Raw genomic sequence first — 57,671 nt, 5'->3', positions numbered from 1 at the left:
GGATTAACTACAGCTGAATATTTGGATGAAGGGTATTCCTATTTGATTACAGGAACAGATTTTAAAGATGGTCGTATCAATTGGAATGGTTGTCACTACGTGAATTATGACAGATACGTGCAAGACCCAAACATTCAAGTATCAAATGGAGATCTTCTTCTTACAAAAGATGGCACCATAGGCAAAGTCGCGTACATATCAGATTTAAATAGACCAGCAACATTAAATAGTGGTGTATTTGTTGTGAAGCCAATAACTGATGCGTATACAGCTCATTTTATGTTTTATGTGCTGGAATCTTCAGTATTTAAAGAATTTCTTCAGCAGTTGTCGGCAGGATCAACGATTAATCACTTATATCAGAAGGATCTCGTAAAGTTCGATTTGTATGTTCCGCCTACCACAGAAGAACAAGAAGCTATTGCTGGTATCCTTTTCGATATGGATTTGGATATCTACAAACTCGAAGAAAAACTATCGAAATATCAGAAAATAAAGCTAGGTATGATGGACGAATTGCTGACCGGCAAGGTCAGGTTAGTGTAAGGAGGTGCCTGTCAGATGAGTATTGGCGATGCCGAAATTAAAACACAGGAAAGAGTGATCCGTTTTTTTAAAGATCCGGAGATCTTGGGCTACCAGTATATTGGTAACCTGTCAGATTATCAGAATAAGAACATTAAGGAAGATCGTCTGCGCCAGTACCTTCGACTGAAGGGCTATGCAGACAAGCTGATTGATGCTGCTATTATGCAGCTTCAGCAGGAAGCCGGGAATCTTTCGCGTGGAGTTTATGATGCTAATAAGACTGTGTACTCACGGTTGAAGTACGGCATTCCAGTCAGCGAGAGTCCTGAAAAGCCTCCGGTGACTGTGCAGCTTGTTGATGAGGAAAAACCTCTGAACAATGACTTTGCTATTGCCGAGGAAGTGACGGTCGTTGAACAGTCAGAGAAGCGACCGGATCTTGTAGTTTACTTGAATGGCATTGCAGTAGCGGTTATTGAGCTGAAGCGAAGCAGCATCTCCGTCTCAGAGGGTATCCGTCAGAATTTAACAAATCAGAAGAACTCATTCATACAGAGCTTCTTTACAACGATGCAATTTTGCATGGCCGGAAACGAATCAGAAGGCCTGCGTTATGGCACGCTTCTGACCGGAGAGAAGTTTTATATGGAGTGGAAGGATGACGGATTCAAAGAACATGAGGAAGAGCGTGATCCGGTAGATGTCCGTATCAGTAAAACCTGCGAAGGCATAGAGAACAAACTCCTGAAGCAGATATATGCCATGTTCGATAAGGAACGTTTTATCGACCTTATCATGAATTTTGTTGTCTTTGATAAAGGCATCAAAAAAGTATGCCGGTACAATCAGTATTTTGGCATCAAGCGTACCCAGCAGAGGCTTACTAATCTGAGAACGGAGCTTCACAATCCGAACAGAGATCCAGATAAACCGATGGGTGGTATTCTTTGGCATACACAGGGTTCCGGCAAAACGCTGACAATGGTATGGCTTGCAAAATGGATTCTGACACATTGGGCGGAGCTTAATGCCCGTGTCCTTATCGTGACAGACCGAGATGAGCTTGATGAACAAATAGAAAAAACATTCACTGGTGTGGATGAGAATATTGCTCGTACCAAGAGCGGTAAAGATTTGCTGAATCGCCTGAATGTATATGATGATTCGCTGATTTGCTCGCTGGTACATAAGTTTGGACGTCGTGGTGGTGAAGCGACAGAGAATGACTATGACAAGTACATAGAAGAGCTGAAAGCGTCCCTCCCTGCTAATTTCGAGGCAAAAGGAAATCTTGTGGTGTTTGTTGACGAATGCCACAGAACACAGTCTGGTAAGCTTCATACGGCGATGAAGACCATCATGCCGAATGCTGTATTTATAGGATTTACGGGCACTCCACTGCTGAAAAGGGATAAGAAGATCAGTATTGAGGTTTTCGGTACATATATCCACGCTTACAAGTATAACGAAGGCGTGGCCGACGGTGTCGTTCTGGATCTTCGTTATGAATACCGCGATGTTCCACAGGATTTGTCTTCACAGGATCGTATTGACCAGTGGTTCGACGTAAAGACTAGAGGCCTTTCCTCTCGCGCAAAGGCAAAGCTCAAGGAGAAGTGGGGCACGATGCAGAAGGTGTATAGCTCCCGCTCGCGTCTTGAAAAGGTGGCATGGGATATCATTCAGGACTTTAATATGAAACCGCGTCTGATGGATGGAAACGGCAATGCGATTCTTGTAGCCGATGGTATTCCTACAGCCTGTAAGTATTACGAAATTTTCCAACAGATGGGCTTTAAGAAGTGTGCCATCATATCTTCCTATACACCGAACAAGGGTGAATTGCGTACGGACACCGTCAGCGACGAGGATGATACCGAAACCTTCCTTAAATACGAGACGTATCTCAAGATGCTAGGACTCGATCCATCTGATCTTCCAAATGCGGGATCGGTTCAAGCCAAGGTGGAGGAATTTGAAAAGGAAGCAAAGCGCAAATTCGTAGAGGAGCCTGCGAATATGAAGCTCCTCATCGTCGTGGACAAGCTTCTCACCGGGTTTGACGCACCTCCTTGCACGTATCTATACATTGACAAGAGAATGCAAGACCACGGCCTTTTTCAGGCAATCTGCCGAGTCAATCGTCTTGATGATGATACTAAGGATTTTGGCTATATCGTGGATTACAAGCAGTTGTTTGGACAGCTCCAGACCGCAATGAAGGACTATACTTCCGGCGCTTTTGAAGGATATGATCCGGAGGATGTAAAAGGACTTGTCAAAGATCGCCATGATGCTACGGTATCCTATTTTGAGGAAGTGTATGATGCTGTCGAGGAACTCTGTGAAGGCGTCGAGGAACCTCATGGAGAGATCCAGTACATCCATTATTTCTGTGGCGTTTCTGGACAGTCTGAGGAGAGCGACGAGATTTATGCACGCCTGAGAGAAAAACTTTATCGTCTTGTGAGCAGTCTTGTCAGAGCCTTCGCAGAAGCAAAACCATATCTGATTGATGACATCTCATCTGGCAAATTGAATGAATATGATAAGAAGGTCACTTTCTACATCGAGTTGAAGAAAACCATCGGTACGGCCAGTGGTGATTTCCTAGATTTGAAGGCCTATGAGCCTGATATGAGAAAGATGATCGATAACTATATCACGGCAGCGGATGCTGAGAAGATTGGCGATTTTGATGATCTTACCCTATTGGATTTCGTAGCAAAACAGGGCGAAACGCTTACCGGTGAAGGTGATAGCGGCCACAAGGAAGGTGCAGCAGAGGCCATCGAGAATAACATCCGTAAGAAGGTTATCGAAAAGGTTACCGTCAATCCGCGCTATTACGCAAAGATGTCAGAAATCCTTGATAAGCTCATCGAAGAGCGTAAGCAGGGAGTTCTTGACTACGCTGAGATGCTTGAGAAATATATAAAGTTGGCCAAGGATGTTGATTGCCCGGAGGATAACGATAAATATCCGGAAAGCATCCGTAAGAGCAAAGCGCTCATGGCCATTTATGACAACACTGGCGAGGACGAGAAACTTGCTCTTCGCATTCACAAGGCTGTGAAAAAGCAGGCACTGTCTGGTTTCAGGGATAATCAGGTGGTTGTCAGGAGAATAAAAAAGGCTCTCTTTGAGATTCTGGGTGATGACTCCGAGGTGGAACGCATCTATAAGATCATTGAGAAGCAGGAGGAGTATTAATGCGCATTGTCATTTCCGGGATTCCGATTGATGTGCAAAAAAAGAATATAAAGAATATGCACCTTCAGGTGAAGCCGCCGGATGGACATGTGGTAATTTCTGCGCCTTTATCCGTGGACGATAAAGCTATAGAGGCTTATGCCAGAACTCAGCTGGGCTTTATCAAGAGGGCTATTGCGCAGTTTCAGGAACAGCCAAGGGCATCGAGGCGTCAGTATGTTTCCGGTGAGACGATGTATATCTGGGGAAAGCAGTACTTCCTTGTCTTTAAGTCGGACAATCAGAAGAACAGCTTCGAGATTCAGAACCAGAATATTGTCCTTTCCATGAGTGCAAAAAGCACGGTAAAGCAACGGGATGCCTATGTCAAAGAGGAATATCGAAAGATTCTAAAAGAAGAAATAGAAAAGCGCCTGCCCAAGTGGGAAGCACAGACAGGCCTTAAATGCGATTCTTGGCAAACAAAATATATGGTCACAAAATGGGGCGCCTGCAGCACGGATAAAAAGAAACTATGGTTTAATCTGCAGCTTGCTCAGAAGCCGTATGCTTGCCTCGATTATATTATTTTGCATGAACTGACGCATTTGCTTACAAGAAAACATGACGCCACATTCATCGCGCACATGGACAGGTATATGCCAAACTGGCGGGAGGTTCGTAAAGAACTCAACGACAGCAGACTGGACTACTATGAGGCGCAGGATGAAAGTCCACTGCAGAAACTGATCGACCAATCCCGTTATGATGACATCCGGGATGCGGCCATAGCTTATATTCAAGAGGAGCATTCTGGTGACGCGAAAAGGCTGTCGGTCATTGATATGGAAATTGAGAATGTTATCCATATTGAGCAGCTTGAGGATGGCGTGATTGCTTTCGATGTAATTGCATCATGCGATGTCGAAATGCCGTCCGCATCTCGCAAGGGTTATTTTAACGAGCGCTGGCTGAAGATTCATTGTCAGGTTACTCTTGGCATCGATATGAGTGGGTTCCGAATCATGTCTGTTGGTAATTGTGAGCCGCAAGAGGAATCTGATAATGACCGCCTGTCCGGAGAGCTAGTACCTATTATTTCCCGCGAACAGTTTGAAGACGAGGCGGAGAAGTTCCTAACAAGGTATTGTCCTGAAGCGTTGGAAAAACCTATGAGGGTTCCAATCGAGACAATAGCCAGCGATATGAAACTACAGGTTATCGAAGATGTCCCTCTGTCGGATGATCTTACTTACTTTGGGACTATCATATTTGACAACGGGAATGTTCTCGATAAGCACCGGAAGATTACAATTCGCAATGCCAAACGAGGAACCGTATACCTTGATCCGCGCGTTTCCTATGAGAGATCTGTAGGAACAAAGCGTACTACGCTGGCACATGAGTGTTTTCATTGGCATCGTCATCAGCCATACCACGTGCTGATGAAAATGATAGGTGCCGATGACAATTTGGGAAAAGCAATTCAATGTCAGATAGCCGCTAATTCCATGGATTCAGATAAATGGAAGGCTGTAGACTGGATGGAGTGGCAAGCCAAAGGCGTCGCTCCAAGAATCTTGATGCCTGCGAAACCGACGCGCTTGAAGGCAGATCAGCTCCTTGCAGTTTATGGCGGGGCTGATGATGCGAGCATTGCAGCCTACGAGAATGTCATTGATGAACTTGCGGAGCTGTTCGATGTGTCGAGACAGGCCGCAAAGGTTCGCCTGATGGATCTGGGATATTCCAAAGCCGAGGGCGCATATCCATTTGTGGATGGTCAGTATGCTCGCGGATATTCATTTGAAGCAGGTGCCTTGGATAAGAATCAGACGTTCACTATTCCCTATGCCGATTTGTTTAAGGCTTACTGTTTCGGCCGCGAGTTTAAGAAACTAATTGACAGCGGTCAGTTTGTTTTTACGGATCGTCACCTCGTTCTCAACAATGAGAAATATATAGCGAGGAATCAGGCCGGAAATGCGACACTGTCAGAATATGCACTCACACACATGGATGAGTGCTGCGTTGTTTTCTCGAAGGGGTATAGCTATCAATCGAAATATCAAGGGGCGAAGTATTACACGCAGTTCATGCGGAACGCCGCTCCTGTTGAAAATCAGGTTGAGTATTCCTTTGAACTAAACACGCATAACCGAACGCTACTCGACCAGATTCAGAACGCCAAGCGTCGGTCAGAAGCCCTGCGAAAATATCCCGGTTCCTTTGCCGAAACGCTGGTAGCCTTACAAAAAGAAAGAAAGCTCTCAAATAAACAGTTAGCAGACCGTTCGCTCGTAGGAGAAAAGACCATCCAGCGTTTGAGAAATGATGAAGAGTATCCAACATCTGTACAGACAGTTCTGGCGTTATGCGTAGGATTAAAGCTGCCACTGCCGGAGGCTGAAATGTTTCTTGGTAAAACTGACTTTAAATTAAATTCATTGAAGGGCGAAGGATACATTTATCAATGCGTAATGGGAGCCTGTGCAGAGAATTCAATTTATGAAATAAATGAAATGCTTAAAGAAAACGGAATTACTCCTCTGGGGAGCGATCCCGATCTTCAGTAATACGAGGAGGGGTGATATGGAATGAAAGGTTCAGAATGTAAATTCGTAAAATACTGACGGCCTATAACTCGAAGTACAGCAACAGCTCATTCACCGAAAAGAAAACCATGCAGAATGGCTTTGATGATAGTGGTATCCGCATGAATACCTGGATTGCCAAGAAGAACAAGTGGACGCTGGCAGAAATGGAGGAACGCAGCGAATATCTCATAGGTCGGGCTCTTTCAATCTGGGCAGCACCTGTCACAGAATACAAACCGGAAGAAAAGCAGCTTGATAGAAGTAAAAAGGCTCCTCACCACTGGTTTAATTCCGGTGATGAGGATCTTTTCTTGTTTTATTCTGGCATCGAGCCAAAACAGATAGCTGGTATTTGAAAATTAAAACCTGCATATGACACAGTTTGAAACATAATTTCTGCATCTTCTGGTAAGATTTCTTCATATTCATGATTACGTATTATGTGGAATGCTCCGTGATGCTGCGGATGAGACAGAGGATATGAAGATTGTAGAACAGTTTGATATTTCTGCAATTGATACAGAGTCCTTGAAGGGATTCAGAAATCATCATAAGAGCTATCGTCCAGAGCACGTATTTAATAATTTACCAGATGATGAGTATTTAGAGAGAATAGGTGCAGCAGGATTTGGTGAGGATGGTAAATTACATCCTACTACAGCTGGGTTGCTTATGTTCGGTGAAGAATATCATATCGTAAGAGAATTTCCAGAGTATTTCCTAGATTATAGAGAGATACTGGACCCAACAATACGTTGGACAGATCGCTTGCAGTCTAGCTCCGGTGATTGGAGCGGTAATGTATTTGATTTCTTCTTTAGAGTAAATAGCAAAATTGCAAAGGATATTAAGAAGCCTTTTAAGCTTGAAGGTATTACGAGGGTGGATGATACTCCAGTTCATAAGGCAGTTCGAGAGGCTTTAGTTAATTGTTTGGTTAATACAGATTATTTCTTGCCTTGCGGTGTAGTGATTAAGAAGGAAGATGACAAGTTGGTTATCGAGAATCCTGGTAGCATTCGCACTGGTAAAAAGCAGATGCTTCGTGGTGGTATTTCAGATCCTAGAAATAAAACACTAATGAAGATGTTTAATATGATTGGTATTGGTGAAAGAGCCGGTAGTGGTATCCCAGATATTTATCAGGTTTGGGAGAATGAAGGCTGGCCAATGCCTGTTGTAGAGGAAAGTTATAATCCTGACAGGACTCGTTTATCGCTTGAATTTGCGAAAAAACAAACGATAAAAACAAGCGAAGAGGAAAAGGAGCCAAAAAGGAGCCAAAAAGGAGCCGAAAAGGAGCCAATAAAAGGAGCTGAAAGAAAAAAGGAAATTTTGAAGCTGATAAAGGTAAACTCAACTATTACACAAGTTGAAATTATGAAAGAATTAGATTTGACTAGAAAGCAAGTGCAAAAGGATATGAAAGAGTTACAAGAGATGCACATAATTGCAAGAGAAGGCACAAACAGAAGAGGACGTTGGATTATCGTCAAAGAGAATAAATAGAATTTAAGTTTATTAGGGGGATAGTTTATATGCTTAATCTTTCGGAAGAACAACAAAAAGCACTGATGGAAACAGTAAATAAGCATATTCAGGAAGAAACAAAAAAGAGCCTAGATGCATTTGATAAAACCCTTGATAGAGAAGTCAGTTTGGTGTAAATAGTATAAAAACATTGGATTCCGTACAAAAAAGTTCCGAAATCAGGAATTTTTGTACGGAATTTCTTTTATTTGCGTACTTGGCGAAAATAAAGCATTTTTATAATACAAAATTACCTGCTTTTGTATTTTTTGCGCCGATATTGGCATTTTAAATACAAGAAAATTCGTAGGAATCTGCAAGGCACTTTTACATTAGCTTTTTACAGTCGTTGACAGTCACAGCCTTTTACCATAAAATAAACAGTAAGAATGTATGAAAAAGGAAGAGAAAAATGGGAAAATCTGAGAAACAGATGGATAAAGAGCAAGGGCGCAACCAGCGGATCATCGATACGGCGTTCCGGCTTTTTGGGGAAAAGAAAATCGAAGCGGTCAGCATGGATGAGGTCGCAAAAGAAGCCGGTGTGGGACGTGCCACATTGTTCCGCTGTTACAACAATAAGACGGAGCTGGCTATTGCGGTCTGCGCATCGAAATGGAAGGCTTATCTGGACAAGCTGGATGAGGCAAGACCAATCTCTTCGATACACGATATTCCGGCCATCGGAAGATTTATTTTTACGCTGGACAGTTATATCGGCATGTATCAGAACCATAAGGATCTGCTGCAGTATAATGACAACTTCAACAATTATATAACACACCAGACGGTGCGGCAGGAGGAACTGGCGAATTTCCACGCATCCCTGAATTCCGTCGACACAAGACTTCATATGATGTATGCGAAGGCAAAAGAGGACAAGACCTTCCGCACGGATATTCCGGAGGAACAGTTCATGCGTGTGACGGTGCATACCATGATGGCAGCGTGTACCCATTACGCAGGTGGTTTTATCTGGGGAGCAACGGACAACAAGGATTATACAGGTGATCTGCTGCTTTTAAAGGAAATGATCCTGAATTATGCCCGGAATGACGCCAATCTCTAATTTTCAGGTATACTGATTCCGACAGCCGGTGGAACAGATGACTGATTGACATTGCAATTTCAGAAAATCTGTGATATAGTAGCCACAATTGAATATGGAGTATTCAGGTGCCGGAGCAGCCACGTAAGTAGCTGGCTCCGGTGAAAAGGGAAGCAGGTGTAAGTCCTGCACGAACTCGTCACCGTAATTAGGGAGCTGAAGCCGATAGATCACTGGGAGACCGGGAAGATGGCGGATGCAATGATCTTCAAGCCGGGAGACCTGCCTGAATGCTGTACAGAAACATTTGTTTCAAAGCCACGAGTAACTGGTTGTACGTGTGGAATGCAGAAGCGACAGAAGCTTTTTGCATTCGTTTCTTATGTGTACAAACCCTTTACCTGATACAGGAAAGGGTTTTTGTTTTTGTTGCGAAAAACATGTTTCTGACTTACATATTTAAGAATACCGGGGCAAGCCCCAAAATCAAAAGAGACAGAAGATCTGTCAGAGGAGGAAACATGAAAAAAAGAATCGTAGCAGTAGTACTGGCATCCGTACTGGGTGCTGTATGCATCACCGGATGCGGTAATACCCAGGCAACTGTAGAAAGCACTGCACAGGCAGGCACTGAGGCACAGACCACACAGGCAGCAGAGACAACCACCGCAGCTACCGAGAGCAACGAAGATGCAGATCAGGCAGCAGCTGACGAAGTAGCAGCCCTGATCGACGCTATCTATGTACAGGAGAGAACTGAAAATACTGACCAGCAGTGCGCAGATGCCAAGGCAGCATGGGATGCACTGACCGACGCACAGAAGGAACTGGTAGAGGGAGAAAATGCAGATCCCGATTATTTCGGCAGAGATACCGGAGATGCTTCCAAGGATGATCCCCGTAATCAGGATGAGATCGGTGAGAACGAGATTCTGGTAGTAAGCTTCGGTACTTCCTTTAACGACAGCCGTGTGGCTGATATCAAGGGTATCGAGGATGCGATTGCAGCAGCCAATCCCGACTGGTCTGTAAGAAGAGCATTTACCGCACAGATCATCATCAATCATATACAGGCAAGAGATGACGAGCATATCGACAATATGGATCAGGCACTGGACCGCGCTGTGGCAAACGGTGTTAAGAACCTGGTAGTACAGCCCACACATCTGATGCATGGCGCAGAGTATGACGAGCTGATGGAAACTGTAGAAGCCTACAAGGATCAGTTTGCATCTGTAAAAGTCGCTGAGCCCCTGTTAGGTGAAGTGGGAGACGATGCAACCGTTGTCAATGCAGATAAGAAAGCAGTAGCGGAAGATCTGACCGCAGAAGCAGTAAAGACTGCAGGCTATGACAGTCTGGACGCTGCAAAGGAAGATGGCGTGGCATTCGTATTCATGGGTCATGGAACCTCCCACACTGCAAAGGTATCTTACAGCCAGATGCAGACACAGATGAATGAACTGGGATATGAAAATGTATTCATCGGAACCGTAGAAGGTGAGCCGGAAGAGACCGCCTGTGAAGAAGTCATCAAGGCTGTTGCGGAAGCAGGTTACACCAAAGTGGTTCTTCGTCCCCTGATGGTAGTAGCAGGTGACCATGCCAACAACGATATGGCAGGCGAGGATGAGGATTCCTGGTTAAGCCAGTTCAATGCTTCTGGTAAGTTCGACAGCGTGGATACCCAGATCGCAGGTCTCGGCGGGATCAAGGCTATCCAGGATCTGTATGTAGCACATACCGCAGCAGCAATGGCTGAGAAATAAATAAGAATTAAAATAGGAATTAAAATCAGGAATAAAATAAGGATTAAAATAAGTAATGAAAGTAAAGACATTAATGAATAAAATCATAATCGTGGGCGGACTGAGTGCCTGTCTGCTGCTTGGCGGCTGTGGTGCCGGTCAGGCAGCGGATGCGACATCTGCAGAAAGCACGGTTGCCGCACAGGAAAGCACCGTAACACCGACAGAGAGCACAGAAGCGACGGAAACTGTCAGCACGGAGACGGCGCAGGACGAAGCACAGCTTCCTGACGGTGTCTACACTGCTGAATTTTCCACGGACAGCTCCATGTTTCATGTCAGTGAAGCCTGCGATGGTAAGGGAACCCTGACGGTAAAAGATGGCGTTATGACCATCCACATTTCCTTAGGTTCCAAGAAAATCCTGAATCTTTATCCGGGTCTGGCAGAAGATGCGGCGAAGGAAGGTGCAGTACTGTTGGAGCCCACCACGGATACCGTGACTTACAGCGACGGCATGACGGAAGAAGTCTACGGCTTCGATGTTCCCGTACCTGCGATCGGAGAGGAATTCGATCTGGCACTGATCGGTACCAAGGGAAAATGGTATGACCATAAAGTAAAGGTATCCGATCCGGTAGCGGAAGATAGCCGGGAAGCTGCGAATGGTTCCTATGATATGAGTGCGCTGGCAGACGGCAGCTACACCATCGAACTGGCCATGGAGGGCGGAAGCGGCAGAGCCAGCATCCAGTCCCCCGCACAGCTTGCGATAACTGACGGAGCGGCAACGGTGACTCTGGAATGGAGCAGCCCGAACTATGACTATATGCTGGTGAACGGAGAAAAATATCTGCCGGTAAATACGGAGGGCAATTCCGTATTTGAAGTGCCGGTGGAAGCACTGGATGCACCTCTTACCATGATCGGTGATACCGTGGCAATGAGCACACCTCATGAAGTGGAATACACCGTAACCTTCCACTCTGAGACACTTGAGAGTGCAGAGAGCGGTAAGTAATACACATTGGTGCCTGCGGCTCAAATATTGCAGGCTATGAAAGGCATGAAAACTTTGAGGTCAGGAAGAAATAGAAGAAAATGGATCTATGTTCTGCTTCTTATGGGACTGCTGGGGCTAAGTGGCTGCGGCAGTCCTTCTTCTGCTTCTATGGAGACATCATCGGAAGCAACATCGGAGATTACCCAGGCAGCAGAGACCACGCAGGAAGAACGGACAGAATTAGTAAAAACAGGCAGCATGGAGCTGCAATATGCGGAAAATTTTACAGTGGACTATTACGAAGATGGTTATAAGATGCTGACAACTGTTCCCGACAGTAAACGGTATCTGTTAGTGCCGGAGGGACAGCCGGTACCACAGGGACTGGATGAGGACGTCAGTATCTTGCAGGAACCACTTCAAAATATATATCTGGTGGCATCCGGCGCGATGGACATGTTCGCCTCGCTGGACGCTGTGGATCAGATCCGGTTCTCCGGACAGAAGCAGGAGAACTGGTACATTCAGACAGCAAAGGATGCCATGGCGGCAGGGGATATGATCTATGCCGGAAAATACAGTAAACCGGATTATGAATTACTGGTGTCTGAAGGGTGTGATCTGGCGATCGAGAACCGGATGATCACGCATTCGCCGGAGGTGGTGGAAATGCTGGAAAGCTTTGACATTCCGGTGATGATCGAATATTCTAGCTATGAACAGCATCCTTTGGGAAAAGTGGAATGGGTCAAATTTTTCGGAGCTCTGACCGGAAAGGAAGCGAAGGCGGAAGAAGCCTTTGCGGAGCAGACAGAAATTCTGGAAGAGGTAGAAAGCGGGGAAAAAACAGGGAAGACCATAGCGTTTTTCTATGTGACTTCCAACGGACTGATCCAGGTGAGACAGAGCACGGATTATATTCCGAAGCTGATCGAGCTGGCAGGGGGAAGATATATTTTTGAGAATCTGGAAGACAGCGGAAGCGGACGCTCCACGCTGAACATGCAGGTCGAAGATTTCTATGCGGGGGCTAGGGACGCAGACATCCTGATCTACAACAGTTCCATTGACGGAGGCGTGACCACGGTGGATGAGCTGATCGGCAAATGCAATATTTTGAAAGATTTCAAAGCGGTGCAGGAGGGGCAGGTCTATTGCACCACCAACGATATGTACCAGCAGTCCATGGCAGTAGGGTATTTATTGCAGGACATGCATACGGTGTTGACGGACGATGATACCGCTAAGCTGCGTTATCTGTTTCTCTTACAGTAAGATGGAGGACTTAGAAACACAGCGTAAGTATAAGAGCGTTAGAATGAGATTAGAATACGATTGGGACACGAATAGGAAAAGAAGGAGAAAAACATGCAGCAGCGCAGGAAAATCAGATATCTCATAGCGTTTGTTCTATTGATGGCAGGCATTCTCGTGCTGCTGCTTTGTAATATAGGAATCGGAACGGTGAAAATTCCACTGGCAGAAATTTTAACCACAGGGAGCGCACAGGAAGGCATGAACGCAAAGATCCTGTGGGAGATCCGTTTTCCCCGGACACTGGCGGCAGCAATTCTGGGTGGAGCACTGGCACTGGCAGGGTATCTGCTTCAGACATTTTTCCACAATCCCATAGCCGGCCCTTTTGTACTGGGAATTTCTTCCGGGGCGAAGATGGTAGTGGCACTGGTGATGGTATTTTTGCTGGGGAATACGATCCGGGTCAGCTCCGGACTGCTGATCCTGGCGGCATTTCTGGGTGCTATGCTGTCCATGGGATTTGTGCTTCTTATGGCGCGAAAGGTGGACAGTATGTCCATGTTGGTGGTCAGCGGTGTGATGATCGGCTACATCTGTTCCGCCATCACGGAACTGGTGGTGACGTTTGCGGAGGACGCGGACATCGTGAACCTCCACAACTGGTCCAGAGGAAGTTTTTCCGGAATGACCTGGGATAATGTGAAAGTGATGAGCGTCGTGGTGGCGGCGGCTTTTTTGTTGGTGATTCTTTTGGCCAAGCCGCTGGAAGCCTACCAGCTGGGAGAAACCTATGCGCAGAATCTTGGAGTGAATATCAGGACCCTGCGGATCCTTCTGGTGGTGTTGTCCAGCGTGCTTTCGGCATGTATCGTGGCATTTGCCGGACCGATCTCTTTTGTGGGGATCGCTGTGCCGCAGCTGATCCGTAAACTGTTCGGCACTACAAAGCCGTTACTGATGATACCGGCATGTTTCTTAGGAGGCAGTGTATTCTGCCTGTTCTGCGATCTGTTGGCGAGAACCTGGATGGCACCCACAGAGCTTAGTATCAGTACAGTGACGGCAATCTTCGGAGCACCGGTGGTATTGTGGATCATGATATCACGAAACAGACAGGAGCGTGGATAACTATGGAAACGCAGAAGTCTTATTATATTACAACGGAAAAAATGAGCGTGGGCTACGACGGAAAGCCTCTGATCGAAGAAGTGGAGATTATGCTTCGAAAAGGGGAAATCCTGACGTTACTGGGTCCAAACGGTGCAGGCAAATCCACGATCTTAAAAAGTATTGCAAGGCAGCTGTCCCTGATCGCAGGAACGGTGCGGTTGGACGGAGAGGATATGAAGTCGCTCACCGGGGCAGAATTGTCGAAAAAAATGGCAGTGGTAATGACAAAACGTCTGCGGGGGGAACTGATGACCTGTGAAGATGTGGTGGCCACCGGAAGATACCCTTATACCGGACGCTTTGGCGTGCTGCGGGCAGAAGATCATGCAGCGGTGCAAAACGCCATGGAACTGGTGCAGGTGGCAGAGATTGGGGATTCTTTGTTTGACCGGATCAGTGACGGACAGAGACAGCGGGTGATGTTAGCCAGAGCCATCTGTCAGGAGCCGGAGATACTGATCCTGGACGAGCCGACTTCCTACCTGGATGTGCGGCATAAGCTGGAATTTTTATCCATTTTGCAAAAGCTTTGCAGGGAGAAGGCACTTACAGTGATCCTGTCCTTACATGAACTGGAGCTGGCGGAGAAAATCTCCGACAGGATCCTGTGTGTGAACGGCAGGGCGGTGGACCGGATCGGAACGCCGGAGGAGGTCATGACCGACGGGTATATTACACAGTTATATGGAATCCGGATGGGAAGCTATGATGAGGCCAGCAGTGATATGGAGCTGGCGGCGCCGGAAGGAACACCACAGGTCTTCGTGATCGCCGGAGCCGGAAACGGACGGAAAACTTACCGGCGTCTGCAGAGAGCGGGAATCCCCTTTGCCACCGGGATCCTGTATGAAAATGATCTGGATTATCCCGTGGCGAAGGCACTGGCGGCGGAGGTGATCGCAGAGCATCCTTTTGAGCCGGTGGCACAGGAAAAAATACAGGCAGCAAAGAAAACGATAGATAAGTGCAAACGTGTTATCTGTTGCCGGGAGAATTTCGGTAGTCTGGAGACTTTTCAGAGAGAACTTCTGGAGTATGCAGAACAGCTGGGGAAGCAGATAGAAAAGCTAGAAAGACCGGAACAACAGAGCGGGTGTTAGAAAACAGAGAAACGAAATTCCCGGGATGTCTATGACATCTGTGGGATGGAGAGAACGATGGCAAAAGTAATCATGATACAGGGCACCATGTCCGGTGCCGGGAAAAGTCTGCTGGTGGCAGGCCTCTGTCGGATTTTCCGGCAGGACGGCTACCGGGTGGCCCCTTTTAAATCACAGAATATGGCGCTCAATTCCTATATCACCAAGGAAGGACTGGAAATGGGCAGGGCACAGGTCATGCAGGCAGAGGCCGCAGGGATCGAACCGCTGGTGTGTATGAATCCCATTTTGTTAAAGCCCACCAGTCATACCGGATCCCAGGTCATTGTGAACGGGGAAGTACGGGGCAATCTGTCCGCCAGAGACTATTTTGCCCACAAGACGGAACTGATCCCGGAGATCAAGGCAGCCTTCCGCAAGCTGGAAACTTATGCGGATATTATTGTCATCGAGGGCGCCGGAAGTCCGGCGGAGATCAACCTGAAACAGAATGACATCGTAAATATGGGAATGGCGGCAATGGTGGATGCACCGGTACTTCTGGTAGGAGACATTGACAGAGGTGGCGTGTTCGCACAGCTTTTGGGAACCCTGATGCTGCTGACCGAAGAGGAGCGGGAGCGGGTAAAGGGATTGATCATCAACAAATTCCGTGGAGACAGTACAATTTTAGATTCCGGCATTCAGATGTTAACAGAACGGGGACAGGTGCCGGTGCTGGGGACTGTACCTTATATGGAACTTACGCTGGAAGATGAGGATAGTCTGACGGACCGTTTTGATGCAAAACATGTGGGGAAGATCGATCTGGCGGTGATCCACTATCCCAGAATTTCAAATTTTACGGATTTTGATGTGTTTGAGCAGATGCCGGAGGTCAGTGTCCGGTATGTGACAAATGTGAGAGAGCTGGGAACGCCGGATCTGATATTTCTCCCCGGCAGTAAAAATACCATGGGAGATCTGAAATGGATGCGGCAGAACGGACTGGAGGCAGCGGTAAAACGTGCTGCGGGAAAAGTTCCCATTTTCGGGATCTGTGGAGGCTATCAGATGCTAGGTTATGAGATCGCAGATCCGGACAGCGTGGAGGAAGGCGGACGGATCCGCGGCATGGAACTGCTTCCGGTACGGACAGTGTTGCAGAAGGAGAAACATCGCTGCCAGATTGATGGAAAACTGGAAGCGGTGGAAGGCATTTTCGCCGGACTTACGGGATATGAGTTCACCGGATATGAGATTCATATGGGGGAGACGGTGTATTGTGGGGAAGACGGCAAGCGGAGCACTTCCTGCGCGGACGATGCCATGAGGAATGTAAAAATTACAGAAACTGTAGTCAGCGATTCGACCGGGTGCGTCTACGGTTCCTACATCCACGGTCTGTTCGACATGGGAGAGATCGCCGGGCGTATGATACAGACCCTGGCACGGGAAAAAGGCATCATTTTGGAAGGCGGAGTCTGGGAAGATTACCGCACTATTAAAGAAAGACAGTACGATCAACTGGCGGATACCCTGCGGGAATATCTGTATATGGAGGACATTTATGGAATGCTCAGAGAAGCCCATATTTCATAACTATACCAGACAGGAACTGGCGCAGATCCGGATCACGGCACCGGAGGAAGCGGTGAGAAGTCTTGTGAAAAAACACTGGGATACCCTGGCAAAACCGTTGGACGGCATGGGCAGCTTTGAAACCATTACGGCGCAGATCGGAGCTATACTGGGAACGGAACAGATCGACCTTCGGAAAAAAGGTGTGCTGATCTTCTGTGCAGACAACGGAATCGTGGAGGAAGGCGTGAGCCAGACGGGGCAGGAGGTCACGTTGGCGGTGGCAAAGTCCATGGCACGGAAAGGATCCTCCGTCTGCAAGATGGCGCAGAGCATTGGCGCGGAGACGATCCCTGTGGATATCGGAATAAATAGTGAGGAATCCATTCCCGGCGTCCTGGATCGTAAGGTGCGTCCCGGCACAAGAAATTTTTTGAAAGAACCGACGATGACGGAGGAAGAGACTGTCCGGGCCATTGTCACAGGAATCGAACTGGTACAGGATTGCAAGGAGAAGGGTTACGGACTTCTGGCCACTGGGGAAATGGGAATCGGCAACACGACTACCAGCAGTGCGGTGACGGCAGCTCTTTTGCAGTGCGAAACAGAGGAAGTCACCGGCAGAGGTGCGGGACTTACGGACCAGGGACTGACTCGTAAGCAACAGGTTGTCCGCACCGCATTGGAAACCTATGACTTGTGGCATGCTGATGCCTTCACGGTATTGCAGACAGTCGGAGGACTGGACATTGCAGGACTTACCGGTATGTGCATCGGCGGCGCGTTGTGGCATATACCCATTGTGTTGGATGGTGTGATCAGCATGGCGGCAGCATTGGTGGCGGAGCGTCTGTTCCCCGGTGTGCGGGAGTATCTGCTCCCTTCCCACCTGGGAAAGGAGCCGGCAGCGGTGAAACTGGCGGATGCGCTTCGGCTGTTCCCTGTGATCCATGCGGAAATGGCTCTGGGAGAAGGAACCGGAGCAGTCATGATGTTCACGCTGCTGGATATGGCAATGAGCATCTACGGACAGAGCGCTACATTTTCGGAGATTGCAGTGGAACAATATAAGCGCTAACATTTCCGCCAGGAGCAAGGGTAGTCACGAAGTGACGCAAAAGCGTGATAGCGCGACCTTGCGATTGGCGCGGCTGAAAGACGGAACGGATGGAGAAGCAACATGATGATATTGATCCTGGGGGGCAGCGGCAGCGGGAAATCCGCTTATGCGGAAGATTATCTGCTGCGGACTGCCGGTGATAAGAAAAAATATTATATCGCTACTATGCAGATCTGGGATGAGGAAATGCAGGCCAAAGTGGCCAGACATCACAGAATGCGGCAGGGAAAAGGTTTCACTACCATCGAACAACCTATGGAGTTGGAGCAGGCAGTCTCTCAAATGGAACCGGCAGGAGCTGTACTGTTGGAATGTATGTCAAATCTCACCGCCAACGAAATGTTTTCCGGGGAACAGCCTGTGGATCGTCAGACGGTGATCACAAAGATTCTGCAAGGCATGGAAGGATTAAGAAAACAGGCGGATCCGTTAGTCATCGTGACCAATAATGTATTCGAAGACGGCATTGCCTATGACAGTGCTACTATAGAATATATTGAGGCGCTGGGAAGGGTAAACGAGAGGCTGGCCGCGGAGGCGGACGAGGTTGTGGAAGTCGTAGCGGGGATCCCACAGCGGATCAAGGCGTACCCGATCAGCATAGAAAGGAAACAGGCATGCGTATTATCAAATCTTTTTTCATAGCGTTTTCCATGTATTCCAAGATTCCGATGCCGCAGTTTGAGTGGAAGGATGAGGATATGCGGTACGCACTCTGCTTTTTCCCCTGGGTGGGAGCGGTGATCGGTGTCCTGTGGTATCTGTGGAAATGGATCTGTGCCCGGTTCGGAGTGGGAACCTTGTGCTATACGGTGGTGGGAACGGCGATACCGATTCTGATCACCGGGGGCTTTCATGTGGATGGATTTTTAGATACCTGTGATGCCCTGCATTCCTACCAGCCGAGAGAGCGGAAACTGGAGATTCTGAAGGATTCTCATATCGGGGCCTTTGCGGTGATCATGCTGACTCTGTATGGACTGATTTTTCTGGGAGGCTTTTCGGAGATTACGGAATGCCGGACGCTGGTCGTGGCGGGAGCCGGAAGCTTCCTGTCCAGAGTGCTGAGCGGTGTTGCAGTGGTGAGTTTCCCTTCCGCAAAGCAGGAGGGGACGCTGTATCTGTTCGCGGATAAGGCGCATAAAAGAGTGGTAAAAACTGCTTTGTACGCACAGGGAATCCTGTGCATCGGCTTTATGATGTGGACATCTTTCGTGACGGGAGGAATCGCGGTGGCAGCGGCCCTGCTTACTTTTGCGTATTATTACTATCGCAGCAAAAAGGAGTTCGGCGGCATCACCGGAGATACGGCGGGGTATTTTGTGACGTTTTGCGAAGGATGCGTGGTGGTTGCGGCAGCAATCGCAGAACATATGATGCTGACAGTGTAAAATGTATTGCCGGATAGAGTGGCGCAGAAGCACATTTGAAATGGGAGAGGGAAATGATATTAATTATTGGCGGCTTTGCTCAGGGAAAATTACATTATGTAGAGCAGCATTACGTTCAGCGTGAAGACAGACAGGAAGTGCCGGTTCTGGATGGAACACTGAGGCTGGCATCGGATAGTAAAATAACATGGGCAACTGAGAGCGCGGTTGAAACAATGCCTGGAAAGCAGACAGAGCAGCCTACAGGGCGGCAGACGGCTGGCCCGCAGGTGATCGTCAATCATCTGCACCGATATATCCGGGAGCAGTTGCGACAGGGAACAGATCCGGAGGCAATGATAGCGAATTTCTATAAGGAATATCCGGACTGCATTCTGATCTGTGACGAGATCGGCAACGGCATCGTCCCCATGGAAGCGGAGGAGAGAACTTACAGAGAATGCACCGGCAGAATTCTGGAAGGGTTGGCGGCGCAGGCAGATGAGGTGGTGAGAGTCGTATGCGGAATCGGCCAGAAAATCAAATAGAGATCCGCCTGACCCTGATCCGGCACGGAGCGACTCTTTCCAATAAAGAAGGACGTTATCTTGGAAAAACGGATGAAGCATTGAGCCCGGAAGGAATAGGAATGCTGAAAAAAGCTGTGACGGGAGGAAACTATCCGACTGCTGACCTTCTGTTTTCCGGTCCTATGAAGCGGTGTCTCGAGACAGCACAGATCCTGTATCCAGGGCAGACTCCCATTTTTGTCCCGGAGTGGACGGAGATGGATTTCGGTGCATTCGAAGGACACAATTATCAGGAACTTTCCGGGGATCCGGCATATCAGAGATGGATCGACAGCGGCGGTACACTGCCGTTTCCGGAAGGCGAGAGCAGAGAGGAATTCATTCGCAGAAACGTTGCCGGATATGAAAAAATGTTATACTACATGAAAATGATCTTGGAGAGAAGTGCTGCATCTGAGCAGGGTGATTACAATACAGGATCGGAGAAAACGGAGTTGGAAAGAAGCGATGAAATTGGAGCACAGGACGCCGGGATACAAAGCGTATCCGCAGTCGTCCACGGTGGAACCATCATGGCACTGCTCAGTCATTTTCTGGGAGAGCAATATTTTAATTATCAGGTAAAATGCGGACAGGGTTATAGCGGCAGGCTGGTATTCCCGGCAGGCGGAGGAACCCCGGAGTGGAAAGAATTTCGCCCACTGTCGGAATTTACAAAAGGAGAAACATATTGATGAAATATCATATTCTGGCATTCGGAGCGGGATTTTTACTGGATCAGCTCTTTGGAGATCCCTATTTTCTGCCCCATCCCATCCGGGGAATCGGCTGGCTGATAGCGAAGACAGAAAAGACACTGCGAGCAGGCAATCCACAGGGCAATCCGACCGAGAGAGAGGGGGCGGAGCGCAGACAGGGAAAACTTCTGGTGGTGATCGTTTTACTGTTTACGGGAATGCTGTCGGCACTGATTTTATTCGGTGCTTATGCGATGCATCCGGGACTGGGAGTGGTCATAGAAGCGGTCATGACCTACCAGATTCTGGCGGCGAGGTGTCTTCAGGTGGAGAGCAGCAAGGTGTGGAAACAATTGAATGCCGGGAGCCTGGAGGAAGCCAGAAAAGCGGTATCCATGATCGTAGGCAGGGACACGGAACATCTGACAGAGGAAGGCGTGGCAAAGGCGGCCATCGAGACCGTGGCGGAAAATACGTCCGACGGTGTGATTGCCCCCATGCTGTATACTGCACTGGGAGGCCCGGTGTTGGGATTTTTATATAAGGCAGTCAATACCATGGATTCTATGGTAGGATATAAGAATGAGAAGTATCTTCACTTCGGCAGAGCCGCGGCGAAGCTGGATGATGTGATGAATTTTCTCCCGGCGAGGATCAGCGCGCTGTTGATGGTCGGGACGGCTTTTATCAGCGGGAAAAGCTATAACGGAAAGCAGGCATGGCGTATCTGGCGCAGAGACAACAGAAAGCATGCCAGCCCCAATTCCGCCCAGACGGAATCCGTGTGCGCAGGAGCGCTGGGAATCCAGCTGGCGGGAGATGCCAGTTATTTTGGCAAGGTCGTGAAAAAGCCCTATATCGGGGATCCAACAAGGGCAGTGGAACCGGAGGATATCCGCAGAACGAACCGATTGATGAACCGGACGGCGTGGATCTGTGAGATTCTGTGTCTGGGGATCCTGATTGCGGTGGCAGTGTGAAAAGCAGAGTTTGGCCGGGCGTGAAAGCTTTTGATGATTTGCAGACGATAGAGGACATGAAAAGTCCTATGGTAACAGGAACCGGAAAGGAAGGAAAATGCAGCAGAACATACATGGCGGTGATATTTACAGCAGACAGATACGGCTGGATTTTTCGGTAAACGGCAATCCTTTAGGGATGCCGGATGCGGCGGTGCAGGCGATTCATGAAGCAGTGCAGCATGTGGGAGAATATCCGGATATTACTGCGGCGGCCCTGACGGAAGCCGTGAGCCGGATGTTATCCGGAGAATGTGGCAGAGAAATCCCAAAGGAGTATCTGCTGTTTGGCAACGGGGCATCAGAACTTTTTCTGGCGGTTGTGCATGCACTTAAGCCCCGGAATATTGTGATTCCCGTGCCATCCTTTTACGGATACGAGTATGTGGCAGAAGCAGCAGGCAGCCATATAAAATATGTATATCTGCCGGAAGAGACCGGATTCCGTCCGGGGCGGGAGCTGTTACAGGAGCTGACAGTGGATACAGACATGCTGTTTGTAGCGAATCCCAACAATCCCACGGGGCAGCTGATGGGCAAAGAATATCTGCAGGAACTGTTGGAGCATTGCAGGCAGCAGGGAATCACCGTAGTAGTGGATGAATGTTTTATAGAGTTCTGCGAGTCCGGCCGGGAACAGCCAAAGTTTCTGCTTGGGGAGATCGGACAGTATGAAAATCTGCTGCTGGTACGGGCCTTTACGAAAAGCTTTGCTATGCCAGGGGTGCGTCTGGGCTATCTGGTATGCAGCAACGCAGAGCTTCGGGAGAAAATACGCAGGCAGCTACCGGAATGGAACCTGTCGGTGTTTGCCCAGAGAGCGGGCATCGCCTGCGCGGAGCAGTCAGAGCAATATCTGCAAGACACAGTGGAATATGTGAAAAACGAGAGAGAATATTTGTGGGAAGGACTGGAAAAGCTTGGCATCCGGGTGGTGTCCGGAGAAGTGGATTTCCTGTTGCTGTATACCACACAGCCCATCTATGACAGCCTGCTTGCAAAAGGTATCCTGATTCGGAACTGTGAGAATTTCCGGGGACTGGGTGAGGGCTATTATCGGATCGCGGTGAAGAAACATGAAGAGAATGAAGTGCTGTTACAGGAACTTGCGCAGATTACTGCTGAATGAGTTCGTTTTCTTTGCAAAGCAGTAAATAGGAGCAGCCGGAAGACGGAAAATGAATTTTTGGGGAAGGTAACTTATGGAAAAAAAGAGCATTGAATATGTATTGCCGGAAGAAATCGAGAAGCGAAGCTTTGAAATTATTGCCGCAGAACTGGCAGAGCGGGGCATCACTTTGCCTGCGGAGCAGGATCCTGTCACCCGCAGGGTGATCCATACCAGCGCAGATTTTGATTATGCGGAGACGATGACCTATTCCGAAAACGCGGTGGAGATCGCTAAAAACCTGATAAAAAAAGGTGCGGATATTGTGACGGATACCAATATGGCACTGGCGGGGATCAATAAGAAGGTGTTGGCTTCTTTTGGCGGGGAAGCCCACTGCTATATGGCGGATGCGGATGTGGCGGCTATGGCGAAGGAACGGAAGACCACCCGGGCGGCTATCAGCATGGAGTTGGCCTCGAAGCTGGAAAAACCAGTGATCTTCGCTGTTGGAAATGCGCCTACAGCGTTGATACAGATCTATGAGCTGATGCAGGAAAGGGACTGGCGCCCGGCATTCGTTATCGGGGTCCCTGTGGGTTTCGTGAATGTGGAAGCTGCCAAGGAGCTGATTATAGAGACGGATGTGCCCTATATCATCAATCGTGGAAGAAAAGGCGGCAGCAACGTGGCAGCGGCCATCTGCAATGCCTTGCTGTATGAACTGAAAAAAGAATGAATTGTATAACGATTTGAAAGGTACACAAGACAACCGGCGAGACGGAGTAGACAGAGGATAAGGAACGCAGGAGAGCCAGAATACCGGCGGGATCGGCAACTGGCGCTCTGGGCTCACGATATAATGAGCGTAAGAGAGCCAACATGCTTGCATGATTGGCGAACGGCGAATTTGATCATGATAGTTGCGAAGCAACGTCAAGCACCGAAGGTGCGAATCATGATATAGTAACAGTGAGGTAGAAAGTATGCGGTACGGATTTACCACAGGAAGCTGCGCAGCGGCAGCGGCCAAGGCGGCCGCCTATATGTTGCTGACCGGAAGGGGGAAAACAGAAATCACCATAGAGACACCCAAAGGTATCCCTTACACAGCCAAGATCCGCAACATCTGCCGCAAGGAGCAGGAGGTCAGCTGCGCCGTGGAAAAGGATGGCGGGGATGACCCCGATATTACCACAGGGGCGCTGATCTGTGCGAAGGTTTCTTTTGCGGAAATAACGGATAGGAAAGCCAGAGAAGAACCCGGTAGGAAGAATGGAACCGGACATGCACCTGAACAGGCACAGGTCGTGATCGACGGCGGCATCGGTGTCGGCCGGGTGACGAAGCCGGGACTGGATCAGCCCGTGGGAAATGCAGCTATCAATCACGTCCCCAGAGAAATGATCGAACGGGAAGTATTACAGGTGTGCCAGGTGCTGGATTATCGTGGAATCCTGTCGGTGGAGATCTCTGTGCCGGAAGGTGAAAAGTTGGCAGAGAAGACATTTAATCCAAGGCTTGGCATCGTGGGCGGTATTTCTATTCTGGGCACCAGCGGTGTCGTGGAGCCTATGAGCACACAGGCTATTCTGGATACGATCCGCGTGGAACTGCGGCAACAGCGGGCACTGGGGAGAGAAGATGTGGTGATCTCTCCAGGCAATTACGGACTGGATTTTCTGAAAAATACCTATCACTATGATCTGGATAAAAGTGTAAAATGCAGTAATTTTATCGGTCTGACGATCGATATGGCGGTGGAAGAGGGATTTAGGCGTCTGCTTCTTGCGGGACATATCGGGAAGCTCATCAAAGTGGCGGGAGGTATTATGAATACCCATTCCCGGGAGGGCGACTGCAGGATGGAGCTGTTGACCGCTTTTGCTGTAAAATGCGGTGTAGCGGCAGTGGATGCTGCCAGACTCCTGTCCTGTGTCACCACAGAGGAAGCGGTGCGGATTCTGGACGAGTGCGGCAGGAGACAGGAAGTCATGGATTATGCCATGGAGCGTATTTTATTGTATCTGGAGAAGCGGGCGCAGGGAAAGCTTGCGATCGAATGTATCATGTATGCCAATGATTTCGGAGCATTGGCGAAAAGTAAGGAGGCGGAGGAATGGTTTACTTTGTTGGCGCAGGAAGCGGGGCAGCAGATCTGATCACAGTGCGGGGCATGCACATGTTGCAACAGGCGGATGTCATCATCTATGCGGGATCACTGGTGAACCCGGAGCTGTTACAATATGCCAAAACAGACTGTGAAATCCATAACAGCGCAAAACTGACCCTGGAGGAAGTGCTGCAGATTATGCAGGAGGCACAGGAACAGGGGAAGATGCTGGTGCGTCTGCACACCGGAGAACCAAGCATCTATGGTGCGGTGCGGGAGCAGATGGATGCACTGGATGCATTACATATCCCTTATGAGAGCTGTCCGGGAGTCAGTGCCTGCTTCGGCGCAGCGGCATCGTTAAATCTGGAATATACCCTGCCCGGTGTCTCCCAGACCCTGATCATCACCCGTATGGAAGGACGGACCGGAGTGCCGCAGAAGGAGAGCATCGAAAGTCTGGCAGCCCATCAGGCTTCCATGGCGATCTATTTAAGCACGGGAATGCTGAGGGAACTGAGCCGCAGACTGATGGCGGGCGGTTATGCGGAGAACACCCCCGCAGCCCTGATCTACAAGGCAACCTGGCCGGAGGAAGAGGCTTATATCTGTACGGTGGAGACACTGGCACAGGTAGCGGAAGAACACGGCATCATTAAGACAGCGCTGGTACTGGTGGGGGATGTTATCACCCATGGAAATTATCAGAAGTCGAGGCTGTATGCGGCGGATTTTTCCACAGAATTCCGTCAGGCAAAAAGCAGTGTCCGGCAGACAGAGGAAAACCGGGAGGAGCAGCGTGAAGATTAGTGTGATCAGCTTTACGAAAACAGGACAGAAGATGGCGGAACGGATTCTGAAGAGCATGTGCAGTGGAGACGAGACGATTATTCTATATAGCAAATGCTCCCGAAAAAAGACAGTGCAGACAGCGGAAAACAGTGGGGACGTTACAACGCAGACATTCGGGGTGATTCCGAACAAAGACAGTAACGTACCGACAGATAATACCGGGAATACAATAGCGGTACAGGAGAGTGTGTCAGTCTGGGCCGGTGAGCAGATGGCCGCCCATCATGCGCTGGTGTTCGTCGGTGCCTGCGGTATTGCGGTTCGGGCTATTGCCCCCTGGATCACGGACAAGCTGCATGACAGCCCGGTACTGGTCATAGATGAACAGGGGCAGTATGTGATCCCGCTGTTGTCCGGGCATGTGGGCGGAGCCAATGAACTGGCGGTCCGTCTGGCCGGAGAACTGGGAGCCGTCCCTGTGATCACGACAGCCACAGACCTGCATGGCAGCTTTGCGGTGGATTTGTTTGCCAAAAGAAATGATCTGTGGATTCACAACCGGGAGGGGATTGCCCGGGTGTCGGCAAAAATACTGGCAGGCGAGAAAATTACCATGTCCGTACAGACAGGGCATCTGGCAGTGGACGAGACTATTCCGTCAGAGATCAGGCTGTGTGCATATCCTCCGGTGGAAAAGGTGGATGTCCTAATAGCGGACAACACGGAAGAAATATTTCGAAAAGAGGCAGCAGAACTGTTGTTGAAGCCGAAGAAATATATTCTGGGTGCGGGTTGTAAAAAAGGAACGGACAGTGTGAAGCTGGAAGCCTTTTTAAGAAAAATACTGGAAGAACAGGACATTGCCATAGAACAGGTCGCAGCACTGGCTTCCATTGATGTAAAGAAAGAGGAACGGTGTCTGCTGGAATTCAGCGAAAAGTACAGAATCCCGTTTCAGACCTATCCGGCACAGAAATTACAGACGGTGTACGGAACATTTCATGGCTCCGATTTTGTAAAGTCACAGGTGGGTGTGGACAATGTGTGTGAACGAGCCGCCATGAAGGCGGCGGGGGCAGATGGAAGAATCTGCAGAGCTAAGCAGGCACAGGATGGCATGACCGTGGCAATTGCCGAGAAAGCATGGAAAGTATCGATGTAATCGTAAAGACCAATCGTAAGGACAGTCAGAAAAAACAAAGATTTTTTCATGTAGCTAGGCATCCCTGGGACAATACCTACAAGTGATGGAAGCATGAGAGGATCCGGAGGGCTTGCAAATGATGGAAAGAGGAAAATCAGATGAGTAACAGAATCTATATCATAGGAATGGGTCCCGGCAGGGAAGAAATGATGACCGGAGAAGCCATCGCTGCGCTGGAGCAGGTAGATGTGATTGTGGGTTATACCGTATATGTCAAATTATTGAGAGAACGTTTTGCAGGGAAAAAGCTGCTGACCACTTCCATGCGGCAGGAGACGGAGCGCTGTGAGCTATGCTTCCGGGAGGCGGAAGCAGGAAATCAGGTGGCACTGATCTGTAGCGGCGATGCAGGCATCTACGGTCTGGCATCCCTGATGTACGAGCTGGGGGCAAAGCACCCGGAGACGGAACTGCTTGTGATTCCCGGCATCACGGCGGCCAGCAGCGGTGCGGCGGTACTGGGAGCACCCTTAAATCATGATTTCTGTGTCATCAGCCTGAGTGATCTGCTGACACCCTGGGAGAAGATCGAGAAGAGACTGCGGGCGGCAGCAATGGGAGATTTTGCCATGGCCATTTACAATCCTTCCAGCCACAGACGAAAAGATTATCTGCAAAAAGCCTGTGATATTTTACTGAAAACCATAGAAGGGGAGCGTCCCTGCGGTTATGTGGAAAATATCGGCAGAGAGGGCACCCGTGCGGTGACCTGTACGCTGCGGGAATTAAGGGACCGGGAAGTCAATATGTTCACCACTGTATTTATTGGCAATTCGGAGACGGAGATCCTGGGGGACAAGCTGATCACCAGAAGAGGCTACCAGGCAGAAAAGGGAGAAAAGGCAGAGTGAAAAAGCTTGTAATATTTGCGGGAACCACAGAAGGACGGAGATTGTCGGAGATTCTGGCGGATGCCGGAATCGCACATACGGTATGCGTGGCAACGGAATACGGTGAAATCGTAATGCGGGAACAGACGGAAAGCACAAAAGCGATGCAGACAGCCGGGCAGCCCATTGTAAACCTTCACTGCGGCAGAATGGACCGGGAGCAGATGCAGAAGTTTCTGCATGACGAAGGCTATGAGATTGTAGTGGATGCCACCCACCCTTACGCCAGGGTCGTTACGGAGAATCTGCGGGGAGCTGTGGATACACTGAAATCTTTGGAAAAAGATGCACATTTTCCCATATACCTGCGTCTGGAACGGAAAATCGACGGGATTACAGAAGCAGATGACATTGTTACAAATGTCCAATATTTTGAAAACAATGCAGATTGTGCGAAAGCTTTGGAGAATACAGAGGGCAATATTCTGCTGACTACGGGAAGCAAGGAACTGGCGGTGTATTGCGCTTCCGGCAGATTAAACGACCGCCTGTATGTGCGGATCCTTCCGGGCAGAGAGAGTCTGGAACTGTGCATGGAGCAGGGAATCAAAGGCCGGCAGATCCTGGCATTGCAGGGGCCTTTTTCCACAGAGATGAACGCTGCCATCCTAAGGCAGTACGACATCCGCCATATGGTCACGAAAAACAGCGGCCGCACCGGAGGGTATCAGGAAAAGCTGGAAGCAGCGAAAATACTGGGAATCCCGGTGTATGTGATTGAGCCTGCGCAGAAGACATCGGATGCTGCCGGGAATATTCCGGGGACAGACTCGTATTCGTTTGCAGGAATCTGTGGAAAACTGGGACAACTCTGTGATTGTAAGATTTCGCAGCAGGGAAGTCTGGAAATCTGCCTTGCCGGGATCGGTATGGGCAGCAGAGACTGCATGACAAAAGAAGTGCAGCAGACAATCGAAACTGCGGATATCCTGCTGGGGGCGGAGCGCATGATTGCAGACTATTCTGCCAGAATAGAAAAAAAGCCCTACTATATGGCTGCCCAGATCCTGCCCTATTTGGAAAAATTACAGGAAAGCGAGGAACTGGCACAGCAGGAGACACTTCGGGTAGCGGTTCTGTTTTCCGGAGATACCGGATTCTACAGCGGATGCAGAAAATTGTATGTGAAATTACAGGAAGCGATTGCAGCAGGACAACTGAGAGGCAGTGTGAGGATCCTGCCGGGAATTTCATCGGTGGTTTCTCTGGCGGCCCGGGTGGGAGAAAGCTATGAGGATGCCGCCATTATAAGCATGCACGGCAAGAAGCTGAACCATCTTCCGACAACTGTGGTGAGTCATGAGAAGACTTTCCTGTTGACCTCGGGAAGTGAGGATATCCGTAAGATCGGACGGATGCTTACGGAGATGGGACTGACAGATTGTGAAGTGATCGCAGGATATCAGCTGTCCTATCCGGAGGAAAACATACGTATCCTGACACCGGAGCAGTGTGAAGAGGTCACGGAGAAAGGCCTGTATACCTGCCTGATCCGCAATCCTCATCCACAGCCGGAACCCCTGACCCACGGCAGAGCGGACACCTGTTTCCTACGGGATGCTTCCGGGACGGGGGGAAAACTTCGCAGAACTCCTATGACCAAGGAAGAAGTCCGGGAAGTCAGTATTTGCAAGCTGCACCTGACAGATGGAGCCGTAGTCTATGATATCGGCAGCGGCACCGGATCCGTGGCGGTGGAAATCGCCGGATTGTCGGAAACGGTGCATGTCTATGCCATTGAGAGAAAACCGGAGGCGGTGGAACTGCTTCGGAAGAACCGAGAGCATTTCCATATGGACAATATGGAGATCATCGAAGCACTGGCACCGGAGGGACTGGAAGAACTGCCTGTGCCGACCCATGCTTTTATCGGCGGCAGTGGAGGCAGATTAATGGATATTTTACAGACCTTGTATCGGAAAAATCCTCATATGCGCATTGTGATCAATGCCATCAGCATGGAGACGATTGCGGAGCTTCAGGAAGTATTGGAAGCGTTTCCTGTGGAGGACGAGGAAATCCTGCAGATGCAGGTCAACCGGGTGAAGAAGCTGGGAAACTATCATCTGCCGCAGGCGGAGAATCCGGTGTGGATCTGCTCATTTACGTTCAGGGAGGGAGAAACAGGCTCTATGGACAAAGTGAAGAAAGCGTTGCTGACCGAAGAAGAAAACGGAAACAGGGAAAATGGAGAAGTGCAGAGATGATCGGAGCACAGGAAAAAAAGATACGACGCATCATGATCGCCGCCCCGAAAAGCGGCAGCGGCAAGACTATGATCACGTGTGGATTATTGCAGATTTTTAAGGAAAACGGAGAGGATATCTCTTCCTGTAAATGCGGCCCAGATTATATCGATCCCATGTTCCACAGACAGGTGCTGGGGATTCCTGCCAGAAATCTGGACACTTTTTTCACCGGAGAGGACGGCACGAGAAGCCTGTTTCTGAGAGATCGCAGGGAAGACGAGCTTGTGGTCATGGAAGGTGTTATGGGACTCTATGACGGGCTGGGCGGAATAAGAGAGGAAGGCTCCTCCTATCATCTGGCAAAGGTGACGCAGACCCCCATCATACTGGTGGTGGATGCAAAAGGCATGGGAAAATCGGTGATTCCTCTGATCACCGGATTTCTGGCTTATGATAAAGAACATCTGATCCGGGGAGTGATCTTCAACCGTATGTCGGCAGTTTACTATGAGATTCTGAAGCCTCTGGCGGAAGAGGAACTTGGTATTGCAGTGCTGGGATATTTCCCGGAAAATAAGGACTTACAGATCGCCAGCAGACATCTTGGCCTGTGCCTGCCGGGAGAACTGGAAGATCTGCAGGGAAAGATCCGGGTCACGGCGGCAAAACTAAGGGAGAGCGTAGACATTTCGAAGCTGTTGCAGATTGCAGAAGAGGCGGAACCGCTGGGAGCTGAGAGAATAGAGAGAACCTCCCAAACCAAAAAGAAGGAACGCAGTGAAGAAACGGCAGAAGAGCAAGATCCGGATTCTGTGGAAAACGATAGGGTAAAGTGCCCGAGGATCGCTGTAGCCCGGGATGAAGCCTTCTGCTTTTATTATGAAGAGAATCTGCGCCTGCTGGAACAGACCGGAGCAGAACTGGTGTATTTTTCTCCATTACATGACAAGGCGTTGCCGGAAAATATCCATGGGATGTTGTTGGGCGGCGGCTATCCGGAATTATATGCCGGACAGCTGAGTGAGAACAATGCCATGCGCAAGGCCATCCGGGCAGCAGTCATAGGTGGCCTCCCCACCGTAGCGGAGTGCGGAGGCTTTTTATACCTGCATACGTCCCTGACAGACGGAGAAGGACATTCCTGCCTTATGGCAGGAGTGCTGCCTGAAAAATGCTTCGATACCGGAAGCCTGGTGCGCTTCGGATATATCGAACTGGAAGAGAACAGTGAATATTTTCTGCCCCGGGGCAGCCGCATCCGGGCACATGAATTTCACTACTATGACAGTGAAGATAACGGCGTAGACTGTACCGCAACTAAACCAACCATCGGAAGAAAATATCCCTGCATCCATGTCGGTGAGAACCACTGGTATGGTTTCCCCCACCTCTATTATCCTTCCTGCCCCGAGTTCGCAGAGCAATTTGTGGAAAAGGCTGCGCAGTACAAAAATCGTTTTAAATAGCAGGATATTTGGCGGTATCTTCAAAAATTGTGGAAGAAAAATAAAAAAACACTTGCATCGTACATCGATGTACGGTGTACAAAGAAATAGGGAAGTATTTCGGATGAAATACGTTAAAAGGACGAAACCGGCTGGCGAGAGTTGGGTTCGTCCTTTTTTGCAGAAAAATTCTCAAAAACAAAAAAGATGTGTTATAATCGTAATATCTTTTTAGGTACGGAGGATAAAGTTATGGAAAAATCAAAGGTATATTTTACAGATTTCAGAACCCGTCTGGGAGAGGGACTTCCCAGTAAGTTAAAGCGCCTGATGAAGGCGGCGGGGATTCAGGATATGGATATGGATCACAAGTTTGTTGCCATCAAGATGCACTTCGGTGAGCTGGGCAATCTGGGATATTTACGTCCCAATTATGCCAAGGCGGTAGCGGATGTGGTAAAGGAGCTGGGCGGAATTCCTTTCCTGACGGACTGTAATACCCTGTATCCCGGCAGCCGTAAGAATGCCATCGAGCATATGTACTGTGCCTGGGAGAATGGTTTCACACCGTTGACGGTTGGGTGTCCTGTGATCATTGGTGATGGTCTGAAGGGAACGGATGATATCGAGGTGCCGGTAGAGGGCGGCGAATATGTGAAAAATGCTAAGATCGGCCGGGCCATTATGGATGCGGATGTGTTTATTTCCCTGAATCATTTCAAGGGGCATGAAACGGCGGGCTTCGGCGGTGCTATCAAAAATATCGGTATGGGCTGCGGATCCAGAGCCGGTAAAATGGAACAGCACGCTCAGGGCAAACCGGAGATCAATGAGAATTTGTGCCGTGGCTGCAAACGATGCATGAGAGAATGTGCCAATGAGGGACTGGTATACGACGAGACTACCCATAAGATGCATATTGATCATAACAAATGCCTGGGCTGTGGACGCTGTATCGGTGCCTGTAACTTCGACGCAATCCATAGCGGTTGTGATGCGGCAACAAAGGATTTCAACTGCCGTATGGCAGAGTATGCGAAGGCGGTCGTGGACGGCAGACCCAATTTCCATATTTCTCTGGTGGTGGATGTGTCTCCGAACTGTGACTGCCACCGGGAGAATGATGTACCCATCCTGCCCAATATCGGTATGTTCGCCTCCTTCGATCCTCTGGCGCTGGATCAGGCCTGTGTGGATGCCTGCCTGAAGCAGACACCGCTGCCGAACAGCCAGCTGACGGATGCCATGGCAAAAGAGGGCTTTTGTGATCACCATGATCATTTTGAAAATACCACTCCAAATGCGGAGTACAAGACCTGTCTGGAACATGCGGAGAAGATCGGTATCGGCAGCAGGGCGTACGAACTTATTGTTATGAAGTAATTTCAGAAAGGATGAGCTTATGCGTCCCATGGTAAGCATCATTGTTCCGGTATACAATGCGGAGCAATATTTACGACGCTGTGTCGACAGCATTTTGAATCAGGAATACACGGACTTTGAAGTGTTTCTGGTAAACGACGGCAGTACGGATTCCTCCGGTGACATCTGCGAGGAATACGGCAACAAGGACACAAGAGTCATTGTGATCCAGAAGGAAAATACCGGAGTCTCCGACAGCAGAAATCTGGCATTGGATCGTGCACGGGGAAAATATCTGCAATTCTTAGACAGCGACGACTGGATCACGCCGGATGCCACAAGACTGTTCGTGCGGGCGGCGGAAGAGTATGGCTGCGATATGGTCATTTCAGACTTTTACCGCGTGGTGGGAGAGCGTCTGTCCCCCAAGGGAGACATTGAAGAGGAGGGTGTGCTCACCCAGGAGGAGTTCGCGGCACATATGATGGAGAATCCGGCAGACTTTTACTATGGTGTGTTGTGGAACAAACTGTACCGCAGGGATCTGGTGGAGGAGCACAGTCTGCGAATGGATACGAATATCAACTGGTGTGAGGATTTTCTGTTCAATCTGGAATATATCCGTTACGCGAAAGTATTCTATGCCCTGCATGCCCCAATCTATTATTATGTGAAGCGCAAAGGCTCCCTTGCCAGTCAGGGAATCAGCATCTCCAAGACGGTAAAGATGAAGTTGAATGTCTTTGAGTATTACAATAACTTCTACAAGCATGTGCTGGAAGAAGAGGACTACGAGAAGAACCGTTTGCAGGTATATCGTTTCTTCATTGATGCGGCAGGAGACGGAACCGTGCCGCCTTCCATCCTGCCCGGATCCAAGAAGCTGGGAGACGAGAGAGTCTTTGTCAACACCGAGATCCTGCAGGCCGAGGGACCGGCGGGGGATGCTTACCGTAAGCGGAAGCTTCTGGAACATTATCTGGAGCCGGTGGCATTAAAAGGAGATCTGAAGGTAGCGGATGTGCGGCTGCTTCTGTGCCTGTGTGAAAAGCACGAGTGGGACAGCAGACGGGAACTGGCGGATTTCGCCGGAATCTCCCGCACGAACCTGACCAGCGGCTTGCAACGCCTGACCATGAAGGGATTCTTGAAAATAGAGGAAGTGAAGGAACCCAAGCCTTCCAGAAAAAGCAAGGCAGCCGGAGAAGTACAGGGAAAAGCGGAAAAGCCGGAGACAAGGCGCAAAGACCGTAAAACCAAGGTCACAGTGACAATCCTTCCCACTGCGGAAGCGGTCATGAAGGAACTGGCACTGGCACAGCGGGATTATGATGAGGCGAGATTTGTGGGATTTACCGAGGAAGAACTGATAAAATACGCAGATCTGTCGGAGAAAATAAAAGAAAATACAAAGAGGATTCTGGGATAATTTTATACTTTGTTAATTGACATCGCCCCTTCCAAAAAGTTATGATAAATAAGTATATAAAAATGTGAGGGAAAGGAAGGTATTTGGATGAAGAAAAACGAAGAGTATATGTTGGAACATGCCGGATTGTGCAGAGCGGCAGATAGATTGGAACCCCAGATGTTCGACGAATACGGTGTACAGAGGGGACTGCGTGATAAGAACGGTAACGGCGTAGTCGCAGGTCTTACCAATATTTCACGGATCGAATCCTTCAAAATGGAAGACGGCAAAAAAGTTCCCTGTGAAGGTAAGCTGTGGTATCGCGGCTATGACTGCATCGAGCTGGTCAACGGCTTCCGGGGTGATCATTTCGGATTCGAGGAAGTGGCTTATTTACTTCTGTTCGGTAAGCTGCCGAACCGTGAGGAACTGAAACATTTTAACGATATTCTTGCGTCCAGCAGAACTCTGCCGACCAACTTCACCAGAGACGTCATTATGAAAGCCCCCAGCAGTGATATTATGAATTCACTGACCAGGAGCGTTCTGACACTGGCTTCCTATGATAAAAACTGCAGCGACACTTCCATTGAAAATGTATTAAGACAGTGCCTGGGACTGATTGCTGTGTTCCCCATGCTGGCAGTCTACGGCTACCATGCATATAATCACTATTCCAACGATGAGAGTATGTACATACACCGTCCCCAGAAGAAACTTTCCACCGCAGAGAATCTGCTGATGATGCTTCGCCCGGACAAACAATACACCGAACTGGAGGCGAGGGTACTGGACACCGCACTGGTGTTGCATATGGAGCATGGCGGTGGTAACAACTCCACCTTTACCACCAGAGTCGTGACTTCTTCCGGATCCGATACTTATTCTGTCATTGCGGCAGCACTTTCCTCCCTGAAGGGACCAAAACATGGTGGTGCCAATATCAAGGTCGTAGAGATGATGCGGGATATCGAAGCACATGTGTCCGACTGGACAGATGAGGATGCGGTAAGGGCATATCTGAACAAGATTCTGAGCAAAGAAGCCTTCGACGGCAAGGGACTGATCTATGGTATGGGGCATGCAGTCTACTCCCTGTCTGACCCCAGAGCCCAGGTATTCAAGAGCTTTGTGGAAAAACTGGCGGTAGCCAAGGGCAGAGACAAGGATTTCGCCCTGTATTCCATGATCGAGCGGATCGCACCGGAGGTCATTTCCCAGAAATCCCGGATCTACAAGGGTGTCAGCGCCAACGTTGATTTCTACAGCGGTTTCGTATACAGCATGTTGGAGATTCCTCTGGAACTGTATACCCCGATCTTCGCCATTGCCAGAATCGTAGGATGGAGTGCACATCGTATCGAAGAGCTGATCAATATGGATAAGATCATTCGTCCCGCTTACAAGAGCGTAATGCAGGAACTGGAATATGTTCCTTTGGATCAGAGATAAATTATCAAATAATAAAGGACTGCGTATTTTGCGCAGTCCTTTGCTGAATTACTATGGAGAACAGATCGGGGAACCTACGAATAAATCTTGCGGATAATGGATACGATCTCTTCAGCGGATTCTTTGGAATCCTCCAGAATCCAGGTGACATAAATATTGTAGAGGGAACCGGAGAAGGCTCGGAGCGTGTAATAAAAATCCTGCCCCTTGTCTTCGGTATAATAGGTATCCAGAATGTAGCTGTCCAGTGCCTGTAACAGCAGGTGCCCCAGACCGGTCTGCACCAGACAGGCAATGAATTCTTTGTAATGATTGAAATATTCATAACAATGCAGCATATTGCGGGAGTCATTGTAATTGCCCTTGTCCGGCCATGTCGCAACATCCTGACGGTAGGATTCTACCAGATCCTTCAGATAACTGCTGAAGATCTCATCCAGAGAATGGTAATTGCGATAATAGGTCATGCGGGAGACACCGGCACGCTCGGTCAGCTCGGTAATTGTAATATTGGACAGGGATTTGGTCTTCAGCAGCTGGATCAGAGCCTGTACCATACAATCTCTGGAAAAAAAGTTGGAATTCTTTGTGGACATGACGGATCACCTTCTTTATGATTTCTACCTAATAATGTAACGATTCAGACCTCCATTCGCAAAATCGCCTCTATGAGGCTTCCTTGGAGAACAGGCCGGCCTGTTCTCTGCTCATTGTGGTTACTTTACCATATAAATCATATCAAATGTTCTTACGAATGCAAGCATTCGACGTACATGTTGACATGATTTGCATGGCTCTGAATAGTTACCATATAATTATATGATGTCGGGGTCAAAAGCCCCCGACTTTGATGCCTACGGATTGTTCCGTGCTACGCACTCCCACGTCTCCGCTCCGCTTCGGTCCGTGCTAGACATGTGCCACTGGCACATAGCACCCTACCCAATATTCGCATATCGTGGGATTATCATCCCACTTTTATGCTCATATCGGGGCGGGTCCTAAGGTCTTTCACCCACCTATGAGCAAGCTCATGTGGGCTTAGACCTTTTGACCCTGGCATCATTATATAGAACGTAACACAATCCGGCGAAATACGCAAGGAAAGTTCCTCACGGAAAGGAGCGGCATATGGCAGGAACGGTAATAGAATATTTGCAAAAATACGGAGACATTTCTTTTCGGGAAAAACCTCTGAATGATGTGGACAGTCTGGCATTGTGCCAGCTCTCTTATCTGAAATTCGACGGAATGGTCAGCGATGTGCGGCACAATGGCCCTTCCGTGACCCTGCGGGAGATTGCAGAGCGTCCGGACGTGGACAAACTGTTCGGGGATGTCCGTTTTGAGAAGGAGAACCGGGCGCTGTTCGAAGGAATGTTAAGTGGCAGACGTTTCCGGGATATGAAGCTGAACTGCTATATCAATCTGGTGGAAAAGGAATGGGAGACCCAGTTCTCCGCCACCACTTTTATTCTGGATGACGGAACCCTGTTTCTGGCATTCCGGGGAACGGATGAGACTATCGTAGGCTGGAAGGAAGATTTCAACATGGCATTTCTGTCACCGGTGCCGGGGCAGGAGTACAGTGTAAAATATGTAAATATGGTCACCGGATGGCTGCACCAGCCCTTTTATATCGGAGGGCATTCCAAGGGCGGCAATCTGGCAGTCTACAGTGCCATGAAATGCGCCCCTTTTGTGCAGAAACGGATCCAGAAGATCTACAGTCTGGATGGGCCTGGATTCCGGCCGGAAGTGCTGAAGGAGTGTCACTATAATGCCATCGAAGGCAAGGTGGTGAAGCTGTTGCCACATTCTTCCATGATCGGTATGATTTTCGAGCGGGATATTCATTACCGCGTGGTGGAGAGCAACAGCCATGGGCTTTTGCAGCACGATCCTTTTTCCTGGCTGGTGGAGGAGGACCATTTCGTGGATGTGGATGACATTTATGAGAGCCAGAAGATCATGAATGAAGCACTGAACGAATGGATACTGTCCTTAAATGAAGAACAGGTCCGCACCTTCGTGGAAACACTCTATCAGGTTATCTCCGCATCCCAGGCGGATGATCTGATCACGTTTACCGCTGACTGGAAAAAGAGTATGAATGCGGTGGTTACTGCACTGAAGGAAGTGGACGCCCAGACCGCGGAGATGCTGCGGGGAATCATCCGCTCCCTGTTCGAAATCGCCAAAGTCAAGGTCAGAGAGGAGCTGGCCCCGGCGAAAAAGCCCGGGCGCAGATTCAGAAATAAGAAGAAAGAAGAGAAAGCAGAGGCTCACCGGCCTGTTCCGGAAGACGCTCCGGATGCCACTGCAGCCCAAGGATCGGCAGCTCGTCATGCTCCAAGGCTTCGGGGCAGCCGTCATCGGGGCAGCGCTGAATGATCTTCAGATGCTGACCTAAGCGGTCGATCCTCTGATGGTGGGCGCTGTTGACGTGCATTTTGACAGGAAAATACTTGAAAAGACGGGAATCTTCCGTCATAATGGACGTATGGAATGCATCACCGGAAGGGATACTGTGCAGGGAATCTCCCGACATATCCTGCAAAATAGTGCCACCGAAGGCAACATTGATGACCTGCATGCCCTTGCAGATCCCGATCACGGGGATCCTGGCGGCAATGGCTGTGTCAAGGGCCTGAAATTGCAGGATGTCCAGTTCGGTGTCAACAGTACGGGAACCTTTGTTTTTTTCTCCGAAGAAAGCCGGAGTGATATCTCCGCCGCCCGGCAGAATCAGGGCATCACAGGAGGTGACTTCCCCAGGGACCAGTGTGGTTACGGTTCTGGCGGGAAGTTTCGAAAAAAACGTCTCATAATTGCCCGTCTGGGATTTGCGTCCCAAAATGACTAATTTTGTCATATGATTTTCTGATACCTCATTTTTTATAGTTAATATATGCCATAACTTTTCATCTTTGCATGGAACAAATTAGCAAAAATGTATCTTACGTTTTTCAATAAATAGGAGTAAAATAGCAACGACCGTGAGGGAGTGAAAACTCTTTCAAGGATGTTCACGGAAAGGAAGTGGTATTATGGAGGAATTGGCATCAGAACTGCTCAAGGAACTGAATTGTGACACGGCTTTTTCTATTAAGCTTCCGGCAGGTCTACCCCTGATCGGTGGAGTACAGCTGGACATTGCGGAATCGGTCGTTATCACCTGGGTGGTCATGGCAGTCATTCTGATCTTGTCGATTATCCTTACAAGCAACCTCAAAGTACACAATGTCAGCAGACGACAGCTGGTGGCAGAGACGATCGTGACAAAGCTGGAAGGCATTGTTACGGGAATGATCGGAGAAGAAGGCAAACGGTATGTACCATATCTGGTTAGCGTACTGTTGTATCTGGGCATATCCAATATCATTGGATTGTTCGGTATGAAGCCCCCTACCAAGGATCTGAACGTAACGGCGGCACTGGCCCTGATGAGTATCGTTCTGGTGGAAGCCGCAGGTATTCGCAAAAAAGGTGTGGGCGGATGGATCAAGAGCTTTACCGAACCCATCGCGATCGTAACACCTATCAATATCCTGGAGGTGTTCATCAAGCCCCTGTCCCTGTGTATGCGATTGTTTGGTAACGTTTTGGGAGCATTCGTTATCATGGAGCTGTTGAAGCTTCTGGTTCCGGTAGCATTGCCGGTACCCTTCAGCTTTTACTTTGATATTTTTGATGGATTGATTCAGGCATATGTATTTGTATTCCTGACATCCATGTACATTAAGGAAGCCATTGAGTAACTGGATAACTATTCAGAGCTATTTTGCGAATGCGATTATGAATAGTTATGAAACACTAATTCACACAAAAACGGAGGAAAAGAATTATGATAGCTATTGGAGCAGGTATTGCAGCACTGGCATGTATCGGAGCAGGTATCGGTATCGGTATCGCAACAAGTAAAGCAGCAGAGGCAGTCGCAAGACAGCCGGAAGCAGAGAGCAAGATCACCAAGATCTTACTGTTAGGTGGTGCGCTGGCAGAGGCAACCGCTATTTACGGATTCGTTATCGGTATCCTGATCATTCTGTTCATGGCATAACTATCCGAAGCCGGAAACGTCACAGACAAGCGTCAAATGCCTGCATTTGTAAGCTGTTTTGTGACGATTTACGATGACTAAAACTTCATGAGCAAAAAGAAAGCTCTGAAAGAGCGTTTTGCGAATGGAAGTTTCGGATAGTTATAAGGAAATTAGAAAGCGAAACGTAAGAAAGGATGAAAGCACATGCTGAGATTAGATATTAATATTGTATGGACCATCCTGAATCTGTTGATCATCTTTGCCATTGTGAAGATCTTCCTGATCAAGCCCATCCACAAGATCCTGGATGCAAGACAGGCAGAGATCGATAAGCAATATGCAGATGCAAAAGCTGCACAGGACAGTGCCAATGAACTGAAAGGTCAGTACGAGGCATCCTTAAGCGGTGTTCAGGCAGAAAAAGAAAGCATTCTGAACGAGGCAAGAGGCAAGGCCAGCAACGAATATGACCGCATCGTGGCAGATGCCCAGACAGAAGCGAAAAAGATCATGGACAATGCCAGTAAGAATGCCACACTGGAAGAGCAGAAGCGCATCGAGCAGGCACAGGAACAGATCGCCGGCCTGGTAGTGGAAGCGACTGCAAAACTGGTAGCTGCCAAGCAGAACGCAGATTCAGACAGAGAACTTTACAACCAATTTATAGCAAAGACAGGTGAAAAGATTGATTAGTACAGCTTTAGAATACGCAAAAAGATTGCGTGAACTGAATATCCCCGGAGACATTGTAGGTCAGACAGGCGATATCTTCAAAGCCGTACCGCAGGTGAAGCTGGATTTCGAATCCCCTGCTGTATCACTGTCTGCCAAGCATAATGTAATAGAAAAAGTATTCCCCTTACAGATCAGAGATTTTCTGAAAGTCCTGTGTGACAACGGAGACGTCTATCTGTGGGATGATATCTGCACCGCATACAGAGAAGTCTCTCCCGAGAAAAAGGAAGAGTTCGTTGTAACCCTGTCCTATGTGACAGCGCCCACCGATGAGCAGCTGCAGAATATCCGTAATTTTATCCAGAAGAAATACAACAGAGAGGATATGGTCTTTGAGACCAAAGAAGATCCTTCTCTTGGCGGCGGTTTCATCATCCGTGCCGGTAACGAGGTCTATGACTGGAGTACCAATGGACGTATGAAGCAGTTCGCAGACAAGCTTTCCCAGGTAGGAAAGACCGCCAGTGAGCAGGGCATTATTTCCATTCTGAAAGGTGAGATCGAGGATTTCAACTTACAGGCACAGGAAAATGAGATCGGTTCTGTCAGCTGGGTAGGTGACGGTATCGCCAACGTCAATGGTATCGACCATGCAGAGTACGGCGAGATCGTTATCTTTGATTCCGGTGTCAAAGGTATGGTACAGGATGTCCGCAGAGATGAGATCGGATGTATCCTGTTCGGTCATGATACCGAGATCCGCGAAGGCACCAGAGTCGTTCGTACCGGTAAGAGAGCCGGTATTCCTGTAGGTGACGGATTCAAAGGCAGAATCGTGGATGCTCTGGGAGCACCCATTGACGGTGCAGGTCCTATTAAGGAAGAAGGCTATCGTCCCATCGAGCAGCCGGCACCTTCCATCGTGGACAGACAGTCCGTAGGCGTGCCTATGGAGACTGGTATTCTGGCTATCGATTCCATGTTCCCCATCGGTCGTGGACAGCGTGAGCTGATCATCGGTGACCGTCAGACCGGTAAGACTTCCATTGCCATCGATGCAATTTTGAACCAGAAGGGCAAGGATGTGGTATGTATCTATGTGGCTATCGGCCAGAAGGCATCCACCATTGCAAAACTGGTAGGAACCCTGAAAAAGAACGATGCCATGGATTACACCATTATCGTATCCGCAACCGCCAGCGATCCTGCACCTCTACAGTACATCGCACCTTATTCCGGTACCGCACTGGCTGAGTACTTTATGTATCAGGGCAAGGATGTCCTCATCGTATACGATGATCTGTCCAAGCATGCGGTAGCTTATCGTGCACTGTCCCTGCTGCTGGAACGTTCTCCCGGACGTGAGGCATATCCCGGAGATGTATTCTATCTGCATTCCAGACTGCTGGAGCGTTCCGCAAGACTGAGTGCAGATAAGGGCGGCGGCTCCATCACCGCACTGCCGATCATTGAGACCCAGGCAGGCGATGTATCCGCATACATTCCGACCAACGTTATCTCCATTACCGATGGTCAGATCTTCCTGGAGAGTGATCTGTTTTTCTCCGGCATGAGACCTGCAGTCAATGTCGGTCTGTCCGTATCCCGTGTCGGCGGTGCTGCACAGACCAAGGCAATGAAGAAAGCAGCCGGAAGTATCCGTATCGACCTGGCACAGTTCCGTGAGATGGAAGTGTTCACCCAGTTCGCATCTGATCTGGATAACGCCACAAAGGAACAGTTACAGCACGGACATGTACTGATGGAACTGTTGAAGCAGCCTCTGTGCAGACCTTTGAGCATGGCAGAGCAGGTTATGACCCTGTGTGCAGCCAACGGCAGAGTGATGCTGGATGTGCCTGTAAGTCAGGTAAAGGATTTCCAGATGAAGTACTTAGACTACATGAAGGAACAGCACAGCGACATCGTTCGTCAGTTAGAGACCACCAAGGCTCTGGATGACGAGCTGAACAAGCAGATCTGTGATGCTGCAACAGAATTTAAAAAGGAATTTTTACAGAAATAATGTAACTATTCAGAAACCCATTCGCAAAACCGCTCTTTCAGGGCTTTACTTTTGCTTATGTGGTTACTTCGCCCATTGGCTCTGAATAGTTACAAATAACAGGAGGTTAACATGGCAAATACGAGAGAAATACAAAGTCGTATGAAAAGCATTCAGGATACCATGAAGATCACCAATGCCATGTATATGATCTCTTCCACAAAGCTTCGGAAAGCTAAGAAGAATCTGGAAGAGACAGAGCCTTACTTCTATACTCTGCAGACGATGGTCAGCAGAATTGTCCGTCATTTACCGGAGATCGATAATAAATATTTCGATGAACGGAAGGACAAACCGGCTGGGGAGAAGACTACGGGACTGATAGTAGTCACCGCGGATAAGGGACTGGCCGGAGCCTACAACCATAACGTACTGAAAATGGCAGAAGAACAGATGCAGAAAGCCGGACAGACAGGAAGCTACAAGCTGTTTGTCGTGGGTGAGCTGGGACGTCAGTATTTCGGACACAGAGGAATCAAGGTGGCTGAGCAGTTCCATTATACAGCACAGAACCCGACCCTGCATCGTGCCAGGATCATCACAGAGACGATCCTGGAGCAGTTCGAAGAAGAGCAGCTGGATGAGGTATATATTATTTATACCAATATGGTAAACAGCGTGACGACGGAACCGCAGATGCTGCGTCTGCTACCTATCGTAAAAGAACGGTTTATTACCAAAGACGGACAGGATCTGAGTATGTATCAGGATCCGCTTGTCATGACCCCGTCCCCGAAAGCAGTGCTTGATAACATTGTTCCGGATTTTGTCATGGGATATGTATACGGTGCACTGGTAGAATCGTTCTGCAGTGAACAGAACGCCAGGATGATGGCCATGGAGGCAGCAAATAAGAATGCTTCCGCCATGATCCATGATCTGTCCATTCAGTACAACCGGGTACGTCAGGCTATGATCACACAGGAGATCACTGAGGTCATTGCCGGTGCCAAGGCTCAGAAAAAGAAGAAAAAGGCAAGAAAGGAGGTCCTGAACAATTGAGTAACGTAAAGGAAAAAAATCATGGTAAGATCGTCCAGGTCATGGGACCTGTTGTAGACGTAGAGTTCGAGAACAATGATCTTCCCTTTATCAAGGATGCCCTGGAAGTATACAGTGAAGGCAAGCGTCTGGTCATGGAAGTGGCACAGCATATTGGCAACAATACCGTTCGCTGCATCATGCTGGGTGCCAGTGAAGGACTTTGCAAGGATATGGATGTCATTGCTACCGGAAAAGGAATTCAGGTGCCGGTAGGTAATAAGACACTGGGTAGATTGTTCAACGTATTGGGAGAGACCATCGACGGTGGAGAATCCCTGGAAGGAGAGGAGCATTGGGTCATCCACAGAGATCCACCTTCCTTCGAAGAGCAGAGTCCTGTAGTAGAGATGCTGGAGACCGGTATCAAGGTTATCGATCTGCTGGCTCCCTATGCAAAAGGTGGTAAGATCGGTCTGTTCGGCGGTGCCGGTGTAGGTAAGACCGTGCTGATTCAGGAGCTGATTCGTAATATTGCTACCGAGCACGGTGGATATTCTATTTTCACTGGTGTCGGAGAGCGTTCCCGTGAGGGTAACGATCTGTGGAGTGAGATGAAGGAGTCTGGAGTTCTGGAGAAGACTGCGCTAGTCTTCGGTCAGATGAACGAGCCCCCCGGAGCACGTATGCGTGTAGCCGAGACCGGACTGACCATGGCAGAGTACTTCCGTGATGAAGAGCACCAGAACGTGCTGCTGTTCATTGATAACATTTTCCGTTTCGTACAGGCAGGTAGTGAGGTATCCGCATTGTTAGGCCGTATGCCTTCCGCAGTAGGATATCAGCCCACTCTGGCTACCGAAGTCGGTGAATTGCAGGAGCGAATTGCTTCTACGAATAAGGGTAGTGTTACTTCCGTACAGGCTGTCTATGTGCCTGCGGATGACCTGACAGACCCTGCACCCGCAACTACATTCGCTCATCTGGATGCCACCACCGTTCTGTCCCGTAAGATCGTGGAGCAGGGTATTTACCCAGCTGTGGATCCTTTGGAATCCACCTCCCGTATTTTGGAAGAGGATGTGGTAGGTAAGGAGCATTACGAGACCGCCCGCCAGGTACAGGCAATGCTGCAGAAGTACAAGGAACTGCAGGACATCATCGCCATTCTGGGTATGGAAGAGCTGTCCGATGAGGATAAGGTCACCGTATATCGTGCCCGTAAGATTCAGCGTTTCCTGTCCCAGCCCTTCCATGTGGCAGAGAACTTCACCGGTGTACCCGGTAAGTATGTGCCTGTGAAGGAGACCATCCGTGGATTCCGTGCGATCATCGACGGAGAGATGGATGAGTATCCCGAGGCTGCATTCTTCAATGTAGGAACCATTGACGAGGCAGTGGAGAAGGCCAAGAAGCTCATGGCACAGTAAGGAAAGGCGGTGTGCGTATGAACACCTTCAGCTTGAAGGTCATTGCCAGTGATAAAGTATTTTTCGACGGGAAATGCGGCATCATTATCGTACCGGCTCTGGACGGCGAGCAGGCCATCATGTCCCATCATGAGGATATGGTCATTGCCACGAAGGAAGGCGAGGTACGGTTTAAGGAAAAAGAGGATGACGACTGGACCAAGGTTGTAGTAGGTGTGGGGTTTGTCTATATTTCTCATAACCGTGTGATCATGCTGGTGGATACGGCAGAACGGCCGGAGGATATCGACAGGGTCCGTGCGGAGGCTGCCCTGGAGCGTGCGAAGGAACAGCTGCGTCAGAAGCAGAGCATCCAGGAGTATCATGTATCCCAGGCATCCATGGCGAGAGCAATGCTGCGCCTGAAGGAAGCCGGAAAATACGAAGTCAAGTAGTAATACGTAAAATATAAGTAAAAAGTAACAAAATTAAGCCTGTAATGTTAGTAAATGTGTGCAATTCGGAAATTGTTATTTTTCTGTCATTGCGATAAAATCTCTTCAGAATCGTAAGGAGAGTTAAGCGATGGATTATTTACAGAAAAAATCAATACGAAGTGTCGCAGCTGCCATTACAGGCTTTTTGCGTCATTCCGTTCGAAAAATAGGAATTACCAGGGAGAAGCTTCCTTCCTGTATCGCGCTGGCAGTATGTCCGCTGGTGACATTTTATCTGTTTGAAATGTATACCCATAATCCTTTTACGACAATGCATTTCAAAACCCAGCTGTTGAACATGGCGTTCTATGTACTGACCGCACTTCTGTTATTCGGAATCGTGAAATATGTCCGGGCGGCTCTGATGTTGCAGACGGCCTTTTTCATGGTGGCAGGACTGGCGAATTATTATGTGCTGAATTTCCGTTCCGCACCCATCATGCCCTGGGATATTTATTCCATCAGTACAGCAGCCAGTGTGGCGGGCAATTTCAGCTATGAATTGTCCACCAGTACGATACTGGTCATTGTGGGATTCCTGATTTTGTTGTTGATCGAGAGCCGTTTTCATATGAAGGCACCGGGAAGAGTGGCAAAGAGAGCGGCGCTGATCCTGTTAAGCATTGTCATGATCTATGGTTATACCGGCATGATACAGAGCGAGAGCTTTGTGCAGAGCTTTGGATTATACGACAAGCTGTTTACCCCTACCGTCATGAATAAGAGAGATGGCAATATCGTGGCATTTCTGATGGAAATGGAATATCTGGATGTGGAGAAACCCGCAGATTATTCTGCAGATGGCACCGGCAGCAATTATGAGCAGGCCGGGAAGGATTCCGCTGGGCTTGCAGCAGCTGTGGAAGACCCGGAGAGCGTGAAGCGTCCGAATATCATTGTGATCATGGATGAGGCATTTTCGGATCTGGCAGTCCGGGGAGAGTTTACCACCAACGAAGACTATATGCCCTTTATTCACAGCTTACAACAGGGGGCAGAGAATACCAGAACCGGTTACCTGAATGTTTCCGTGCTAGGCGGGAATACTGCCAATACGGAGTTTGAATTCCTTACCGGCAGCACTATAGGATTTTTACCGCAGGGCAGCGTGGCTTACCAGCAGTATGTGCAGAAGGAGATGCCTTCTCTGGCTTCCTACCTGAAGGAACTGGATTATCATACTGTGGCGATCCATCCTTATTATGCCAGCGGCTGGGACAGAGACAGAGTCTATCCGCTGCTTGGATTTGATGAGTTCCTGTCACAGGACGATTTCAGGAATCCGAAACGGATCCGTAACTATATCTCCGATGAGAGCAGCTTTGCCAAGATCATCGAACTGTATGAGAACAAGGAAGCGGGAGAGCCTCTGTTTGCCTTTAACGTAACTATGCAGAATCACAGTGGTTACGAAGAGGAATTCCATAACTTTACCCCGGATATTACCGTGGATGGTATTGACTCCAAAGCATTGTCCATGTATCTGTCCCTGGTAAAACAGACGGATTCCGCCCTGCAGGGTCTGATCGATTACTTCTCTCAGGCGGAAGAGGATACCATGATTGTATTCTTCGGGGATCATCAGCCTACGACCTATGTGAGCAATCCGATCTTAAGAAATAATAAAGTGAATCCGGAGACTTTAACAGATGAGGAAAATCTGTTAAAATATAAAGTACCTTATGTGATCTGGAGCAACTTTGACATTGAGGAGCAGATGGACGGAGAGACCAGTGCCAATTATCTGGCCATGGATGTGCTGGAGAACTGTGATCTGCCGCTGCCTGCCCTGCAGAGCAGTCTGACCGGGCTTCGGAAGGAATACCCGGTGATCAGCGCAGCAGGTGTGAGAGAGGCGGACGGCACTCTTACGACGGTGAAGGAATGTGGGGAAGCATTGAACGATTACCGGAGGCTGGAGTATTATCTGCTGTTTGATTACGGAAGGTAAGAAAAGAGATCGTGGGAGAAAAATAATATGAACGGCAATAAAACGACAGCAACAAGTAGTGAGGAGCGCAGGATGCAGAGAGGGATCTCTGTGCTTGCGTTCTTTGTGCCTGCATTTATTATGCTGGTTCTTTTTATCATACGGGGCATATATCCTTTTGGTGACCGGAGTTTTCTGTTCTCCGACATGTACCATCAGTATATGCCTTTTTTAAGTGAATTTGTACACAAGATCAAAGCGGGAGAGGGACTGTTCTATTCCTACAATGTAGGGATCGGATCGAATTTCCTGGCACTGTATGTCTATTATCTGGCAAGTCCTTTTAACTGGCTGGTATTTTTGCTGCCGGAAGGCCTGATCATGGAATTCATGAGTTATCTGGTGATCCTGCGGATCGGCCTTATGGGGCTTACCTTCAGCATCTATCTGCGGAAAGTGTTCGGCAAGGAGGATCCGGCGGCTCTTTTGTTTTCCACTGCGTATGCTCTGTCCGGCTATCTGGCGGCCTACAACTGGAATGTGATGTGGCTGGACTGCCTGATCCTGCTACCCTTGATCCTGTTAGGAGCAGAGCGGCTGGTCAGAGAAGGCAAATGGGTCATGTATACCGTGACTCTGGGACTCTGTATTCTGACCAATTATTACATCTCCATTATGATCTGTATCTTTCTGGTGCTGTATTTTGGAATGTTGTTGATCACGGAATACTATACCATGACGGAAGGGCAGAGCAGGAAAGCACGGATCGTATTCGGCAGGATCGGAAGATTTGCATTTGCCTCCCTGCTGGCCGGAGGTCTGGCAGCGGCATTGTTGATTCCGGAGGTCTGTGCTATTCTACGGACGGATTTTGGCAATTCGGATTTCCCCGGTACGCTGGAGTCCTATTTTTCCGTGTTTGATATGCTGGCGAGACATTGCCTGTGCGTGACCACGGAGAGGGGACTGGAACACTGGCCGAACATTTACTGTGGTGTGGCAGTATTTTTACTGGTGCCCATGTATGCACTGAATGAAAAAATATCGGTGAGAAAACGGTTCTGCAATCTGGCACTGGCGGGATTTTTGCTGCTCAGCTTCGGAACCAATGTCCTGGACTTTTTATGGCACGGTCTGAATTATCCGGATTCCCTGCCGGCGAGACAGTCTTTTCTATATATTTTTCTGATCCTTGTCATGTGCTATGATGCTTTCCGAAATGTGGAGGGCACTTCTCCCAGGCAGATCATCTATGGGTATCTGGCGGCGGTGATATTTTTACTTGCCTGTGAAAAATTCGTGGAGAGTGAAGATTTTGACACCGGCATTGAAGTGTTGACCCTGGTATTTGTTACGATCTATGGTGTGCTTCTGTATCTGTACCGGACGAGAAAAGACGAACTGACGAGGCAGGTGCTGGGGATTCTGGTGCTGGCGTGCATAGTGGCGGAGCTGAGCATCAATACATTTAATACGAGTCTGGGCACTACCGGACGAAGCGCTTATCTGGGAGACCAGGAGGATTATAAGGCGTTGTACGCCCTTACGCAGGAACAGGAGGGGGATGACTTCTTCCGTATCGAGAAGTTTACCCGCAAGACGAAAAATGACGGTACTCTTACGGGATACCCTACGGCTTCCGTATTTTCCTCCACCATGAATTCCAACGTCATGGACCTGTATAAAATGCTGGGTATGCGTCACAGCAAGGTTTATTACGGATTTGACGGAGCGACAGCTTTCGTGTCGGCACTCCTGAATGTGGATTATATGTTCGGCGAATCGGATAAATACGAAAACGGTCTGTATGAGATCGTGAATAACAGCGGAGATGTTTATTTATATCATTGTAAATATACGCTGCCTTTTGGCTATGTGGCACCGATGGGTTGGAATGTTACGGACGAGATCGGCACCGGTGTGAGAGTGCAGAATCAGCTGACCGAGGATCTGGGAATCGCAGAGCCCTTACTGGACCGGGCGACCAGTGAGACTAGCGGAGATAATGTATGTATTACGGCGGACCGGGCAGGCTACTATTACGCGAGGATCAATGCCACAGGGACGAAAAAGGTTCAGGTGCTTGGGGGAACGCTGGAGACGCAGGATTACAGTGATCTGAAGGACGGATCCATTCTGTATCTGGGATATCTGTTGGAGGGAGAGCGCGTGACGCTGACCAATGGGGATGACACGGACGATACCCCGAAGGTATCGGCGGAAGCTTATGTACTGAATGAAGAAGTGCTGGCACAGGCAGTGGAGATATTGTCAAAAGAACATCTTGAAAATGTAGCGATGGACAGCACCCATATTTCCGGAACCTTAAGTCTGAAAGAAGCCGGCAGACTGATCCTGTCCGTGCCTTATGAGGAGGGCTGGACGGTGCAGATCGACGGAGAAAATGCAGAGCCTGAGCAGTTTGGCAATGCGCTCATGGCATTTGATCTGGAAGCGGGAGAACATACGATACAGATGCACTATGTACCGGAAGGACGGAATATCGGTATTTTAGTGAGTGCGGGAAGTGTACTGATCCTGTTGGGATGCGTGTTGTGTCAGAGGTGTGACAGGAAAAGGAAAGACTGTGCGGAGAATGAGCCTTTGCAAAAGGCAGCAGACGAAACGATGGAAGACGGGAATGCGGAAAAAACGCACACAGAGGAAGGTTCTGTGAAGGAAGAGGCAGGAAGGATGTAAGAAGGAGCGAATTATGACGAAGAAGAGTATTTGTGATACCTTGCGGCGTACCTGCCTGATCCTGGCGGGATCCTTTATCATGGCAGTCAATTTGAAAAGCTTTGTCCGGGCCGGGGGATTGATCCCCGGTGGATTCAACGGTCTGACCCGACTGATCCAGGAGATCAGCGTGCTGTTGTGGCACTGGGAGCCTCCTTTTTCGGTGATCAACTTTATCTTAAATGCGGTTCCGGTGGTCATCAGCTTCAAATTCATCGGAAAAAAGTTCACCGGTTATTCCTGTCTGATGATCGTGGTGAGCGGTATTTTGACGGATATGGTGCCCGCCTGGCCGGTAACGGAGGATATTCTGCTGATTGCTATCTTCGGTGGACTGATCAATGCACTGGCCATCAGCCTGTGTCTGTTCGCCAATGCCACCAGCGGCGGTACGGATTTTATCGCGATCTTCCTGTCGGAAAAGTACAGCATTGATTCCTGGAATTATATTTTTGCGGGAAATGTGGTGATCCTTGGAATCGCCGGAGCACTGTTTGGCTGGGACAAGGCGCTGTATTCCATTATTTTTCAGTATACCTCCACGCAGGTACTCCATGTGCTGTACAAGCGCTACCAGAAGCAGACACTGATCATCGTGACGAAACGGCCGGAGGATGTCTACGAAGCTATTGCGGAGATCACCCATCACGATGCCACCCTGATCAAGGGTGAGGGCTGTTATTCCAAACAGGAATGTGACGTGCTGTATTCCGTGGTGGGACGAGACGAGGTGAGCAAAGTTGTGAATACGGTGCGGGAGACGGACCCGCAGGCCTTTGTCAACATGATCCGTACGGAGAATCTGGCGGGCCGGTTCTACCAGAGACCGAATGATTAAGAAATGTAAAAAGAAGAGCCTGAGCGTCAGCAGTTTAGCTGACACTCAGGCTTGCGTATTTTTTCGGGGAAACACCCACGGCTTTGGTGAAGGCTTTGAAGAAATTGCTGTAGTCCGTGAAACCGCTGCGTTCGAAGGCTTCCATAACATTGCCGTTTTCGTTCAGAACCGCCTTGGCGATACTGATGCGGCGGGCGGTGATGTATTTATTAATGGTGGTGCCTGTGGCGGATTTGAAAATCCGACAGATATAGGATTCGCTTAAGTAGAACTGTCCGGCCAGCTGTTCCACTGTAATAGGCTGGGAGATGTTCTGGTTGATGTAAGCCAGAATATCGTCCACCTGATGGTTGTAGCGGTAGCTACTGTCCTTGTATTCGGCGGGAACTGTTACGGTTTCCCCGGCCGCCGTCTGCTCTGCACTGCGGATGAACAGCGTGTTGAGCATGACCATCAGCTCCATGAAAGCGGCGTATTCCGTGATGTCATGGGCAAAGCCCTCCGCGGAAGTGATTTTGTTGATATAATAGAGGAAACGTTTCTGCTGTTCCTTGTTGAGCGAAAGCTTATGGGAAAAGGGGGCACTGCGGTGGGTGAAGCAAAAGCTCAGATCCGTCTCTTTGGTGGAGATCAGCTTCATGAAATCCGGCGCCACCGACAGAACGATACGTTCGTGGACGGAGTTGTCGATCTGGGTCAGCTTGTGACTTTCGTACTGGTTGATGATAAAGAGATCGCCTGGGGCGATGGTGTAGAAGCAGTTGTCGATCAGAAACTGTTTGCCGCCGCAGATGGAATAGTAGATCTCGTAGCAGTCATGGATGTGCATGTCCATGGCTTTTTCTTCTTTATATAAGTGGGCAATGGCAAAAGTCCCGGAGGTTTTACAGTTATCTATGGCTGTTTTACAGGAGGTAAGTTCTTCCATTTCTTTCATCCTTTTCGCTTTTTCTTTTATTAAACACCAAAAGTTCAAAATTTGCAATGTTTAGATTAAAATATGAAAAGACTTTGAGAATCTTTTCTAGTATACTTAACTCATACAAAAGAGAAAAGCAGTTACAGCCTTCCAAAATTTTTATAAAAAATAGTAAAAATGTGTTGGAAATGGTTACAATGATATGTTATAATGTAAGTGCTTTCATAAAAAGGTAACATTCAATAGCGGCACGCAGGCCGCCCGTTGAGGAAAGAGAGGCGTAAGGTGGAACTTAGAACAGCAGTATCACCAAGAGATGTGAAGCATTACACCACAGAGCGTCTGAGAGAAGAGTTTCTGATCCAGAATCTGTTCGTACCCGGCGAGATCAAGCTGGTGTACAGCCACATCGACAGAATCATTACAGGAGCAGCAGTTCCTGTAAGCCCTATCACTCTGACCGCCGGAGATGAACTCCGTGCAGAGTATTTCTGTCAGAGAAGAGAACTGGGTGTGATCAATATCGGCGGAGCAGGTATGATTACCGTTGATGGCAAAGTGTACAAGGTAGGTTACAAGGAAGCTATGTACATAGGAATGGGCTCCAAGGAGATCATTTTCGCAAGTGAAGATGAGAAACAGCCCGCTAAATTTTATCTGAATTCCGCTCCCGCACATAAGACTTATCCGACCGTGCTGATCAAGCCGGAAGGTACTCCCGAAGAGGGCGTGGTCATTGTAAAGGATGAGAATAAAGTAGAACTGGGTACTCTGGAGGATGCCAACCACAGAGTAATCTGCAAGTATATCCTTCCCGGACAGGTAGAGAGCTGTCAGCTGGAGATGGGTATGACGAAGTTAGAGCCCGGCAGTGTATGGAACACCATGCCTTGTCATACACATGACAGACGTATGGAAGTATATCTGTATTTCGATATGCCTGAGGATGCCTTTGTTATGCACTATATGGGTGAGCCCGATGAGACCCGCCACATCGTAATGCGTAACGAAGAGGCAGTCATCTCCCCCAGCTGGTCCATCCATTCCGGATGCGGTTCCAGAGCATATACCTTTATCTGGGGTATGGTCGGAGAGAATCAGGACTTCGATGATATGGACGGCGTTGACAACAGAGATCTGAAATAAGATCCTTTGGAACATGTAACTAAAATAACAGTTTTTATAAAGAAAAGGAGAAAAAACAATGTCTGAATTCACTAATTTCTCACTGGAAGGTAAGGTTGCACTGGTTACCGGCGCATCTTACGGTATTGGTTTCGCTATCGCTTCCGCATACGCTGAGTGCGGTGCTACCATCTGCTTCAACGATATCAAGCAGGAGCTGGTAGACAAGGGAATCGCAGCATACGCTGAGAAAGGTATCAAGGCTCACGGCTATGTATGCGACGTTACCAACGAAGAAGCAGTTAATGCTATGGTAGCTCAGATCGAGAAGGAAGTAGGCACCATCGATATCCTGGTGAACAACGCAGGCATCATCAAGAGAATCCCTATGACCGAGATGACCGCAGATCAGTTCCGTCAGGTAATCGACGTAGACCTGAATGCACCTTTCATCGTATCGAAAGCAGTTATCCCTGCAATGATCAAGAAGGGTCATGGTAAGATCATCAACATCTGTTCCATGATGTCCGAGCTGGGTCGTGAGACTGTATCTGCATATGCAGCAGCTAAGGGCGGCTTAAAGATGCTGACCAAGAACATCTGCTCCGAGTACGGCCAGTACAACATTCAGTGTAACGGCCTTGGACCCGGTTACATCGAGACTCCTCAGACTGCACCTCTTCGTGAGATCCAGCCCGATGGCAGCAGACATCCTTTCGACCAGTTCATCTGCGCTAAGACCCCTGCTAACAGATGGTTAAAGCCCGAAGAGCTGACCGGCCCCGCTGTATTCCTTGCTTCTGAGGCATCCAATGCAGTCAACGGACACATCCTGTATGTAGATGGCGGTATCCTTGCTTACATCGGCAAGCAGCCCCAGTAGAGCTTGTGCAAAAGGAAAACAAGCGGCCGCGTAGCGGACATTTGTTTTCCTTGCACAGCTCACGAGTAAATATCCGGTGAGTTTACGAGCCGGATGCAGAGTGCGAAGCACGAATTTGCGAGTGAGTAGCTATGGAGCTTGTGCATTTACGCAGGATATCAAAAACAGAATAAACAATTCACATCAGGTCAGTCGCAGAAGAATTTCGGCGGCTGACTGTTGTGGCGTTTGGAAAAGGAGTATCTCATGAAGATAGCTTTGATCAATGAAAACAGTCAGGCTGCCAAGAATGAAATGATCTGTGCTACTCTTAAAAAAGTAGTAGAGCCCATGGGTCATGAAGTATTCAACTACGGTATGTGCGGCGCAGAGGATCCCAATTCCCTGACCTACGTACAGAACGGTATTCTGGCAGCAGTTCTTTTGAACTCCGGGGCAGCGGATTTCGTTATCACCGGATGCGGAACCGGCGAAGGTGCCATGCTTGCATGCAATTCCTTCCCCAAGGTTCTGTGTGGACACATTGAGTCCCCTCTGGATGCTTACCTGTTCTCTCAGGTAAACGACGGTAACTGTGTAGCACTTCCTTTTGCTGAGAACTTCGGCTGGGGCGGTGAACTGAACTTACAGTATACTTTTGAAAAGCTGTTCTGTGCTCCCGGCGGCGGTGGATATCCCCCTGAGAGAGTTGTTCCCGAGCAGCGCAACAAGAAGATCCTGGATCAGGTAAAAGAAGTAACTCATACCGATATGGTTACCATCCTGAAGAATCTGGATCGTGAACTGGTAAAGGGTGCTTTATCCGGTGCCAGGTTTAAGGAGTATTTCTTTGCAAACTGCAAGTGCGACAAGATCGCTGAGGCAGTGAAGGAAGTACTGGCATAAAAGTATTGGTTTCATTTTGCAGAAATATTTTCGACAGGATCTCCTGCGAAGATTTTTCACATAACTATTAGTCTATAAGACAGAAAGGTGTTATTTATGAACGCAGTATTAGAGCAAATCAGCAAAATCGGTATCGTACCGGTTGTAAAAATTGACAACGCAGCAGATGCACTTCCTCTGGCAAAGGCACTTTGCGCAGGCGGACTTCCCTGTGCAGAGGTTACCTTCCGTACCAGCGCAGCAGCAGAAGCTATCAAGATCATGACCGACAACTTCCCCAGCATGTGTGTTGGTGCAGGTACCGTTCTGAACGCAGAGCAGGTTGACGCAGCAGTAGCAGCAGGCGCTAAGTTCATCGTAAGCCCCGGCTTAAATCCCAGAACCGTTAAGTATTGTGTAGAGAAGAACATTCCTATCACTCCCGGTACTTCCAGCCCCAGCGACATCGAGCAGGCTATCGAGCTTGGCCTGGATGTAGTTAAGTTCTTCCCCGCTGAGCAGTCTGGCGGTCTGGCTAAGATCAAGGCTATGGCAGCTCCTTATGTAAATATGAAGTTCATGCCTACCGGCGGTGTAAACGCTAAGAACCTGACTTCTTACCTTGACTTCCCCAAGATCATCGCATGCGGTGGTTCCTGGATGGTTCCCGGCGACCTGATCAACGCTGGTGAGTGGGACAAGATCGAGCAGCTGACCAGAGAAGCTGTACAGACCATGCTGGGCTTCGAACTGGCTCATGTTGGTGTCAATGCAGAGAACGAGGAAGAGGCTGTTAAGGCTGCAAACCGTTTCGCATTTATCTTTGGTATGCCCGCTAAGGTTGGCAACAGCTCCGTATTCGCAGGCTCTGCTCTGGAAGTTATGAAGACTCCTTACCTGGGCAAGAACGGTCACATCGCTGTTAAGACCAACTACATCGAGAGAGCTGTCAACTACCTGAGCACCGTTCTGGGCGTTGAGTTCAACGAGGAGTCCGCTAAGAGAGATGCCAAGGGCAACCTGAAGGCTATCTACCTGAAAGAGGAGATCGGCGGCTTCGCTATTCATCTGGTACAGAAATAAATCATAAGCAAATTTTAAGCCGTACGGTTGCAGCAACTGCATATTTCAGTTGCAGACGCGCTTCCGCTGTAATATAGCGATTACACGGTGAAATGAATAGGATTTAGAACAAGCAGGTTGGACGGTTGCGTGTTCCGACACGGACTCTAACCGACCGTCGGTACTTAGATGCTGTATTTTAGCATCTTATGTACCGCTACGGGAGGGCCGAAGCGAGAGCGGGTCCGTGATGGAATATGCAGCCATCCAACCGGAGATAATAGACAATTTTTAGTGAGAAAGGAATATACCAAAATGGCAAAAGTAATTACCATGGGTGAGATCATGCTGAGACTGTCCACCCCCAACAACGAGAAATTTATCCAGGCAGATGAGTTCGATATCAACTACGGCGGCGGTGAAGCTAACGTAGCAGTATCTCTGGCTAACTACGGTCATGACGCTGAGTTCGTTACCGCAGTTCCCGACAACGAGATCGGTGAGTGCGCAGTAGCAGCTCTGAGAAAGTACAACGTAGAGACCAAGCACATCGCAAGATGCGGTGAGAGACTGGGTATCTACTATCTGGAGAGCGGTTCTTCTATGAGACCTTCCAAGGTTGTATACGATAGAGCACATTCTTCTATCTCTACTGCAACCGAGGCTGATTTCAACTTCGATGAGATTTTTGAAGGCGCTGACTGGTTCCACTTCACCGGTATTACCCCTGCTGTATCCGACGCTGCTGCAGAACTGACCGAGAAGGCTCTGATCGCTGCTAAGAAGCATGGTGTAAAGGTATCCGTAGACCTGAACTTCCGTAAGAAGCTGTGGAGCTCCGAGAAGGCTCAGAAGGTTATGACCAACCTGATGAAGTATGTTGATGTATGTATCGGTAACGAAGAAGATGCTGAGCTGGTACTTGGCTTCAAACCCGGCGATACCGATGTTACCAGCGGTGAGCTGGAGCTGGCTGGTTACAAGTCCATCTTCGAGCAGATGGTTGACAAGTTCAACTTCGAGTACTGCGTATCCTCTCTGCGTGTAAGCCATTCCGCTTCCGATAACGGCTGGTCTGCTTGCATCTACTCCAGAGATACCAAGGAGTTCTATCACTCCAAAGAGTACAGCATTCATCCCATCGTTGACCGTGTAGGCGGCGGCGACTCCTTCGCAGGCGGCGTGATCTGCGGTATGCTGGATGGAAAGAACTTCAAGGATGCTCTTGAGTACGGCGTAGCTGCATCCGCTCTGAAGCACACCATCCCCGGCGACTTCAACCTGGTATCCAGAAAAGAAGTTGAGACCCTGGCTGGCGGCGACGCTTCCGGACGTGTACAGAGATAATGTAACTATTCAGAGCCAGATAATATTACCTAATATTCGTTGAATGCCTGCATTCATAAGAATATTTGGTGATATTAATATGGCGAAGTAACCACATGAGCAAAAGGTAGCATCGTAGATGCGATTTTGCGAATGGGGTGATGAATAGTTGATATGGATAAAAAGAACTCACCTGCGTGGTAACATGCAGGTGAGTTCTTTGTTATTCTGTAACTGTTCAGAACCTCTCATCCAAAGATAAATTCAGGGTTTCCTGAAAATGCATTTTTGATTGTTTCATAAGTATTGAAACCATGCTTATGAGCAGTTCCAACGTATGACATGATTTTGAGATAAAAGCAGATAAACAGGTAATGGCATTTATCACCAAGAAGGAGTATGAATCAATGCTTCAAGTATGCAATAACCCAGATGTATTATCGTTAAAATATCTTGAGGAGAGGCTGAAACTTACAGTCAACCGAGAAAAGAGCCGTACTGTCAGCGTGTTTGCAATCCGAAATTTTAAATTCCTTGGCTTTGCATTGGGAAGGAACGGAAAAGGCATTTATGTCCGAGTTCATCCGAAGTCATGGAAGAAGTTCAAGTCCAGACTGAAGGAGTTATCTTCCCGTAAGCGATGTCAGTCAATCAAGCCAAACCTTGAGAAAATCAAGGTGTATGCGAGGGGATGGCTTAACTACTACGGAATTGCAAGTATGAAGAACAACATAGATGAAATCAACGGATGGCTCTATCACAGAATACGTATGTGTATATGGAAACAGTGGAAGAAACCAAGGACGAAGGTACGTAACCTTATCAAGATGGGAGTACC

General features: G+C 48.7%; 48 protein-coding genes, 3 pseudogenes and 1 riboswitch (1 of these 52 only partly in view). Of the genes and pseudogenes, 48 read left to right on the top strand and 3 right to left on the bottom strand.

Annotation, left to right across the window (positions count from 1 at the left end):
- The 30 genes from ACLTOH_RS02730 to ACLTOH_RS02585 form a co-directional block, all read left to right on the top strand.
- Nucleotides 1–546: the end of a restriction endonuclease subunit S gene (locus tag ACLTOH_RS02730; protein WP_262594254.1), read on the top strand. It extends 702 nt beyond the left edge of the window; only the last 546 of its 1,248 coding nucleotides appear in the window; its start codon lies beyond the left edge, outside the window; it ends in the stop codon at nt 544–546.
- Nucleotides 547–561: 15 nt separating this feature from the next.
- Complete coding sequence (locus tag ACLTOH_RS02725) at nt 562–3,741, top strand: type I restriction endonuclease subunit R (RefSeq protein ID WP_262594253.1); 3,180 nt, start codon at nt 562–564, stop codon at nt 3,739–3,741.
- The gene (locus tag ACLTOH_RS02720) at nt 3,741–6,296 is read left to right on the top strand and encodes a YgjP-like metallopeptidase domain-containing protein (RefSeq protein WP_262594251.1); all 2,556 of its coding nucleotides are present in this window, start codon (nt 3,741–3,743) and stop codon (nt 6,294–6,296) included. Before ACLTOH_RS02725 ends, ACLTOH_RS02720 begins: the two co-directional genes overlap by 1 nt.
- A gap of 41 nt (nt 6,297–6,337) precedes the next feature.
- On the top strand, nt 6,338–6,673 hold the full coding sequence (locus ACLTOH_RS02715; RefSeq protein WP_317239292.1) for an HNH endonuclease family protein: 336 nt from the start codon (nt 6,338–6,340) through the stop codon (nt 6,671–6,673).
- A 124-nt stretch (nt 6,674–6,797) separates the two neighbouring features.
- Nucleotides 6,798–7,826, top strand: a complete 1,029-nt coding sequence (locus ACLTOH_RS02710) for an ATP-binding protein (protein WP_412195643.1) — start codon at nt 6,798–6,800, stop codon at nt 7,824–7,826.
- Nucleotides 7,827–7,855: 29 nt separating this feature from the next.
- Nucleotides 7,856–7,984 (top strand): hypothetical protein, encoded by a 129-nt coding sequence (locus ACLTOH_RS02705; protein WP_255713325.1) that lies wholly within the window; start codon nt 7,856–7,858, stop codon nt 7,982–7,984.
- A gap of 275 nt (nt 7,985–8,259) precedes the next feature.
- Nucleotides 8,260–8,916, top strand: coding sequence for a TetR/AcrR family transcriptional regulator (locus ACLTOH_RS02700; protein WP_412223277.1), 657 nt, complete (start codon nt 8,260–8,262; stop codon nt 8,914–8,916).
- 88 nt (nt 8,917–9,004) lie between these two features.
- Nucleotides 9,005–9,200: riboswitch (cobalamin riboswitch) on the top strand.
- Between the two features lie 216 nt (nt 9,201–9,416).
- Nucleotides 9,417–10,664, top strand: a complete 1,248-nt coding sequence (locus tag ACLTOH_RS02695) for a sirohydrochlorin cobaltochelatase (protein WP_412223275.1) — start codon at nt 9,417–9,419, stop codon at nt 10,662–10,664.
- Nucleotides 10,665–10,737: 73 nt separating this feature from the next.
- A complete protein-coding gene (locus tag ACLTOH_RS02690; protein WP_412223274.1) occupies nt 10,738–11,664 on the top strand; it encodes an iron transporter in 927 nt (308 codons plus the stop codon).
- Between the two features lie 54 nt (nt 11,665–11,718).
- Nucleotides 11,719–12,921 carry an ABC transporter substrate-binding protein gene (locus ACLTOH_RS02685; protein WP_412223272.1) on the top strand — a complete coding sequence of 401 codons (1,203 nt, stop codon included), beginning with the start codon at nt 11,719–11,721 and terminating at the stop codon, nt 12,919–12,921.
- 93 nt (nt 12,922–13,014) lie between these two features.
- The gene (locus ACLTOH_RS02680; RefSeq protein ID WP_412223271.1) at nt 13,015–14,031 is read left to right on the top strand and encodes a FecCD family ABC transporter permease; all 1,017 of its coding nucleotides are present in this window, start codon (nt 13,015–13,017) and stop codon (nt 14,029–14,031) included.
- A gap of 2 nt (nt 14,032–14,033) precedes the next feature.
- Nucleotides 14,034–15,173: an ABC transporter ATP-binding protein gene (locus tag ACLTOH_RS02675; protein WP_412223269.1), complete on the top strand. Its 1,140-nt coding sequence runs from the start codon at nt 14,034–14,036 to the stop codon at nt 15,171–15,173.
- 57 nt (nt 15,174–15,230) lie between these two features.
- Nucleotides 15,231–16,754, top strand: a complete 1,524-nt coding sequence (locus ACLTOH_RS02670; RefSeq protein WP_412223268.1) for a cobyric acid synthase — start codon at nt 15,231–15,233, stop codon at nt 16,752–16,754.
- A complete protein-coding gene (gene cobT, locus ACLTOH_RS02665; protein ID WP_227733107.1) occupies nt 16,723–17,811 on the top strand; it encodes a nicotinate-nucleotide--dimethylbenzimidazole phosphoribosyltransferase in 1,089 nt (362 codons plus the stop codon). Before ACLTOH_RS02670 ends, cobT begins: the two co-directional genes overlap by 32 nt.
- 102 nt (nt 17,812–17,913) lie before the next feature.
- Nucleotides 17,914–18,498, top strand: coding sequence for a bifunctional adenosylcobinamide kinase/adenosylcobinamide-phosphate guanylyltransferase (locus tag ACLTOH_RS02660; protein ID WP_227733106.1), 585 nt, complete (start codon nt 17,914–17,916; stop codon nt 18,496–18,498).
- Complete coding sequence (locus tag ACLTOH_RS02655) at nt 18,471–19,244, top strand: adenosylcobinamide-GDP ribazoletransferase (protein ID WP_117465801.1); 774 nt, start codon at nt 18,471–18,473, stop codon at nt 19,242–19,244. The genes ACLTOH_RS02660 and ACLTOH_RS02655 overlap by 28 nt, the downstream gene beginning before the upstream one ends.
- A 53-nt stretch (nt 19,245–19,297) precedes the next feature.
- Nucleotides 19,298–19,771, top strand: coding sequence for a bifunctional adenosylcobinamide kinase/adenosylcobinamide-phosphate guanylyltransferase (locus ACLTOH_RS02650; protein ID WP_118504647.1), 474 nt, complete (start codon nt 19,298–19,300; stop codon nt 19,769–19,771).
- Nucleotides 19,744–20,487, top strand: a complete 744-nt coding sequence (locus ACLTOH_RS02645; protein WP_118539120.1) for a histidine phosphatase family protein — start codon at nt 19,744–19,746, stop codon at nt 20,485–20,487. Before ACLTOH_RS02650 ends, ACLTOH_RS02645 begins: the two co-directional genes overlap by 28 nt.
- Nucleotides 20,487–21,470 carry an adenosylcobinamide-phosphate synthase CbiB gene (cbiB, locus tag ACLTOH_RS02640; RefSeq protein ID WP_022311822.1) on the top strand — a complete coding sequence of 328 codons (984 nt, stop codon included), beginning with the start codon at nt 20,487–20,489 and terminating at the stop codon, nt 21,468–21,470. The genes ACLTOH_RS02645 and cbiB overlap by 1 nt, the downstream gene beginning before the upstream one ends.
- Nucleotides 21,471–21,567: 97 nt before the next feature.
- A complete protein-coding gene (locus ACLTOH_RS02635) occupies nt 21,568–22,638 on the top strand; it encodes a pyridoxal phosphate-dependent aminotransferase (RefSeq protein ID WP_412223267.1) in 1,071 nt (356 codons plus the stop codon).
- Nucleotides 22,639–22,711: 73 nt separating this feature from the next.
- Nucleotides 22,712–23,356: a precorrin-8X methylmutase gene (locus ACLTOH_RS02630; RefSeq protein WP_412223265.1), complete on the top strand. Its 645-nt coding sequence runs from the start codon at nt 22,712–22,714 to the stop codon at nt 23,354–23,356.
- 247 nt (nt 23,357–23,603) lie between these two features.
- On the top strand, nt 23,604–24,779 hold the full coding sequence (gene cbiD / locus ACLTOH_RS02625) for a cobalt-precorrin-5B (C(1))-methyltransferase CbiD (protein WP_412223264.1): 1,176 nt from the start codon (nt 23,604–23,606) through the stop codon (nt 24,777–24,779).
- The gene (gene cobM, locus ACLTOH_RS02620) at nt 24,737–25,540 is read left to right on the top strand and encodes a precorrin-4 C(11)-methyltransferase (RefSeq protein WP_118504637.1); all 804 of its coding nucleotides are present in this window, start codon (nt 24,737–24,739) and stop codon (nt 25,538–25,540) included. Before cbiD ends, cobM begins: the two co-directional genes overlap by 43 nt.
- On the top strand, nt 25,530–26,684 hold the full coding sequence (locus ACLTOH_RS02615) for a cobalt-precorrin 5A hydrolase (RefSeq protein WP_118668773.1): 1,155 nt from the start codon (nt 25,530–25,532) through the stop codon (nt 26,682–26,684). Before cobM ends, ACLTOH_RS02615 begins: the two co-directional genes overlap by 11 nt.
- A gap of 140 nt (nt 26,685–26,824) precedes the next feature.
- Nucleotides 26,825–27,577: a precorrin-3B C(17)-methyltransferase gene (gene cobJ / locus ACLTOH_RS02610; protein ID WP_412223262.1), complete on the top strand. Its 753-nt coding sequence runs from the start codon at nt 26,825–26,827 to the stop codon at nt 27,575–27,577.
- The gene (gene cobK / locus ACLTOH_RS02605) at nt 27,574–29,823 is read left to right on the top strand and encodes a precorrin-6A reductase (protein WP_412223261.1); all 2,250 of its coding nucleotides are present in this window, start codon (nt 27,574–27,576) and stop codon (nt 29,821–29,823) included. Before cobJ ends, cobK begins: the two co-directional genes overlap by 4 nt.
- Nucleotides 29,820–31,271 carry a cobyrinate a,c-diamide synthase gene (locus tag ACLTOH_RS02600; RefSeq protein ID WP_412223259.1) on the top strand — a complete coding sequence of 484 codons (1,452 nt, stop codon included), beginning with the start codon at nt 29,820–29,822 and terminating at the stop codon, nt 31,269–31,271. Before cobK ends, ACLTOH_RS02600 begins: the two co-directional genes overlap by 4 nt.
- 231 nt (nt 31,272–31,502) lie before the next feature.
- Complete coding sequence (locus ACLTOH_RS02595; protein WP_022312926.1) at nt 31,503–32,633, top strand: DUF362 domain-containing protein; 1,131 nt, start codon at nt 31,503–31,505, stop codon at nt 32,631–32,633.
- Nucleotides 32,634–32,652: 19 nt separating this feature from the next.
- A complete protein-coding gene (locus tag ACLTOH_RS02590) occupies nt 32,653–34,041 on the top strand; it encodes a glycosyltransferase (RefSeq protein ID WP_118504625.1) in 1,389 nt (462 codons plus the stop codon).
- A gap of 87 nt (nt 34,042–34,128) precedes the next feature.
- Nucleotides 34,129–35,475 carry a citrate/2-methylcitrate synthase gene (locus ACLTOH_RS02585; RefSeq protein ID WP_118539108.1) on the top strand — a complete coding sequence of 449 codons (1,347 nt, stop codon included), beginning with the start codon at nt 34,129–34,131 and terminating at the stop codon, nt 35,473–35,475.
- 74 nt (nt 35,476–35,549) lie between these two features.
- Here the strand turns inward: ACLTOH_RS02585 and ACLTOH_RS02580 are convergent, their stop codons facing one another.
- Nucleotides 35,550–36,071, bottom strand: coding sequence for a TetR/AcrR family transcriptional regulator (locus ACLTOH_RS02580; protein WP_412223257.1), 522 nt, complete (start codon nt 36,069–36,071; stop codon nt 35,550–35,552).
- 223 nt (nt 36,072–36,294) lie between these two features.
- On the opposite strand from ACLTOH_RS02580, the pseudogene ACLTOH_RS02575 reads away from it, so the two are divergent.
- Nucleotides 36,295–36,520, top strand: a pseudogene (locus tag ACLTOH_RS02575) (hypothetical protein).
- Between the two features lie 86 nt (nt 36,521–36,606).
- Nucleotides 36,607–37,512, top strand: a pseudogene (locus ACLTOH_RS02570) (DUF2974 domain-containing protein); the annotation flags it as partial.
- A gap of 214 nt (nt 37,513–37,726) precedes the next feature.
- On the opposite strand, the gene ACLTOH_RS02565 reads toward ACLTOH_RS02570, so the two are convergent.
- Nucleotides 37,727–38,350 (bottom strand): gamma-glutamyl-gamma-aminobutyrate hydrolase family protein, encoded by a 624-nt coding sequence (locus ACLTOH_RS02565; protein WP_022312932.1) that lies wholly within the window; start codon nt 38,348–38,350, stop codon nt 37,727–37,729.
- A gap of 175 nt (nt 38,351–38,525) precedes the next feature.
- Here ACLTOH_RS02565 and ACLTOH_RS02560 point away from each other — a divergent pair, with 175 nt between their 5' ends.
- From ACLTOH_RS02560 to ACLTOH_RS02515, 10 genes are all read left to right on the top strand, one after another.
- A complete protein-coding gene (locus ACLTOH_RS02560; protein WP_022312933.1) occupies nt 38,526–39,236 on the top strand; it encodes a F0F1 ATP synthase subunit A in 711 nt (236 codons plus the stop codon).
- An 86-nt stretch (nt 39,237–39,322) separates the two neighbouring features.
- Nucleotides 39,323–39,538, top strand: coding sequence for an ATP synthase F0 subunit C (gene atpE, locus ACLTOH_RS02555; RefSeq protein ID WP_022154739.1), 216 nt, complete (start codon nt 39,323–39,325; stop codon nt 39,536–39,538).
- A 186-nt stretch (nt 39,539–39,724) separates the two neighbouring features.
- Entirely contained in the window at nt 39,725–40,213 is a 489-nt protein-coding gene (locus ACLTOH_RS02550) for an ATP synthase F0 subunit B (protein WP_022312934.1), read from the top strand.
- Complete coding sequence (atpA, locus tag ACLTOH_RS02545) at nt 40,206–42,221, top strand: F0F1 ATP synthase subunit alpha (protein WP_227062405.1); 2,016 nt, start codon at nt 40,206–40,208, stop codon at nt 42,219–42,221. The genes ACLTOH_RS02550 and atpA overlap by 8 nt, the downstream gene beginning before the upstream one ends.
- 111 nt (nt 42,222–42,332) lie before the next feature.
- The gene (gene atpG, locus ACLTOH_RS02540; protein WP_022312042.1) at nt 42,333–43,262 is read left to right on the top strand and encodes an ATP synthase F1 subunit gamma; all 930 of its coding nucleotides are present in this window, start codon (nt 42,333–42,335) and stop codon (nt 43,260–43,262) included.
- The gene (gene atpD, locus ACLTOH_RS02535; protein WP_022312043.1) at nt 43,259–44,671 is read left to right on the top strand and encodes a F0F1 ATP synthase subunit beta; all 1,413 of its coding nucleotides are present in this window, start codon (nt 43,259–43,261) and stop codon (nt 44,669–44,671) included. The genes atpG and atpD overlap by 4 nt, the downstream gene beginning before the upstream one ends.
- Before the next feature lie 17 nt (nt 44,672–44,688).
- On the top strand, nt 44,689–45,105 hold the full coding sequence (gene atpC, locus ACLTOH_RS02530) for an ATP synthase F1 subunit epsilon (RefSeq protein ID WP_022312044.1): 417 nt from the start codon (nt 44,689–44,691) through the stop codon (nt 45,103–45,105).
- A 130-nt stretch (nt 45,106–45,235) separates the two neighbouring features.
- Complete coding sequence (locus ACLTOH_RS02525; protein WP_337769906.1) at nt 45,236–47,098, top strand: LTA synthase family protein; 1,863 nt, start codon at nt 45,236–45,238, stop codon at nt 47,096–47,098.
- A 27-nt stretch (nt 47,099–47,125) separates the two neighbouring features.
- Nucleotides 47,126–49,777, top strand: coding sequence for a YfhO family protein (locus ACLTOH_RS02520; RefSeq protein ID WP_337631243.1), 2,652 nt, complete (start codon nt 47,126–47,128; stop codon nt 49,775–49,777).
- Nucleotides 49,778–49,790: 13 nt separating this feature from the next.
- The gene (locus ACLTOH_RS02515; protein WP_022312047.1) at nt 49,791–50,654 is read left to right on the top strand and encodes a YitT family protein; all 864 of its coding nucleotides are present in this window, start codon (nt 49,791–49,793) and stop codon (nt 50,652–50,654) included.
- A gap of 34 nt (nt 50,655–50,688) precedes the next feature.
- On the opposite strand, the gene ACLTOH_RS02510 is transcribed toward ACLTOH_RS02515, so the two are convergent.
- Nucleotides 50,689–51,582 carry an AraC family transcriptional regulator gene (locus ACLTOH_RS02510; protein ID WP_022312048.1) on the bottom strand — a complete coding sequence of 298 codons (894 nt, stop codon included), beginning with the start codon at nt 51,580–51,582 and terminating at the stop codon, nt 50,689–50,691.
- A 276-nt stretch (nt 51,583–51,858) separates the two neighbouring features.
- Between ACLTOH_RS02510 and kduI the strand changes: the two genes are divergently transcribed.
- The 6 genes and pseudogenes from kduI to ACLTOH_RS02480 form a co-directional block, all read left to right on the top strand.
- Nucleotides 51,859–52,719, top strand: coding sequence for a 5-dehydro-4-deoxy-D-glucuronate isomerase (gene kduI, locus ACLTOH_RS02505; protein ID WP_117465822.1), 861 nt, complete (start codon nt 51,859–51,861; stop codon nt 52,717–52,719).
- A gap of 58 nt (nt 52,720–52,777) precedes the next feature.
- A complete protein-coding gene (locus tag ACLTOH_RS02500) occupies nt 52,778–53,581 on the top strand; it encodes a gluconate 5-dehydrogenase (RefSeq protein WP_022154728.1) in 804 nt (267 codons plus the stop codon).
- 246 nt (nt 53,582–53,827) lie between these two features.
- Nucleotides 53,828–54,466, top strand: coding sequence for an RpiB/LacA/LacB family sugar-phosphate isomerase (locus ACLTOH_RS02495; RefSeq protein WP_118504601.1), 639 nt, complete (start codon nt 53,828–53,830; stop codon nt 54,464–54,466).
- Between the two features lie 96 nt (nt 54,467–54,562).
- Nucleotides 54,563–55,528 carry a bifunctional 4-hydroxy-2-oxoglutarate aldolase/2-dehydro-3-deoxy-phosphogluconate aldolase gene (locus ACLTOH_RS02490; protein WP_118504599.1) on the top strand — a complete coding sequence of 322 codons (966 nt, stop codon included), beginning with the start codon at nt 54,563–54,565 and terminating at the stop codon, nt 55,526–55,528.
- A 294-nt stretch (nt 55,529–55,822) separates the two neighbouring features.
- Complete coding sequence (locus ACLTOH_RS02485) at nt 55,823–56,854, top strand: sugar kinase (RefSeq protein ID WP_117465824.1); 1,032 nt, start codon at nt 55,823–55,825, stop codon at nt 56,852–56,854.
- Between the two features lie 338 nt (nt 56,855–57,192).
- Nucleotides 57,193–57,671: pseudogene (locus ACLTOH_RS02480) on the top strand (group II intron maturase-specific domain-containing protein); the annotation flags it as partial.

It is taken from the genome of Waltera sp. (genome assembly GCF_046969025.1).
GTDB lineage: Bacteria > Bacillota > Clostridia > Lachnospirales > Lachnospiraceae > Acetatifactor > Acetatifactor acetigignens.
The sequence above is the reverse complement of the archived record's forward strand: the minus strand, read 5'-3'. Positions and strand labels throughout refer to the sequence as shown.

Bases quoted from the DNA above. Each gene is read 5' to 3' on its own strand.
- ACLTOH_RS02725 (WP_262594253.1), top strand. From the start codon at position 562: ATGAGTATTGGCGATGCCGAAATTAAAACACAGGAAAGAGTGATCCGT.
- ACLTOH_RS02720 (WP_262594251.1), top strand. From the start codon at position 3,741: ATGCGCATTGTCATTTCCGGGATTCCGATTGATGTGCAAAAAAAGAAT.
- ACLTOH_RS02710 (WP_412195643.1), top strand. From the start codon at position 6,798: ATGAAGATTGTAGAACAGTTTGATATTTCTGCAATTGATACAGAGTCC.
- ACLTOH_RS02705 (WP_255713325.1), top strand. From the start codon at position 7,856: ATGCTTAATCTTTCGGAAGAACAACAAAAAGCACTGATGGAAACAGTA.
- ACLTOH_RS02700 (WP_412223277.1), top strand. From the start codon at position 8,260: ATGGGAAAATCTGAGAAACAGATGGATAAAGAGCAAGGGCGCAACCAG.
- ACLTOH_RS02695 (WP_412223275.1), top strand. From the start codon at position 9,417: ATGAAAAAAAGAATCGTAGCAGTAGTACTGGCATCCGTACTGGGTGCT.
- ACLTOH_RS02690 (WP_412223274.1), top strand. From the start codon at position 10,738: ATGAATAAAATCATAATCGTGGGCGGACTGAGTGCCTGTCTGCTGCTT.
- ACLTOH_RS02680 (WP_412223271.1), top strand. From the start codon at position 13,015: ATGCAGCAGCGCAGGAAAATCAGATATCTCATAGCGTTTGTTCTATTG.
- ACLTOH_RS02675 (WP_412223269.1), top strand. From the start codon at position 14,034: ATGGAAACGCAGAAGTCTTATTATATTACAACGGAAAAAATGAGCGTG.
- ACLTOH_RS02670 (WP_412223268.1), top strand. From the start codon at position 15,231: ATGGCAAAAGTAATCATGATACAGGGCACCATGTCCGGTGCCGGGAAA.
- cobT (WP_227733107.1), top strand. From the start codon at position 16,723: ATGGAATGCTCAGAGAAGCCCATATTTCATAACTATACCAGACAGGAA.
- ACLTOH_RS02660 (WP_227733106.1), top strand. From the start codon at position 17,914: ATGATGATATTGATCCTGGGGGGCAGCGGCAGCGGGAAATCCGCTTAT.
- ACLTOH_RS02655 (WP_117465801.1), top strand. From the start codon at position 18,471: ATGCGTATTATCAAATCTTTTTTCATAGCGTTTTCCATGTATTCCAAG.
- ACLTOH_RS02650 (WP_118504647.1), top strand. From the start codon at position 19,298: ATGATATTAATTATTGGCGGCTTTGCTCAGGGAAAATTACATTATGTA.
- ACLTOH_RS02645 (WP_118539120.1), top strand. From the start codon at position 19,744: ATGCGGAATCGGCCAGAAAATCAAATAGAGATCCGCCTGACCCTGATC.
- cbiB (WP_022311822.1), top strand. From the start codon at position 20,487: ATGAAATATCATATTCTGGCATTCGGAGCGGGATTTTTACTGGATCAG.
- ACLTOH_RS02635 (WP_412223267.1), top strand. From the start codon at position 21,568: ATGCAGCAGAACATACATGGCGGTGATATTTACAGCAGACAGATACGG.
- ACLTOH_RS02630 (WP_412223265.1), top strand. From the start codon at position 22,712: ATGGAAAAAAAGAGCATTGAATATGTATTGCCGGAAGAAATCGAGAAG.
- cbiD (WP_412223264.1), top strand. From the start codon at position 23,604: ATGCGGTACGGATTTACCACAGGAAGCTGCGCAGCGGCAGCGGCCAAG.
- cobM (WP_118504637.1), top strand. From the start codon at position 24,737: ATGGTTTACTTTGTTGGCGCAGGAAGCGGGGCAGCAGATCTGATCACA.
- cobJ (WP_412223262.1), top strand. From the start codon at position 26,825: ATGAGTAACAGAATCTATATCATAGGAATGGGTCCCGGCAGGGAAGAA.
- ACLTOH_RS02600 (WP_412223259.1), top strand. From the start codon at position 29,820: ATGATCGGAGCACAGGAAAAAAAGATACGACGCATCATGATCGCCGCC.
- ACLTOH_RS02595 (WP_022312926.1), top strand. From the start codon at position 31,503: ATGGAAAAATCAAAGGTATATTTTACAGATTTCAGAACCCGTCTGGGA.
- ACLTOH_RS02590 (WP_118504625.1), top strand. From the start codon at position 32,653: ATGCGTCCCATGGTAAGCATCATTGTTCCGGTATACAATGCGGAGCAA.
- ACLTOH_RS02585 (WP_118539108.1), top strand. From the start codon at position 34,129: ATGAAGAAAAACGAAGAGTATATGTTGGAACATGCCGGATTGTGCAGA.
- ACLTOH_RS02580 (WP_412223257.1), bottom strand. From the start codon at position 36,071: ATGTCCACAAAGAATTCCAACTTTTTTTCCAGAGATTGTATGGTACAG.
- ACLTOH_RS02565 (WP_022312932.1), bottom strand. From the start codon at position 38,350: ATGACAAAATTAGTCATTTTGGGACGCAAATCCCAGACGGGCAATTAT.
- ACLTOH_RS02560 (WP_022312933.1), top strand. From the start codon at position 38,526: ATGGAGGAATTGGCATCAGAACTGCTCAAGGAACTGAATTGTGACACG.
- atpE (WP_022154739.1), top strand. From the start codon at position 39,323: ATGATAGCTATTGGAGCAGGTATTGCAGCACTGGCATGTATCGGAGCA.
- ACLTOH_RS02550 (WP_022312934.1), top strand. From the start codon at position 39,725: ATGCTGAGATTAGATATTAATATTGTATGGACCATCCTGAATCTGTTG.
- atpG (WP_022312042.1), top strand. From the start codon at position 42,333: ATGGCAAATACGAGAGAAATACAAAGTCGTATGAAAAGCATTCAGGAT.
- atpC (WP_022312044.1), top strand. From the start codon at position 44,689: ATGAACACCTTCAGCTTGAAGGTCATTGCCAGTGATAAAGTATTTTTC.
- ACLTOH_RS02525 (WP_337769906.1), top strand. From the start codon at position 45,236: ATGGATTATTTACAGAAAAAATCAATACGAAGTGTCGCAGCTGCCATT.
- ACLTOH_RS02520 (WP_337631243.1), top strand. From the start codon at position 47,126: ATGAACGGCAATAAAACGACAGCAACAAGTAGTGAGGAGCGCAGGATG.
- ACLTOH_RS02515 (WP_022312047.1), top strand. From the start codon at position 49,791: ATGACGAAGAAGAGTATTTGTGATACCTTGCGGCGTACCTGCCTGATC.
- ACLTOH_RS02510 (WP_022312048.1), bottom strand. From the start codon at position 51,582: ATGGAAGAACTTACCTCCTGTAAAACAGCCATAGATAACTGTAAAACC.
- ACLTOH_RS02500 (WP_022154728.1), top strand. From the start codon at position 52,778: ATGTCTGAATTCACTAATTTCTCACTGGAAGGTAAGGTTGCACTGGTT.
- ACLTOH_RS02495 (WP_118504601.1), top strand. From the start codon at position 53,828: ATGAAGATAGCTTTGATCAATGAAAACAGTCAGGCTGCCAAGAATGAA.
- ACLTOH_RS02490 (WP_118504599.1), top strand. From the start codon at position 54,563: ATGAACGCAGTATTAGAGCAAATCAGCAAAATCGGTATCGTACCGGTT.
- ACLTOH_RS02485 (WP_117465824.1), top strand. From the start codon at position 55,823: ATGGCAAAAGTAATTACCATGGGTGAGATCATGCTGAGACTGTCCACC.